Annotated in this window: 46 protein-coding genes and 1 tRNA gene; 24 read left to right on the top strand and 23 right to left on the bottom strand. The window is 65.8% G+C overall.

Translation table 11 applies throughout. The features are described from left to right. Window positions 1–319, bottom strand: a 319-nt coding sequence (locus G3O06_RS25145; protein ID WP_277403749.1) for a DnaA N-terminal domain-containing protein, incomplete at its 3' end; no start/stop codon positions are given. Between the two features lie 420 nt (window positions 320–739). Here G3O06_RS25145 and rpmH point away from each other — a divergent pair. The 4 genes from rpmH to yidC all read left to right on the top strand — a co-directional run bounded on the left by rpmH (window position 740) and on the right by yidC (window position 3,369). Beyond that, window positions 740–874, top strand: coding sequence for a 50S ribosomal protein L34 (gene rpmH / locus G3O06_RS25140; protein ID WP_004198824.1), 135 nt, complete (start codon window positions 740–742; stop codon window positions 872–874). A 15-nt stretch (window positions 875–889) separates the two neighbouring features. Beyond that, entirely contained in the window at window positions 890–1,351 is a 462-nt protein-coding gene (rnpA, locus tag G3O06_RS25135) for a ribonuclease P protein component (protein WP_021157986.1), read from the top strand. A gap of 75 nt (window positions 1,352–1,426) precedes the next feature. Beyond that, the gene (gene yidD, locus G3O06_RS25130) at window positions 1,427–1,693 is read left to right on the top strand and encodes a membrane protein insertion efficiency factor YidD (protein WP_006750110.1); all 267 of its coding nucleotides are present in this window, start codon (window positions 1,427–1,429) and stop codon (window positions 1,691–1,693) included. 8 nt (window positions 1,694–1,701) lie between these two features. Further along, the gene (gene yidC, locus G3O06_RS25125; protein ID WP_174974620.1) at window positions 1,702–3,369 is read left to right on the top strand and encodes a membrane protein insertase YidC; all 1,668 of its coding nucleotides are present in this window, start codon (window positions 1,702–1,704) and stop codon (window positions 3,367–3,369) included. A 106-nt stretch (window positions 3,370–3,475) separates the two neighbouring features. Here yidC and G3O06_RS25120 read toward each other — a convergent pair whose 3' ends face one another. Continuing rightward, complete coding sequence (locus G3O06_RS25120) at window positions 3,476–3,907, bottom strand: transcriptional regulator (RefSeq protein ID WP_174974618.1); 432 nt, start codon at window positions 3,905–3,907, stop codon at window positions 3,476–3,478. 345 nt (window positions 3,908–4,252) lie between these two features. On the opposite strand from G3O06_RS25120, the gene mnmE reads away from it, so the two are divergent. Both mnmE and G3O06_RS25110 read left to right on the top strand, forming a co-directional pair. Further along, on the top strand, window positions 4,253–5,647 hold the full coding sequence (gene mnmE, locus G3O06_RS25115) for a tRNA uridine-5-carboxymethylaminomethyl(34) synthesis GTPase MnmE (RefSeq protein WP_205817846.1): 1,395 nt from the start codon (window positions 4,253–4,255) through the stop codon (window positions 5,645–5,647). 284 nt (window positions 5,648–5,931) lie between these two features. After that, window positions 5,932–6,801 (top strand): curculin (mannose-binding) lectin, encoded by an 870-nt coding sequence (locus tag G3O06_RS25110; RefSeq protein ID WP_254613942.1) that lies wholly within the window; start codon window positions 5,932–5,934, stop codon window positions 6,799–6,801. A gap of 150 nt (window positions 6,802–6,951) precedes the next feature. On the opposite strand, the gene G3O06_RS49800 is transcribed toward G3O06_RS25110, so the two are convergent. The 4 genes from G3O06_RS49800 to G3O06_RS25095 form a co-directional block, all read right to left on the bottom strand. Beyond that, on the bottom strand, window positions 6,952–7,074 hold the full coding sequence (locus G3O06_RS49800; RefSeq protein ID WP_021157980.1) for a hypothetical protein: 123 nt from the start codon (window positions 7,072–7,074) through the stop codon (window positions 6,952–6,954). Between the two features lie 150 nt (window positions 7,075–7,224). Then, on the bottom strand, window positions 7,225–8,583 hold the full coding sequence (locus tag G3O06_RS25105) for a sensor domain-containing diguanylate cyclase (RefSeq protein ID WP_174985636.1): 1,359 nt from the start codon (window positions 8,581–8,583) through the stop codon (window positions 7,225–7,227). A gap of 109 nt (window positions 8,584–8,692) precedes the next feature. After that, window positions 8,693–8,941 carry a DUF2795 domain-containing protein gene (locus G3O06_RS25100; protein WP_205817845.1) on the bottom strand — a complete coding sequence of 83 codons (249 nt, stop codon included), beginning with the start codon at window positions 8,939–8,941 and terminating at the stop codon, window positions 8,693–8,695. 135 nt (window positions 8,942–9,076) lie between these two features. Continuing rightward, window positions 9,077–9,214, bottom strand: coding sequence for a hypothetical protein (locus G3O06_RS25095; protein ID WP_174916598.1), 138 nt, complete (start codon window positions 9,212–9,214; stop codon window positions 9,077–9,079). A gap of 171 nt (window positions 9,215–9,385) precedes the next feature. Between G3O06_RS25095 and speG the strand changes: the two genes are divergently transcribed. The 3 genes from speG (at window position 9,386) to G3O06_RS25080 (ending at window position 11,523) form a co-directional block, all read left to right on the top strand. After that, window positions 9,386–9,943, top strand: coding sequence for a spermidine N1-acetyltransferase (gene speG / locus G3O06_RS25090; RefSeq protein ID WP_205817844.1), 558 nt, complete (start codon window positions 9,386–9,388; stop codon window positions 9,941–9,943). Window positions 9,944–10,431: 488 nt separating this feature from the next. Further along, a complete protein-coding gene (locus G3O06_RS25085; RefSeq protein ID WP_085043241.1) occupies window positions 10,432–10,779 on the top strand; it encodes a hypothetical protein in 348 nt (115 codons plus the stop codon). A 189-nt stretch (window positions 10,780–10,968) separates the two neighbouring features. Then, window positions 10,969–11,523: a YaeQ family protein gene (locus G3O06_RS25080; RefSeq protein WP_174973873.1), complete on the top strand. Its 555-nt coding sequence runs from the start codon at window positions 10,969–10,971 to the stop codon at window positions 11,521–11,523. A gap of 25 nt (window positions 11,524–11,548) precedes the next feature. Here the strand turns inward: G3O06_RS25080 and G3O06_RS25075 are convergent, their stop codons facing one another. Continuing rightward, window positions 11,549–11,962, bottom strand: a complete 414-nt coding sequence (locus tag G3O06_RS25075; protein WP_174916683.1) for a VOC family protein — start codon at window positions 11,960–11,962, stop codon at window positions 11,549–11,551. A gap of 431 nt (window positions 11,963–12,393) precedes the next feature. Between G3O06_RS25075 and ada the strand changes: the two genes are divergently transcribed. From ada to gshA, 3 genes are all read left to right on the top strand, one after another. Beyond that, window positions 12,394–13,485: a bifunctional DNA-binding transcriptional regulator/O6-methylguanine-DNA methyltransferase Ada gene (gene ada / locus G3O06_RS25070; protein WP_205817843.1), complete on the top strand. Its 1,092-nt coding sequence runs from the start codon at window positions 12,394–12,396 to the stop codon at window positions 13,483–13,485. After that, window positions 13,482–14,441 carry an AlkA N-terminal domain-containing protein gene (locus tag G3O06_RS25065; protein ID WP_205817842.1) on the top strand — a complete coding sequence of 320 codons (960 nt, stop codon included), beginning with the start codon at window positions 13,482–13,484 and terminating at the stop codon, window positions 14,439–14,441. The genes ada and G3O06_RS25065 overlap by 4 nt, the downstream gene beginning before the upstream one ends. 464 nt (window positions 14,442–14,905) lie before the next feature. After that, window positions 14,906–16,519 (top strand): glutamate--cysteine ligase, encoded by a 1,614-nt coding sequence (gshA, locus tag G3O06_RS25060; RefSeq protein WP_174916680.1) that lies wholly within the window; start codon window positions 14,906–14,908, stop codon window positions 16,517–16,519. A 105-nt stretch (window positions 16,520–16,624) separates the two neighbouring features. Here gshA and G3O06_RS25055 read toward each other — a convergent pair whose 3' ends face one another. Beyond that, the gene (locus G3O06_RS25055; protein ID WP_174916679.1) at window positions 16,625–16,936 is read right to left on the bottom strand and encodes a DUF4148 domain-containing protein; all 312 of its coding nucleotides are present in this window, start codon (window positions 16,934–16,936) and stop codon (window positions 16,625–16,627) included. Between the two features lie 424 nt (window positions 16,937–17,360). On the opposite strand from G3O06_RS25055, the gene G3O06_RS25050 reads away from it, so the two are divergent. Continuing rightward, the gene (locus tag G3O06_RS25050; RefSeq protein ID WP_205817841.1) at window positions 17,361–19,001 is read left to right on the top strand and encodes an L-lactate permease; all 1,641 of its coding nucleotides are present in this window, start codon (window positions 17,361–17,363) and stop codon (window positions 18,999–19,001) included. Between the two features lie 95 nt (window positions 19,002–19,096). Here the strand turns inward: G3O06_RS25050 and G3O06_RS25045 are convergent, their stop codons facing one another. Further along, on the bottom strand, window positions 19,097–20,014 hold the full coding sequence (locus G3O06_RS25045; protein WP_205817840.1) for a LysR family transcriptional regulator: 918 nt from the start codon (window positions 20,012–20,014) through the stop codon (window positions 19,097–19,099). A 229-nt stretch (window positions 20,015–20,243) separates the two neighbouring features. Between G3O06_RS25045 and G3O06_RS25040 the strand changes: the two genes are divergently transcribed. Both G3O06_RS25040 and G3O06_RS25035 read left to right on the top strand, forming a co-directional pair. Then, window positions 20,244–22,418 carry a phospholipase C, phosphocholine-specific gene (locus tag G3O06_RS25040; RefSeq protein WP_205817839.1) on the top strand — a complete coding sequence of 725 codons (2,175 nt, stop codon included), beginning with the start codon at window positions 20,244–20,246 and terminating at the stop codon, window positions 22,416–22,418. Window positions 22,419–22,624: 206 nt separating this feature from the next. Then, entirely contained in the window at window positions 22,625–23,350 is a 726-nt protein-coding gene (locus tag G3O06_RS25035; RefSeq protein ID WP_205817838.1) for a phosphonate utilization associated transcriptional regulator, read from the top strand. A gap of 76 nt (window positions 23,351–23,426) precedes the next feature. On the opposite strand, the gene G3O06_RS25030 is transcribed toward G3O06_RS25035, so the two are convergent. The 6 genes from G3O06_RS25030 to G3O06_RS25005 form a co-directional block, all read right to left on the bottom strand. After that, the gene (locus G3O06_RS25030) at window positions 23,427–23,840 is read right to left on the bottom strand and encodes a hypothetical protein (RefSeq protein ID WP_205817837.1); all 414 of its coding nucleotides are present in this window, start codon (window positions 23,838–23,840) and stop codon (window positions 23,427–23,429) included. A 197-nt stretch (window positions 23,841–24,037) separates the two neighbouring features. Continuing rightward, the gene (locus G3O06_RS25025) at window positions 24,038–25,426 is read right to left on the bottom strand and encodes an FAD-dependent oxidoreductase (protein ID WP_205817836.1); all 1,389 of its coding nucleotides are present in this window, start codon (window positions 25,424–25,426) and stop codon (window positions 24,038–24,040) included. A 110-nt stretch (window positions 25,427–25,536) separates the two neighbouring features. Next, a complete protein-coding gene (locus G3O06_RS25020; RefSeq protein ID WP_174973893.1) occupies window positions 25,537–26,667 on the bottom strand; it encodes a 2-aminoethylphosphonate--pyruvate transaminase in 1,131 nt (376 codons plus the stop codon). Between the two features lie 48 nt (window positions 26,668–26,715). Then, entirely contained in the window at window positions 26,716–28,443 is a 1,728-nt protein-coding gene (locus G3O06_RS25015; protein ID WP_174973895.1) for a putative 2-aminoethylphosphonate ABC transporter permease subunit, read from the bottom strand. Continuing rightward, window positions 28,440–29,531, bottom strand: a complete 1,092-nt coding sequence (locus tag G3O06_RS25010) for a putative 2-aminoethylphosphonate ABC transporter ATP-binding protein (protein ID WP_205817835.1) — start codon at window positions 29,529–29,531, stop codon at window positions 28,440–28,442. Before G3O06_RS25010 ends, G3O06_RS25015 begins: the two co-directional genes overlap by 4 nt. Window positions 29,532–29,629: 98 nt before the next feature. After that, window positions 29,630–30,685, bottom strand: coding sequence for a putative 2-aminoethylphosphonate ABC transporter substrate-binding protein (locus G3O06_RS25005; protein ID WP_174973899.1), 1,056 nt, complete (start codon window positions 30,683–30,685; stop codon window positions 29,630–29,632). Window positions 30,686–30,893: 208 nt separating this feature from the next. Between G3O06_RS25005 and phnA the strand changes: the two genes are divergently transcribed. Both phnA and phnY read left to right on the top strand, forming a co-directional pair. Then, window positions 30,894–32,132 carry a phosphonoacetate hydrolase gene (gene phnA / locus G3O06_RS25000; protein WP_205817834.1) on the top strand — a complete coding sequence of 413 codons (1,239 nt, stop codon included), beginning with the start codon at window positions 30,894–30,896 and terminating at the stop codon, window positions 32,130–32,132. A gap of 29 nt (window positions 32,133–32,161) precedes the next feature. Further along, window positions 32,162–33,616, top strand: a complete 1,455-nt coding sequence (phnY, locus tag G3O06_RS24995; RefSeq protein ID WP_205817833.1) for a phosphonoacetaldehyde dehydrogenase — start codon at window positions 32,162–32,164, stop codon at window positions 33,614–33,616. Between the two features lie 89 nt (window positions 33,617–33,705). Here phnY and G3O06_RS24990 read toward each other — a convergent pair whose 3' ends face one another. Next, window positions 33,706–33,978, bottom strand: coding sequence for a hypothetical protein (locus G3O06_RS24990; RefSeq protein WP_205817832.1), 273 nt, complete (start codon window positions 33,976–33,978; stop codon window positions 33,706–33,708). Window positions 33,979–34,304: 326 nt separating this feature from the next. Here G3O06_RS24990 and G3O06_RS24985 point away from each other — a divergent pair, with 326 nt between their 5' ends. From G3O06_RS24985 to G3O06_RS24975, 3 genes are read left to right on the top strand one after another with little or no spacing between them, the layout of a single operon-like run. Beyond that, entirely contained in the window at window positions 34,305–35,087 is a 783-nt protein-coding gene (locus G3O06_RS24985; protein WP_174985609.1) for an amino acid ABC transporter substrate-binding protein, read from the top strand. A gap of 14 nt (window positions 35,088–35,101) precedes the next feature. Further along, on the top strand, window positions 35,102–35,782 hold the full coding sequence (locus G3O06_RS24980; RefSeq protein ID WP_174973903.1) for an amino acid ABC transporter permease: 681 nt from the start codon (window positions 35,102–35,104) through the stop codon (window positions 35,780–35,782). Continuing rightward, window positions 35,779–36,537 (top strand): amino acid ABC transporter ATP-binding protein, encoded by a 759-nt coding sequence (locus G3O06_RS24975; RefSeq protein ID WP_205817831.1) that lies wholly within the window; start codon window positions 35,779–35,781, stop codon window positions 36,535–36,537. Before G3O06_RS24980 ends, G3O06_RS24975 begins: the two co-directional genes overlap by 4 nt. Before the next feature lie 37 nt (window positions 36,538–36,574). Here G3O06_RS24975 and G3O06_RS24970 read toward each other — a convergent pair whose 3' ends face one another. Beyond that, window positions 36,575–37,390 (bottom strand): alpha/beta fold hydrolase, encoded by an 816-nt coding sequence (locus G3O06_RS24970; protein ID WP_205817830.1) that lies wholly within the window; start codon window positions 37,388–37,390, stop codon window positions 36,575–36,577. Window positions 37,391–37,471: 81 nt separating this feature from the next. Between G3O06_RS24970 and G3O06_RS24965 the strand changes: the two genes are divergently transcribed. Continuing rightward, window positions 37,472–38,086 carry a CGNR zinc finger domain-containing protein gene (locus G3O06_RS24965; protein WP_205817829.1) on the top strand — a complete coding sequence of 205 codons (615 nt, stop codon included), beginning with the start codon at window positions 37,472–37,474 and terminating at the stop codon, window positions 38,084–38,086. A gap of 54 nt (window positions 38,087–38,140) precedes the next feature. Here G3O06_RS24965 and G3O06_RS24960 read toward each other — a convergent pair whose 3' ends face one another. Together G3O06_RS24960 and G3O06_RS24955 are read right to left on the bottom strand one after the other, a co-directional pair. Beyond that, on the bottom strand, window positions 38,141–39,187 hold the full coding sequence (locus G3O06_RS24960) for a DUF3592 domain-containing protein (protein ID WP_205817828.1): 1,047 nt from the start codon (window positions 39,185–39,187) through the stop codon (window positions 38,141–38,143). A 187-nt stretch (window positions 39,188–39,374) separates the two neighbouring features. Then, a tRNA-Lys gene (locus G3O06_RS24955) sits at window positions 39,375–39,450 on the bottom strand. A 191-nt stretch (window positions 39,451–39,641) separates the two neighbouring features. Here G3O06_RS24955 and G3O06_RS24950 point away from each other — a divergent pair. Further along, window positions 39,642–40,046, top strand: a complete 405-nt coding sequence (locus G3O06_RS24950; RefSeq protein ID WP_166962361.1) for a PaaI family thioesterase — start codon at window positions 39,642–39,644, stop codon at window positions 40,044–40,046. Between the two features lie 8 nt (window positions 40,047–40,054). Further along, window positions 40,055–40,921 carry a patatin-like phospholipase family protein gene (locus G3O06_RS24945; protein ID WP_205817827.1) on the top strand — a complete coding sequence of 289 codons (867 nt, stop codon included), beginning with the start codon at window positions 40,055–40,057 and terminating at the stop codon, window positions 40,919–40,921. Window positions 40,922–40,970: 49 nt separating this feature from the next. Here the strand turns inward: G3O06_RS24945 and G3O06_RS24940 are convergent, their stop codons facing one another. Continuing rightward, window positions 40,971–41,984, bottom strand: coding sequence for a D-2-hydroxyacid dehydrogenase family protein (locus G3O06_RS24940; RefSeq protein WP_174916658.1), 1,014 nt, complete (start codon window positions 41,982–41,984; stop codon window positions 40,971–40,973). A gap of 426 nt (window positions 41,985–42,410) precedes the next feature. Between G3O06_RS24940 and G3O06_RS24935 the strand changes: the two genes are divergently transcribed. Continuing rightward, a complete protein-coding gene (locus G3O06_RS24935) occupies window positions 42,411–43,460 on the top strand; it encodes a LysR family transcriptional regulator (RefSeq protein WP_174973910.1) in 1,050 nt (349 codons plus the stop codon). Between the two features lie 127 nt (window positions 43,461–43,587). Here G3O06_RS24935 and G3O06_RS24930 read toward each other — a convergent pair whose 3' ends face one another. From G3O06_RS24930 to G3O06_RS24920, 3 genes are all read right to left on the bottom strand, one after another. Next, window positions 43,588–46,209 (bottom strand): DNA topoisomerase III, encoded by a 2,622-nt coding sequence (locus tag G3O06_RS24930; RefSeq protein ID WP_205817826.1) that lies wholly within the window; start codon window positions 46,207–46,209, stop codon window positions 43,588–43,590. Window positions 46,210–46,402: 193 nt separating this feature from the next. Then, complete coding sequence (locus tag G3O06_RS24925) at window positions 46,403–46,783, bottom strand: thioredoxin family protein (RefSeq protein WP_174916655.1); 381 nt, start codon at window positions 46,781–46,783, stop codon at window positions 46,403–46,405. A 36-nt stretch (window positions 46,784–46,819) separates the two neighbouring features. Continuing rightward, the coding region (locus G3O06_RS24920; RefSeq protein WP_241020230.1) for a DNA-processing protein DprA at window positions 46,820–47,593 on the bottom strand (774 nt) is incomplete at its 5' end.

Raw genomic sequence — 47,593 nt, 5'->3', positions numbered from 1 at the left:
CGGTGCCGCTCGGCTCCAGCGGCGCGCGCGGCGCGGCCGGTGCTGCGCCGGTAGCGGCGCTGCGCATGCCTGCCTTGGGATCGAGGACGAACTGGACTTCGATCGGCGTGTTCCAGAATTCCCGGGCCAGATCGGTGATCCGTCCCGAAAACTGGCTCTTGACCCAGTCCAGCTTGAAGCGGTTCGGCGCGGCGATGGACAGCGTGTTCGCCGACGCATCGAAGGCCACCGGGGCCAAGGGTTTGATCCACGTCACGTACTGCTGGGGCGTCAGCTCGCGCTCCAGCAGTGCGGAACAGTGTTGCCAGAAATCGTTCATCAAGTAACTGTCGTTTTTTGCGTGCACAGCGCGGCTCGCCGGCGCCCTTGTCGCGGTAGCGCAACAAGGCCCGAAGCGGTCGTGCGAGCGTGCCTCGGACGCCTGCGTCACAGTCGTGGAGGGGCAGGCGCGAGCCGAAGCGGCGTGCGGGATTCTTGGAGATAAGGCGAGATTCTACCGCCAAACGCGGCCACAGCGCGAGTTATCCACAGGCCGGTTGTGTGGGGCGCGGGGCCGGATCGCCCGGGGTGGGCACAGGCGAGCGACTCCTAAAGTATTGACCGTCAACAGAAAAACGGTTTAAATAGCGGGTTCCGCGAAAACCAATCCTGTATTCCCGGCGATTGCGTTCGCCCGAATGCCTCCGGTTAGGGCACGCGGTCCCCTGAATTTCGACATTCTCGAACAAGTGAGAACATCATGAAACGTACTTACCAACCGTCCGTGACGCGCCGCAAGCGCACCCATGGCTTCCGTGTCCGCATGAAGACGGCAGGTGGCCGCAAGGTCATCAACGCTCGCCGCGCGAAGGGCCGCAAGCGCCTCGCCATCTAAGGCAGGTTGCGCGCTGTGTCCGCCGTCCGCAGTCCTGCGGAAGGTGCCGTCGAGCCGGGTGCGAATCCGTCGCAGACGAAAGCCGCCTTCCCGAAAGCTGCGCGACTTCTGAAAACGGATGAATTTTCATCCGTTTTTCGTTTGCGTCCTTGGCGGCGCTCCGCGCACTTCGTGATTTACGGCAAGCCGACCGGTCAGCCCGCGCGTCTGGGGCTCGTCGTCGGCAAGAAGTATGCGCCGCGTGCGGTGACTCGTAACCTCGTGAAGCGGTTGGCGCGCGATGCGTTTCGCCTGCGCCGGGCCGAATTCGCCGGTTACGACCTGCTGCTGCGGCAGCACACGCGCTTCGACAAGAAAGCGCTGCCGAGCGCGGCTTCCGCCCCGCTCGCGGCGATGTGCGCGGCCGAGATCCGCGAACTGCTCGACAGGGCAGTCCGGGAGATCGCTCGCCGTGCGTCGAAGCCCGCGTCCGAGTGACGCATCCGTCCGCGGTGCGGCGTTCGCGCCTGCCCGGCCGGTTTTGACGCGGCGCCGAACGGCGTCGCCCAAGGTATGGAAACGGTATTGATCGCCTTGCTGCGCTTCTACAAGGTTGCCGTGAGCCCTATGCTCGGCAACCGTTGCCGTTTTTATCCTTCCTGTTCGGATTACGCGCGCGAGGCAATCCAGTATCATGGCGCCGCGCGCGGCACGTATCTCGCCGTCAGGCGCGTGTGCCGATGCCATCCGTTTTCCGCGGGCGGCATCGACCTCGTCCCGCCGCCCAACTCCGACACTCGCGCTCGCGGCGAAGCCGACGCGCGGTCCCATCGACTCTGAGACAACGCATGGATATCAAACGCACCGTCCTATGGGTGATCTTCTTCATGTCAGCTGTCATGCTGTACGACAACTGGCAGCGGTCCCATGGACGCCCGTCGATGTTCTTCCCGAGTGCCACGCAGACGGCCCCCGCGGCCGCGGCCGGCGGTGCATCGGGCACGGGCGCGACGACGACGACCGCAGGTGAAGTGCCTGCCGCCGCAGCCGGCGCCGCACCGTCGACGACGGCACCGGCCGCCCAGGCGCAGCTCGTGAAGTTCTCGACCGACGTGTATGACGGCGAAATCGACACGCGCGGCGGCACGCTCGCGAAGCTGACGCTGAAGAAGCAAGGCGACGGCAAGCAGCCCGACCTGTACATCACGCTGTTCGACCACACGGCCGGCCACACGTATCTCGCACGCTCGGGCCTGCTCGGCGGCGATTTCCCGAACCACAACGACATCTACTCGCAGCTGAACGCGGGCTCGACGTCGATGACGGGTGACCAGAACACGCTGAAGCTGTCGTTCGAATCGCCGGTGAAGGGCGGCGTGAAGGTCGTGAAGACCTACACGTTCACGCGCGGCAGCTACGTGATCGGCGTCGACACCAAGATCGACAACGTCGGCACGGCACCTGTCACGCCGACGGTCTACATGGAACTCGTCCGCGACAACACGGCCGTCGAAACGCCGATGTTCTCGCACACGTTCCTCGGGCCGGCGGTCTACACGGATGCGAAGCACTTCCAGAAGATCAACTTCAGCGACCTCGACAAGAACAAGGCCGACTACGTGACCTCCGCCGACAACGGCTGGGTCGCGATGGTGCAGCACTACTTCGCGTCGGCCTGGATTCCGCAGCAGGGCGTGAAGCGCGACATCTACGCTGAAAAGATCGATCCGACGCTGTACCGCGTCGGCGTGAAGCAGCCGGTCGCCGCGATCGCACCGGGCCAGTCGGCCGACGTGCAGGCTCGCCTGTTCGCCGGTCCGGAAGAAGAGCGCATGCTCGAAGGCATCGCGCCGGGCCTGGAACTCGTGAAGGACTACGGCTGGGTGACGATCATCGCGAAGCCGCTGTTCTGGCTGCTCGAGAAGATCCACAGCTACATCGGCAACTGGGGCTGGTCGATCGTGCTGCTCACGCTGCTGATCAAGGCCGTGTTCTTCCCGCTGTCGGCTGCGAGCTACAAGTCGATGGCGCGCATGAAGGAAATCACGCCGCGCATGCAGGCGCTGCGCGAACGCTTCAAGAGCGATCCGCAGAAGATGAACTCGGCGCTGATGGAGCTGTACAAGACCGAGAAGGTCAATCCGTTCGGCGGCTGCCTGCCGGTCGTGATCCAGATCCCGGTGTTCATTTCGCTGTACTGGGTACTGCTCGCGTCGGTCGAAATGCGCGGCGCGCCGTGGGTTCTGTGGATTCACGACCTGTCGCAGCGCGATCCGTTCTTCATCCTGCCGGTGCTGATGGCCGTCTCGATGTACGTGCAGACGAGCCTGAACCCGACCCCGCCGGACCCCGTCCAGGCGAAGATGATGAAGTTCATGCCGATCGCGTTCTCGGTGATGTTCTTCTTCTTCCCGGCCGGCCTCGTGCTGTACTACGTCGTGAACAACGTGCTGTCGATCGCGCAGCAGTACTACATCACGCGCAAGCTCGGCGGGGCCAAGAAGAAAGCGGCCTGAGGCCTGTTGCACACGCGGGGCGGCGCGTTCGCCCCGCGATGCATGAAAAAAGCCGCATGGTTCGCCCATGCGGCTTTTTGCTTTTTGCGGGTTCGGTGGTGCGGGCTCAGCCCTTCTTCGCGTCGCCCGAGTCGCCGTAGAACTGCTCGACCAGTTCCTGCACGAGGTAGCGATGATGCGGCGACAACGCTTCGATCTTCGACGCGAGTTCGATCGTTTCGGGCGTCGGCGGATAGCGTTCGTCGCGCGGCAGCGGTTGCGGCGTCGGGTGTTCGATCACGCTCGGCGACGGGCCGTAATGCAGCCAGTGGACTTCGACGCGCAGCCATTCGGCGAGCGTGGCGAGTTTGTCCGACGTCGGGATCGTGCGGCCCGTCAGCCATTTGTGCGCGGTTTGCGGCGACACGGGTTGCGCTCCGCGGTGGCGCAGATTGAATCGATTCGCCAGCTCAGTCGCACCGGTGACCTTCTCCGGGCTGCGCCGCAGGGCGAATTTCAGGCGTTCCGAGAACGCGGCTTTTTCTTCGGATGTCGGCATGGGGGAGATTGTGCAATTCCACCGCCGCGTTTCAGACAACCATTCGGGATAAACGTATCTCGTTTAGACGAATCCCAGTCTTGGTCAAGGTGGGCTGTTGAATTGAGGGCCACAGTGTTGAGCCGCTCCAGCAGGCATACTCGTCCGAAACGGTGATTGCGACATGGTATTGGGCTGATACTTGGCTTATCCCCAGCGGGATAAATTCGAGCGTGTCCGAATCCTGCGTGGCGGCCGGTGACGTGTGTGCCGGCACGCTACAATGCCGGCGTTCCGATGCCCAAACTGTTGCGCGGGCGCACCATATTCATCGATCACCCGATTCATCCAATTCACCCGATTCCCATGCTCGCTACCGATTCCGATCCGATCGTCGCCATTGCCACTGCTGCCGGCCGGGGTGGCATCGGGGTCGTCCGCGTGTCGTTCGGGCGCGGCGGCGAGGCGGCCGCGTTGCCGCTGATCGACGCGTTGTGCGGGCAGAAGCTCGCACCGCGCCACGCGAGCTACGTGCCGTTCCTCGACGAGCACGGCGCGCCGCTCGATCGCGGGATCGCGCTGTACTTTCCGGCACCGCATTCGTACACCGGCGAGCACGTGCTCGAGCTGCAGGGGCACGGCGGGCCGATCGTGATGCAACTGCTGCTGCAGCGCTGCCTCGATGCGGGGCGCGGTTTCGGGCTGCGGCTCGCGGAGCCGGGCGAATTCACGCGGCGCGCGTTCCTGAACGACAAGCTCGATCTCGCGCAGGCCGAGGCCGTGGCTGACCTGATCGAGGCGAGTACCGAAGCCGCCGCGCGTTCGGCTGGGCGTTCGCTCGATGGTGCGTTCTCGCGGCAGATCCATGCGCTCGTCGACGACGTAATCACGCTGCGGATGCTGGTCGAGGCGACGCTCGATTTTCCGGAAGAAGAGATCGATTTCCTGGAAGCGGCCGACGCGCGCGGCAAGCTCGCGAAGATTCGTGCGCAGCTTGCGCACGTGCTGGGTGATGCGCGGCAAGGGGCGCTGTTGCGCGAAGGGCTGTCGGTCGTGCTCGCGGGGCAGCCGAACGTCGGCAAGTCGTCGTTGCTGAATGCGCTGGCCGGCGCGGAGCTGGCGATCGTCACGCCGATCGCGGGCACGACGCGCGACAAGGTCGCGCAGACGATCCAGGTCGAAGGGATTCCGCTGCACATCATCGATACGGCCGGGTTGCGCGAGACGGAGGACGAGGTCGAGCGGATCGGTATCGCGCGGACGTGGAGCGAGATCGAGCGGGCGGATGTTGTGCTGCATCTACTGGATTCGCGCAACGGGATGACGGCGGACGACGAGACGATCGCGGCGCGGTTTCCGGGCGGCGTGCCGGTGGTGCGCGTACTGAACAAGACGGATCTGACTGGTGTGGCGGCGTGCGTCGAGCATCCGGCGGCGGAAGGTGATTTGACCGAGGTGCATCTGTCGGCGAAGCGCGGCGACGGGATCGACATGCTGCGTGAGGAGCTGCTGCGGATTGCCGGGTGGCAGTCGGGGGCGGAAGGCGTGTATCTCGCGCGCGAACGGCATCTGATCGCGCTGCGGGCCGCGCAGGAGCATCTGGCGCAGGCGGCGGATCATGCGGAGCAGCGCGCGCAGTCACTCGATCTGTTTGCCGAGGAACTGCGGCTCGCGCAGGAAAAGCTCAATGCGATTACCGGGGAGTTCACTTCGGATGATCTGCTGGGGGTGATTTTCAGCAGGTTTTGTATCGGGAAGTGACACCGTCTATCGATGGAGCCAGAGTCGTTCTGGCGAAGTCAGTGTCTGTCCTGTTTGGTGACTCCGGGAAGCAACTGACGCTCCTGCCCACGGAGCGCAATTTGTCGTTGCTGGTTTTTTCGAAATATTGAACGCGGTTTGTCTTGAAAGATGCACTGATCGCAGTGGCCAATCGATTGTGCGTTGAGCAGAAAATGTGTGCTGAATTCCGGGATCTCACACGTGCGATAAAAATCTTGCCTCATTAGTATGAACAAATGTAGGATTGCGTCGCGCAGGTTGATGTGAAGAAAGAAGAGAACTATCAAACTCAACTGATTCCGGGGGAAGGCGTGAAAAAGCTGTCTGTTTTTGCTTTTATTTTCTTGGTTTTTCAATCGCTTGCATTCGCAAAGCATCTTGAACCTGGTGTTACGATGTGGGCGGGACAGTCGGTATGTTCCGATAACAACCAGTATTGCCTGACGCTGCAGAAGTCAGACGGAAACCTGGTTCTCTATGCGTCCAACGGCCAGGTCGTGTGGCAAGCAAAGACCAATGGGAAAGGCGTGACACGTGCGGTTATGCAGCCGGACGGAAATTTCGTGCTTTATACCGATGATAACCGTCCGATCTGGGTAATCAAGACGGAGCGCTCCAACTCGTTTCTGAATGTTCAGGATGACGGAAATATTGTCTTCTACTGGATGCGTCCCATTTGGGATAGCAAGACGAGCGATGTTTCGAGCATGCAATCAAACGAGGCTCGTGTCCTTTATCCGAACACCAAGCTGACGGCTGGGGTGAGTTATTCGATTGGGCAATACTTTTTCATTCTGCAGGCCGATGGGAACTTGGTACTGTACAAGAATGGTGCTCCGATCTGGAACACGGGCACGGCAGGCAAAGGTGTAACGTCCGCATGGATGCAGAACGACGGGAATTTCGTGTTGTATAACGATGCCGGCACGCCGATTTGGAAAACCAACACGGGCGGAAATAGCAATGCCTTGTTCGCATTCCAGCCGGATGGCAACCTGGTGATCTATGTGCAGACGCCCAGTTGGGATCGTTTGGCCGGGTACAACCACCCGGATTACAAGGACCACCGTGGCCCTGGCCAGGGGTGGTGCATCGGTGCGTGCGGCGGAGCGATCATCTCTCTTCCATTCTGATCGGCGCAGCCGATACGAGATGAGCCAGCGTGATGCGTCGTGACCTGCGCGACGGACGCTGACGATGGCGATCATCGTGATGAAGGGGCGGGCTTATCCCGCCCCTCCTGTTTCAACAACTTCGCCAGTTACAAGGCCGTCATCCCGTCATCAATCCCAATGACGGTGATGGTAATACCCGCCACCACCGTAATACCCGCCACCATCGGGCACCACGATACAGCCGCTCAACAGCACGGCGACGCCGGCAATCAGCAAAAGGGTCTTCTTCATCGTGTTCACCTGCGTGGGTTCAATATGGAACCCAGCATAGCGAGCGCGCGCAACACCGGCTGTAAGCGATCGTTTCCCTGTTCCGCAATCCGTAACGGCGGATTATTCCGGTCACAATGACCGTAACAAATACGCAAACCGCAGACGTTTTCAGGCGGTGACGACCCTGTTTCGCCCCGTATCCTTCGCACGATACAGCGCGGCATCGGCGGCTTCGATCAACGCATCGGGCGTCGACAGATCGTCGGCCGACACGGTCGCGCAGCCGACGCTCACGCTCACGCGCCCAGCCGGCGCAGCCGGCATCGCGAGATCGAGCCGCAGCACCGCTTCGCGCGCTTCCTCGGCCACCACCCGCGCACCGCGCGCGCCCGTGTTCGGCAGCACGATCGCGAACTCCTCGCCGCCGTAACGCGCGACGATGTCCGCCGGCCGCCGTACCGCGCCGGCCAGCGCATTCGCGACCGCGATCAGGCACGCGTCGCCCTTCACGTGACCGAACGCGTCGTTGTAGGCCTTGAAGCGGTCGACGTCGACCATCAGCAGCGACAGCGGTTCGCCTTGCCGTCGCGCCTGCAGGAACAGCGTGTGGAAATGATCGTTGAAGTGCATGCGGTTGAACGCGCCCGTCAGGCCGTCGCGCGCTGACGAACGGATCAGCGTCGCGTGCGCCTCGAACAGCCGCTGGTACAGCATCGTCACTTCCCACGCGAGCACGCACACGAGCACGCCCGGCGTGAACATGCTGAAGATGCGCGCGAGATACCAGCCGACCGTGAAGCGATTGGTGCTCATCAGGTTCAGCGTCGTGTCGGTGAGGCACGCGAGCACCGCGATCGCGAGCCACAGGTCGAGCGTCGTGCGCAGCCGGCCGGTGGCCAGCACGGCCACGAGCGCCAGCGCATTGAGCAGCCACACGACCAGCGCGACGGCGTTGACGGGCAGCACGGCCGCGTCGCCCGGCGGATGAAACGCGGGCGGCAGCGACACATTCAGCGCGAACAGGCACAGCAGCCCGGCGACGACAGCCGGCCCGCCGATCAGCACGACCGTCCACGAGCGTGTCTGCTGCGCGCCGATCGGTGCGCGCGCCAGCCGCTCGCGCGCGAGCAGCGCGACCATCACGAAACCCGGGAAGCCGGCATGCCAGAAGATCCACATCCACGCGGCGCTTTGCGGTTGCGCGCCGAACAGCCCGTGCGGCGCGAACACGCCGGGAAAGGTGAGCAGCTGCAGCGCGACGGCGAGCGCGGTGAACGCGTAGGCGCCGCCGAGCGCGCCGAGCACCGGCTGGCGCGTCACGGTGAACTGCGCGCCGAGAAAGAACGCCGCGATGCTCGCGGTGGTGAACACGGTGAGCGCACACATCGGCATGAACGGCTCGACGGCCGGCAGCACAACGTTCGCGTGTGGCGCGGCAATCCCGAGCGCGAGCACGATGACGAGTGCCGTCAGTGCGCCGAACCAGAGCTGGCGGCGTGTCGTGTGCTGGATCAGGATGCCTTCCATGGAGTTCCCCGGGCACGTAGGCGGAAACGCCCGGTCTTGCGCCGGGCGACAGGCAGCCGGCCGCTGCGCGACCGGTGCGGCCTGATCCTATCGCGTTATGGGCGCGCGCTCAAACTCCGAGGCCGGGGCCGAAGTTGCCGGCGACCCAGTGCGTGACGGCATTGACGTCCGCGTAGTCCTGTTCGGGCAGGCCGTCGAGCATCGACAGCACTTCGTTGCTGGCGCCGGCGTCGCGCGCGGCATCGACGATCGCATCCTTGTTGGCCGGGTAGTGGACGGCCGCCAGCACGTCAGTGATCTGCAGGTCGATCGTTTCGTTGGGAATGTCGTGCGGAGGCTGGGCGGGCTGGTCGTTCACGGCGGTGTCTCGCGGAGTGAGCGGGTTGAGCGGTATTCGGATCGAGGCGGAATTCTGGTGCTTTACCGGGCGCATCAGGCGTTCACATGCCAGGGCGGCCGGGCCGGCGCGCCCCGCGGATGAACGGCGATCGACTCAATGCTCGCGTCGCACGCGGCGCCACGGATGCTTCCAGTCGATGTGCGGTGCGTTTTCGTCGCGAGGATGCTGACGCCGATGTTCCTGCCAAAGTTCGTCGGAAAACAGCGCCGCCACGATCACGAGCGGCAGCACGAGGAAAATTCCGAGTATGACTTGCTCGAACACGATAGCCTCCTCGCGGTGGCAGGAACCCTTGCTCCCATTCTAGGCTCTGAACTTCGCCCGCGTTCAATTTCTTACAGTGCGAAACAGGCCCGGACGCGGCCTTGCCGCATGTGCGCGGGCATCAAAAAGGACATGAACATGCAACTCCAGAACGATACCAACACGCTCGCGCTGCGGCCGCTGGAGCGCCAGGACCTGCGCTTCGTCCACGAGCTGAACAACGACGCAAAGATCATGCGCTACTGGTTCGAGGAGCCGTACGAAACCTTCTCGGAACTGTCACAACTGTACGACCGCCACGTGCACGACCAGCGCGAGCGCCGTTTCGTCTCGGTCGACGCGCAAGGCGAACTGGTGGGCCTCGTCGAGCTGATCGAGCTCGACTACATCCATCGCCGCGGTGAGTTCCAGATCATCATCGCGCCGCAATGCCAGGGGCGCGGCTATGCAGGGCAGGCGACGCGCCTCGCGATCGAATACGCGTTCAAGGTGCTGAACATGCGCAAGCTGTACCTGATCGTCGATACGTCGAATGCGGCGGCGATTCATGTGTACGAGAAATGCGGATTCCAGCACGAGGCCGAATTGAAGGAAGAATTTTTCGGAAACGGCGCGTATCACAACGCTTATCGCATGTGCATCTTTCAGCGCGATTATTTCGAGCGTCAGCAATCCGGCCCAAATAAAGCAGGGTAAACACGCTGACGAAAGGCGCTTGCGGTGAGGCTTCCGCGGGCGCTGCATGCATGCGGAGAAGTACGGATAAATACGGATTCGCTTATACCTGGCATTTTTCTTGTATCAGGTAAATGCGATTCCGCGTTGCGGTAAAGTCGAATCGTTTCGGATGACTTTATGTGCGGCGCATCAAAATGATCCGGATAGCGAAATGGATTATCCAAACCGTTCAATCGCCGCATTGTAACTTTGCTGAAAGTCTTGCTGCGCAACGCTTTCCGCCCGGCGGTGCGGGCCTGCCTGACGGGAGGTGCGCGTTGCCTCGCCTGCGCATGGTGCAAAAAACGGGCTGCGCGCGGGGTGCGACAATCCGCCGCTATTGCGGTCGCACAACAAATGTGCTTGCTATCGCTTGCCGGTCTTCTAAAGTGAAAAATGTGGGTTGACGATCACCTTTAAGCACATAGCTAACCCAAGCCTGGTGCCCGCAAGCCTGGAGACAGAACATGATGAAGCGTACCGGTATCCTTTTTGCCCTCGTCGGCGCATTTTGCGCGGTATCGATTGCCCAGGCCGGCGGCGATTCGGCCGTCAAGCCGACGCAGGAAATCCAGTTGACGAAGAACGCATGGGGCTGCCTGTCGAAAGACAATCTGGACTCCGTACTGAGTCACGAGCGTGACGGCAAGTCGCAGGCGAAGCAGCAGTACTTCGACGACTTCCGTTGCCTGTCCGTGCCGGAAGGCCAGCGCTTCCGCGTGGTGTCGGTCGACCAGGGCGACGTGCAGTTCGTCAGCGCCGACAACAGCGACCAGCAGGGTCTCTGGACCGATTCGCGCTTCGTCAAGCAATAACCGTCCATTCACTGCGCCGTCACACGACGCGCGAGCGCGCCGGCCCGATGAGCCGGCGGCGCGAACCGAACACGGCCCGGCTCATGCCGGGCCGTTGCGCTGTGAAACGCGTGTGACACGCGCCGGACGGCGCGCATTCGGTATCATCACGGCCCGACCGAACCGAATGCCCGCCCGGGCCGCATCCGCATGGCGCTGAAATCCACGATCTACAAAGCCGAACTGCAAATCGCCGACATGGATCGGCATTACTACGCCGATCACGCGCTGACGGTGGCGCGCCATCCGTCGGAAACCGACGACCGGATGATGGTGCGCATCGTCGCGTTCGCGCTGTTCGCGCACGAGCGGCTCGAATTCTGCAAGGGGCTGTCGGACGTCGACGAGCCCGATCTGTGGCAGAAGGACCTGACGGGCGCGATCGACGTCTGGATCGAAGCCGGCCAGCCCGACGAGCGGCGCATCTCGAAGGCGTCCGGCCGCGCCGGGCAGGTCACGGTGATCGCATACGGCGGCAAGACGTCGGATATCTGGTGGCAGGGCGTGCGCAGCAAGGTCGAGCGGCTGCGCAACGTGCAGGTGCTGTCGCTGAACGACGGCGTCGCAGCCGCGCTCGGGAAACTCGCGGAGCGCACGATGCGCCTGCAGTGCACGGTGCAGGACGGCACCGCGTGGATTTCGAGCGCCGACCACGATCCGGTAGCGGTCGAATGGACGGTGCTGAAGGCGCGCGCGGACGCGTGACGGCCCGCGCGACGGCCGGCCGCGTTCAGCCGATCGCGGCCGGCGGCCCCTTGAATTCGAGCATGTTGCCTTCCGGGTCGAACAGGTAGATCGACGGCCCGTAGCCGCCGGCGCCGTAGCGTTCCGCGGGTGCGCCCGGCCGTGCGCCATGCGCGGCGAAATGGGTGGTCAGGGCGTCGGGATCGAACGGCTCGACGCGCAGGCACAGGTGATCGAGATTGCGTCCCGTGCCGGGCGGGCCGCTGTCGGGGCGGTCGATCGGGCCGCCGACCGACAACAGGTCGATCAGCGCGTCGCCGGCGCGCAACTGTACGAGGCCCAGATCGGGCTGTTCCTTCTCCACATGGCAGCCGACGGCGTCGCAGTAAAAGCGCGTCATCGCGGCCATGTCGGTCACGCGCAGCACGATGTGATCGATCGCGCGGATGGTCGGTTTCATGGGCAGGCTCTCCTTCGCAATCCACGAGCATCGAGTGTAGACGCATCGTGCCTGCGCCGCCGGCCGGAACGCGGCACAATCGACGGACGAAAAAAAGCCCGTTCACGCAGAGCGGAACGGGCTTAATCCATATCAGGAGGAGACATGGAGGAGACAGTTCCAACTATACACACGGCAATGGTGCGACGCAATATTCCGAATGCAAAAAAACGTCAGGACGGCGATTTGTCGCATCCGCAGTGCAGCAAAATGGTGACGGGACGATGACGAAAACCGCGCTGGAGCAGCCGGCGCGCGCGTTTTGTCGGATTTATTCTTAATCGATGCGCCCCCGATTGTCCGGGGCGAATCACAGAGCAAGATTCAGGGCGCGACGGCACGTGCCGATGTCTAGAGTAGGCACCATCTACACTAGAGAGTGCGAGGTTCAGATGAAAACCGCCTATCCGACCGATGATGCCCGCTGGGGCGCCGTTACCGAGCGCGATCCGCATGCGGACGGCGCGTTCTTCTACGCCGTGAGCACGACCGGCGTGTTCTGCCGCCCGACCTGCGCGTCGCGGCAGCCGCGCCGCGAGAATGTGTCCTTCTTCGCTGATACGGCCACCGCACGTGCGGCCGGCTTCCGGCCCTGCAAGCGCTGCCAGCCGGAAGGGCTGCCGCGCGAGCTCGAGATCGTCAACCGCGCGTGTGCGGTGCTCGACGCGCACGCCGAGCGGCTCACGCTGCAGCAACTGAGCGATGCCGTGCACGTGAGCCCGTTTCACCTTCAGCGGCTCTTCAAGCGTGTGGTCGGCGTGTCGCCGCGGCAGTACCAGGCCGCACAGCGCGGCGCCGCGCTGCGGCAGGCGCTGCAAAGCGGGCAGCCGGTCACGCAGGCGGCCGTCGACGCGGGCTTCAACTCGCCGTCGCGGCTCTATGCGTCGGTGCCGCGCGAGCTCGGGATGGCGCCGTCGGCGTTCCGCCGCCAGGGGGCGGGTCTCCGGATCGACTTTGCGACCGCATCGACGTCGCTCGGCACGGTGCTCGTCGCCGCGACCGAACAGGGCATCTGCCGGATCGCGTTCGGCGACGAACCGGCCGCGCTCGTCGGCGAGCTGAAGGACGCGTTCGCGCGCGCCGAGTTGGTCGAAGCGTCGGCACGGCTCGCGCCGTTCGTCGCGCAGATCCGCGCGTACCTGGACGGCACGCGGCACGCATTCGACCTGCCGCTCGACATCGCGCCGACCGCATTCCAGCAGCGCGTATGGGAAGCGCTGACGCATATTCCGTACGGCGAAACGCGCAGCTACTCGGAGATCGCCGAGGCGCTGGGCTCCCCGCGTGCGGTGCGCGCCGTCGCATCCGCGTGCGCGTCGAACCCGGTCGCGCTCGCCATCCCGTGCCATCGCGTCGTACAGAAGGGCGGCGCGCTTTCCGGGTATCGTTGGGGCGTGCGCCGCAAGGCGACGCTGCTCGCGTCCGAGGCGCGGCATGTGCATGACGATGAAACCGAATCCGTTGCGGAGGGCAGCGCAGTTTGAGCATCGCAAAAACAACGATTACGTCCATCGTGAACGGCGGCCAGGTGCCGCCGTCCGCGCAAATGGAACTGCGCTTCAATGCGCCTTACGACTGGGCGCGCGTGCTGCGCTTCTTCAGCGGGCGCGCGATTCCGGGCGTCGAGCAGGTGGCGGACGGCGTGTATCGCCGCATCGTGGACCTGCACGGCGACGCCGGCCGGCTCACGGTCGCGAAACATCCGCGCAAGCATTGCCTGGTTGCCACGGTCGAAGGCGCGGTTGCGCGTCATGTCGATGATGCGTTCGCCGCGCGCGTCGCGACGATGTTCGACGTCGGCGCTGATCCGGCCGCCATCGGCAGCGGGCTGGCGCGCGATCCGTGGTTCGCGCCGCTCGTCGAAGCCGCGCCGGGGCTGCGCGTGCCGGGTGCATGGTCGGGGTTCGAGCTGGCCGTGCGCGCGATCGTCGGCCAGCAGGTGAGCGTGAAGGCCGCGACGACGATCGTCGGCCGGCTCGTCGAGCGCGCCGGCGAGCGTGTGGTTCATGAAGACGACGGCATGCCCGCGTGGCGTTTCCCGACGCCCGACGCGCTGGCCGCCTGCGATCTCGACAAGATCGGGATGCCCGGCAAGCGGGTGGCGGCACTGACCGGCGTGGCACGCGCGGTGGCGGCCGGCGACGTGCCGGTCGATCGCGAGCACGCCGATCTCGCGACGCTGCGCAGTGCGTGGCTCGATCTGCCGGGCATCGGCCCGTGGACCGTCGAATACATCGCGATGCGCGCATGGCGCGATCCGGACGCATGGCCGGCCTCCGACCTCGTGCTGATGCAGTCGATCGCCGCGCGCGATCCGGCGCTCGACCGGCTCGCGACCCAGAAGCACCGCACCGAAGGCTGGCGGCCGTGGCGCGCGTACGCGGCGCTGCATTTGTGGAACGAAGTGGCCGACCGGGCGGGCGGCGCGCGCGGCGGGTGATCGCCGAGGCTCGCGGCCGGGTGCGACCTGACGCGGCCGCGATGCAACCCGTTGCGCGGGTCGTGGCGACACGCGCAGGCTATTCGCCTGACATTGGCCGTCACGGCAATTCAGCGCATCCGTCGCCCGCAGGATGCCGGGCGCGCATTGCCCGCTTGCCCCGCTTTCCGCGATCGATTCGGCGGCACGGTTGCACCTGCCGCCACCCGTTCGCGCGTCACGTTCCGTCGGACGAATTCGCGTAACCAGCGTGCCCGTCGCCGCCGCCTGGAACCGGTGGCAGATGCGGCGACCGCCGCGACCGGCCCGTCCGGCGGCCCGCTCCGGCCTGCGCACCATGCCCGGAGCCACGTCAAGCGCGTGTTTCGGCGAGATGTTAAAGTGCCCGCTACCAACGAAGCGACCAACAATCTAGCCGGCCGCGCGCGGCGTTCTGCGCGCGGCCGTCACGCACTTGCGTCTCCATGTCGAACACCATGACTCACCGCCAGTCCGAACTGCTGCTGAATCGCCTCGAAGCACTGAGCTCGGGCCCGACGCGGCAGCATCTGCCCGACGGCCTGCGCGGCATCGAAAAGGAAAGCCTGCGCGTGACGCGCGACGGGATGATCGCGTTCACGCCGCATCCGCGCGCGCTCGGTTCGGCGCTCACGCATCCGTCGCTGACGACCGACTATTCCGAAGCGCTGATCGAGCTGATCACGCCCGCGGAAGGCGACGCCGCGATCACGCTCGAACGTCTCGACGATCTGCATCGCTACGTGTATGCGTCGCTCGGCGACGAGATGCTGTGGAACGACTCGATGCCCGGCCTGCTGCCGGCCGATGACCAGATCCCGATCGCCGACTACGGCACGTCGAACATCGGCCGCCTGAAGACGGTGTACCGGCGCGGCCTCGCGTATCGCTACGGCCGCACGATGCAGTGCATCGCCGGCATCCACTACAACTACTCGCTGCACGAGGAAGTGTGGCGGCGCCTGCATGCGGAAGAAGGCTCGACGGCCACGCTCGTCGATTACCAGTCGGAGCGCTATCTCGCGCAGATCCGCAACTTCCGCCGCCGCAGCTGGCTGCTGATGTACCTGTTCGGCGCGTCGCCCGCGCTCGACACGAAGTTCCTGCGCGGCAAGCCGCACAAGCTCGACACGTTCGATGCCGATACGCTGTACCTGCCGTATGCGACGAGCCTGCGGATGAGCGATCTCGGCTACTCGAACACGACCGCCCAGGCTGCGCTGCACGTCGACTACAACACGCTGCCCGGCTATCTGGACGCGCTGTCGAAGGCCGTGAGCGAGCCGTATCCGGCCTACGAGGCGATCGGCACGCATCGCGACGGCGAGTGGATCCAGATCAACACGAACGTGTTGCAGATCGAGAACGAGTTCTACTCGACGATCCGGCCGAAGCGCGTCACGTATTCGGGCGAGCGGCCGCTGCATGCGCTCGCATCGCGCGGCGTGCAGTACATCGAGGTGCGCTGTCTCGACATCGATCCGTTCGAGCCGACCGGTATCGCACTGGAAACCGCGCGCTTCATCGACGCGTTCCTGCTCGCGTGCGCGCTCGACGAGAGCCCGGCGCTCGACTGCCCCGCGTACAAGGAAGCGAACGCGAACTTCGGCAGCGTGACGATGGAAGGGCGCAAGCCGGGGCTCACGCTGCAGCGCGACGGCGAGCCGGTCACGCTGCAGGCATGGGCGGATGAGCTGATGGCCGACATCGAAACCATCGGCCGCCGTCTCGACGAAATCCGCGGCGGCGACGAGCACGTGCGCGCGATCGCCGCGCAACGCGAGAAGCTCGCCGATCCGGAGCGCACGCCGTCGGCGCACGTGCTGCGCACGATGCGCGAGCGCGGCCAGTCGTTCCTCGGGTTCGCGCTGGCGCAGAGCGAAGCGCATGCCGCGCATTTCCGCGCACATCCGCCGTCGGCGGATACGCTGCGCACCGAGCAGGCGCTCGCCGCGAAATCGCTGGCCGAGCAGGCCGAGCTCGAAGCGAAGGAGGCCGGATCGTTCGACGCGTTCGTCGCGGCCTATCGCGCCTATACGCTGAACCGCTTCAGCGTGTGATGTTTGCGCACGTGCACCGCGTCGGTCGGCGCGGTGCACGATGCGTCGTATCTCCGTCGCCGGTCGGGTCGCACCGTTGTGCGCTCGATCCGGTTCGATCAGCCGTCAGTGATGCGCGTAGGTGCCGCGATCGATCGCGTGCGGCAGCGCCGGCTTGCCCGATTCCACGTTTGCCCCGCCTTCGCTGCCGTAGCCGGCGTCCTCGCCGCGTGCCTGCGCGGCACGGTGCATGATCGCCTGCATGGTTTCCGGAAAGTCGGGACTGCTGGCGAGGCTCGTCCGGTAGCCGGCGGCCTGAAGCTCCACGAGTTCCTGGCGGACCTCGGCGCGCGTCAGCGTCGATGCGGCCTGCGCGTGAGCGGCGAAGGCCGCGCCGATCAGCACGCATGCGCATGCCGCCTGTTTCATCGTCTTCATCGTGTTCACTCCCAGAGGTTCCGGTGCCGTGCCTGCAGTGGCAGGCGCGGGCGGAATCGATGCGACCAGTCTAGGCTTCGGACGCCAAACGAAACATCCCGCCCGCCGTCAGGCACCTTTGCCGCATGTGCAACATTGCACGCGTGAGCCGCTCGTGACGGGTTTCCTGTCGAATGCGACAGCGGCCTGACCGCTGCCGGCCAGCGTGTGGCGGTCGCTCCGTATCGGGTCGGCACGCATCGGGCTTGTCCCCCTTGTACAAGCGCCGCGCGCCTCCTAACCTCTTTTAAGCGACCGATCGGTTGGCCGGGCGACGTCGTTGCGTGCGCAAGCGCCTGATCGTTGTCGTGACCGGAGAACGACCGCTTTGTACCGAATCCGGGAGGGCGCGGCAGCGCCGACCCGGGGCGACTTTGGAGACACGATGAACCCCACCGACGCCCTACCGCCCGGCATCGTCTTCGCACAGCCGTTGACGCCGGTCGCCAACTCGCTGCTGCTGTCCTTCATCGTCGCCGCGATCCCGATCGCGGTCGCGCTGATCGCGCTCGGCGTGCTGCGCCGCCCCGCGTGGCAGGCCTCGCTCGCCGGGCTCGTCGCGGGCCTCGCGGTCGCGATCGGTGCATGGGGCATGCCGGCCGGGCTCGCGTTCAACGCGGTCGGCGCGGGCATGGCGCTCGCGGTCGTGCCGGTGATGTGGATCGTCTTCAACGCGCTGCTGCTGTACAACATCGCGGTGAAGTCGGGCCGTTTCGACCAGTTCCGGCAGTGGATGCTCGACAACCTGCCCGACGATCGCCGCCTCGTGCTGCTCGTCGTCGCGTTCTCGTTCGGCTGCCTGCTCGAAGGGATCTCGGGATTCGGCACACCGGTCGCGATCACGAGCGCACTGCTGATCGCGCTCGGCTTCCCCGCGCTCGAAGCGCTCACCTATACGCTGCTGTTCAACACGGCGCCGGTCGCGTTCGGCGCGCTCGGTGTGCCGATCACCGTGCTCGGCGCGGTGACGTCGCTGCCGCCCGCGACACTCGCGCAGATGGTCGGCCGCCAGTTGCCGTTCTTCGCGCTGCTGCTGCCGTTCTACGTGGTCGGCGCATACGGCGGGCTGCGCTCGATCTCGAAGCTGTGGCCCGCGCTGCTCGTGTCGGGCGGCAGCTTCGCGATCGCGCAGTTCGTCACGTCGAACTTCCTCGGCTACCAGCTCACCGACGTGCTGTCGTCGCTCACGTCGCTGATCGTCACGATCGGCTTCCTGCAGCTGTGGAAGCCGCAGCCCGATCCGCAATACGCGCTCGCGCGCAGCGTGCCGGCAACGGCCGGCGCCGCGCGCGCGGGCTTCGGCGGCTGGCTGCCGTGGCTCGTCGTGTCGGTGGTCGTGATCGTGTGGGTGCACGCGAACATCGCGGCGATCGGCGACGTGAAGATCAAGTGGCCGGGCCTGCACAACGCGGTGTTCGTGTCGCTGTACCACAAGCCCTATGCGGCGATATGGGACTTCCAGCCGCTCGGCACGGGTACCGCAATCCTGTTGTCCGCGATCGTCACGGCCGCGTTGACGCGCACCGGCGTCGGCGATTTCTTCGAATGCGTGGCGAAGACCTGGCGGCAGACGTGGATCGCGATCGTCACGGTGATGATGATCGTCGGGCTCGCGTACCTGCTGAACTACTCGGGGATCAGCTACACGCTCGGCACCGGTGTCGCGTCGACGGGCGCGCTGTTCCCGCTGGTGTCCGCGTCGCTCGGCTGGATCGCCGTTTTCCTGTCCGGCAGCGACACGTCGGGCAACGCGCTGTTCGGCAACCTGCAGGTCGTCGCCGCCCGGCAGCTCGGCCTCGATCCGGTGCTGATGGCCGCGACCAACTCGTCGGGCGGCGTGATGGGCAAGATGATCTCGCCGCAGAACATCGCGACGGGCGTGTCGACGACGGACCTGAAAGGGCAGGAGGGTGTCGTGTTCGCGCGCACGTTCTGGCACAGCGTGATTCTCACGCTGCTGCTCGGCGTGCTCGTGTTCCTGCAGCAGCACGTGCTGACGTGGATGATTCCGGCACTGCCGAAGTGATGTGAGCGCAACGACAGAAGGAAGGCACGAGGAAAAACGAGGGAAGGCGCGAGAAAAGCGCCAGTCAAGTGCGGAACCGGCGAACGCGCGGCAGTTCAGCGCGCGTTTGCCCGCCGCGCCGTTCGTCCTGCTTCATCCGCCCCGGCCGCGTCGCTGCCGGCGGGCAGGATGCACGCGAGGAACGCGTCGATCGCCGGGCTCTGGCGGCGCGCTTTCAGGTAGTACACGTATTCGTCGATCGTCGTGTCGACGCCGCGCAGCGCGATCACGCGCAAATCCGGATGACGTTCGGCCTCGCCGAGCGGAAACAGGCTGCCGCCCACGCCGTGCAGGATCGCCTCGCGGATCGCTTCGCGGCTGCCGATCTCGGCCACCGAGACGGCCGCGACGCCGGCCGTCGCGAGAATCGTCTCCGTGCAGCGGCGCGTGACCGAGCCTTCCTCGCGAATCAGCAGCCGCACGTCGGCGAGCTGCGCCGGCTCGATCGCGTCGAAACGCGCGAGCGGATGCGTTCGATGCACGACGAGCACGAGCGGGTCGGTCGAGATCACCTTGCGTTCGAGGCCTTCGGCATCGTTGCGCTGCGACGAGACGGCGAGGTCGATGCGGAATTCCTGCAGCGACTGCAGGATCTCCTCGGAATTGCCGATCCGGCACGTGAGCGCGATCGACGGATGCGCGTTCGAGAAGCGGCCGACCGCGTCCATGATGTAGTACGGCCCCGTCGCACCGATCCGCAGGTGGCCTTCGAACAGGCCGCCGACGTTGCGCAGCATGATGTCGGCCTGCGCCTCGAGCGCAATCATCTTCTCGACGAGCGGCAGCAGCTCGATGCCCGTCTCGGTGACCTCGAGCTTGCGGCCGCTGCGGTAGAACAGCTCGACGCCGTACACCTGCTCGACCTGCCGGATCTGTGCGGCAATCGTCGGCTGGCTCACGCCCAGGTGGCGCGCGGCGCGCGTGATGCTGCCCTGCCGGACGGTCGCGTGGAACGCCTTCAGCTGATCGAACACGACTCGGCTTCTCCCCTCTGTATCGCGCGTCAGCGTAGCGCATGCGTGTGTCGGCCGGATGAAAGGCGCGTCGTGCGTCGCTTCGAAAAAATTCTTGTGGGTAACCAAAAGAAACCTGCGGTAACCGGTCACGGCCGGGACACGCCGATGCGGGGTAATAGCGGCAACGCACCACCGCCGGCCCCGCTCGACCGGCGCCCCCACTCCTATCGACAACAGGGTTCTCTTCATGTCCTCGAACAATCGACGCGATTTCCTGCGCCTCGCCGCGCAGTCGGCCGGCGCGATGGCCGCCTACGCGGGCTTTCCGCCCGCGATCCGCAATGCGCTGGCGATGCCGGCCGCCTATCGCACGGGCACGATTCGCGACGTCGAACACGTCGTGATCTTCATGCAGGAAAACCGTTCGTTCGACCATTACTTCGGCGGGCTGCGCGGCGTGCGCGGCTTCAACGATCCGCGCCCGCACCTGCTGCCGAGCGGCGCACCGGTGTGGCAGCAGCCGCCGGCGTCGGTGTTCACGAAGAACTACCATTCGCGCGGCCTCGATTCGTCGGCACCGTACGTGCTGCCGTTCTACCTCGATCCGAAGCAGACGACCGAATTCCAGCCGGGTACCAACCACGGCTGGAGCAGCGGCCACCTGTCCTGGAACAACGGCCAGTGGGATCAGTGGGTGAACCAGAAGCAGGACGTGCTGACGATGGGCTACCTGAAGCGCCAGGATCTCACGTACCACTACGCATTGGCCGATGCGTTCACGATCTGCGATTCGTACTTCTGCTCCGCGCATGCCGACACCGCGCCGAACCGCATCTACCTGTGGACCGGCACGGTCGACCCGCGCAACATCTACGGCAGCCCGCCGAACGGCCCGGGCATCGGCGAGCGCGACGACGTGAACGGCTACACGTGGACGACCTATGCCGAACGCCTCGAGAACGCGAAGATCAGCTGGAAGGTGTACCAGGGCGGCACGGGCATCCCGGGCGACCCGACCGACAACTACACCGACAACTCGCTGATGTTCTTCAAGCGCTTCCAGGTGAAGGAAGGCGCGAGCGGTCCGCTGGTCGACAAGGGCGCGTCGGACCACACGCTCGCCGAGCTGAAGGCCGACGTGCAGGCGAACCGGCTGCCGCAGGTGTCGTGGATCGTGTCGCCGTACAAGTACAGCGAGCACCCGCAGGCATCGCCGACCGACGGCGCGTTCTACATCAACATGGTGCTCGAGGCGCTGACGTCGAACCCCGAGGTGTGGGCGAAGACGGTGTTCATCCTCAACTACGACGAGAACGACGGGCTGTTCGACCACGTCGTGCCGCCGGTGCCGCCGGTCACGAGCGGTGTGGGCGGCCAGGGCATCGTGTCGTCGAACCTGCTGTCGAATCTCGGTGACGAGCTGCTCGACCTGAACAAGTACCCGGGCGAGATGAGCCCCCTCGTGCCGGGCGCGGACCCGGGCGGCATCCAGCCGATCGGCCTCGGGCCGCGCGTGCCGCTGATCATCATCTCGCCGTGGACGAAGGGCGGCTGGGTGTGCTCGGAGACGTTCGACCATACGTCGGTGCTGCGTTTCCTCGAGGCGCGATTCGGCGTGAAGGAGCCGAACATCAGCGCGTGGCGCCGGTCGATCTGCGGCGACCTCACGTCGGCGTTCGACTTCTCCGCGCGCCCCGACACGCGCACGGTGAGCTTCACGGTGCCGCAGCACATCGCGACGGCCGGCCAGGCGTACCAGGTGCCCGCGCAGCAGTCGATGCCGGCGCAGGAGCCCGGCACGCGCCCGGCACGTGCGCTGCCGTACGAGCTGTTCGTGCACAGCCGCGTGAGCGGGCACGACGACAGCGTGTCGCTCGACTTCGCGAACACCGGTGACGCAGGCGCCGCGTTCTACGTGTACGACCGCCGCAACCCGACGACGCCGCCGCGCCGCTATGCGGTGTCCGCGCACGACCGCTTCGTCGACACGTGGAACACGTCGGCCGCGCGCGGCGACTACCATCTCGCGGCCTACGGCCCGAACGGCTATCTGTGCGAGTTCCAGGGCAACACGCGGCTCGCGGCGGACAGCCGCCACGCGAACCCCGAAGCACGGATCGGCTACGACGTGCGCAACCGCCACGTGTACCTGCAACTGCGCAACAGCGGGCGCGCGACGTGCCGCGTGACGGTCGACAACGCATACAGCCACAAGCATGCGCGGACCTACACGCTGGAGCCGGGCGAGCGCATCGAGGATCACTTCGAGCTGTCGTCGAGCCACGGCTGGTACGATCTGACGATCACCGCGACGACGCTGCGCGGCGGCGACGACAAGGTCGTGCGCCGCTTTGCGGGCCACGTCGAGACGGGCCGGCCGAGCCACAGCGATCCGGGGCCGGTGAAACACACGACGGCCTGACGGCTGCCGCGCGTCGCGCGGGGCGGGTGAGGTCAGCCCGCCGCGCGACCGTCGCCTGCCGGCTGCGTTTAGGTTGCGTTCCGGCAGGCGGAATTGGCTTTTGGAGACTGAAGACTGTTGACAATGTGTCGGGCCGAGGGTATATAAGGATCATTCGCCGATATGGCGCCCTCGTTTTCTACCGCAGCGTCGCTGCCTGCCCGACCATGACTGCCCCGAACGCGCTCAGCGCCATCGAACTCCTGCAAAGCCAGTCGCTCGCGATGATCGTCCAGGACATGCTCGAGCGCGCGATCGTCTCAGGCGAATACGCGCCCGGCGAGAAGCTCAACGAAGTCGACATCGCGACCAAGCTGAACGTGTCGCGCGGCCCCGTGCGCGAAGCGTTCCGCGCGCTCGAACAGGCCGGCCTGCTGCGCAACGAGAAAAACCGCGGCGTAACGGTGCGAGTCGTGCCGCTGCGTGAGGCGGAGGAGATCTACGAAGTGCGTGCGATGCTAGATGAGTCGGTCGCGCGCGCGCTTGCAAAGCGCATCTCGCCCGACACGCTGAAGGTGCTGAAGGGCATCATCCAGTCGATGAAGGACGCCGCGAAGACGCACGACGTCACGCGCTATACCGAGCTGAACGTGCAGTTCCACGACGCGATGGTCGTCGGCGTCGGCAATACGCACCTCACCGATACCTACCGCCGGCTCGTGCGCCAGCTCGGGCTGCTGCGCCAGGCCGCGATCGAGGCCGAGGAGGATGCGATCGCCGTGTCCGCGGCCGAGCACGACAAGATCGTGCAGGCGCTTGCGGGCGGCGATGAGGAGCAGGCCGTGGCGCTCGTGCGCGAGCACGTCTCGCACGGTCTTGCGCGCATGCGCCGCACGCACGAGCAGGGGCTGCCGGCGGCGGGGAAGGCGGCGCGGGAAAAGGCCGGCGCGTGAGCGGACACGATACGTGGCGCGGTTCGGGTCGAAACCGACGGTGCCCGGGCTGAATACGGTGATTGCCGGCAGGCGATTACTTGCCGCCGTGTTTATCGAAGAAATCGTCCAGGACCCAGCCCGTACCGGATTCGCAATGCACTTGTGTATAGGCGTAAATCTTGGCAACACGATCAGCTAGCGGAACGCAGGCCTCGCCTTTTTTGACCATGAAGATCGGCACGGTTCTATCGTCGTTCGGTTCGGCGAACGCAGGCATATCCTGAAGCGCCGTCCATTTCTCATCTCGATGTTTCGAGCACGCACCGATCACCACGGTGAGTATCGCCAATAGCAGAAAGCGCGTCATTTCTTCGGGTATCGTCGGATTCCAATCAATTCTGAGCGCGTGAAATCCTAACATCTTGTTTGGAGTCGTAAAATCAAGATGCTGAAATGACAAAAAGAAAGGCATGCCGCACAGCGCATGCCTCGTCAATCCGGTTCGCATCAAGACGTGTCTTATTGGCGTGCAGTTATCTAAACAATTACCTGTCTGATTAAAAAAACACTGCATCAGTGATTTGACGTGTTCTACGGAGGGGCTTCCCTTTTTCGTTATCCGCGTGATGCGTGAGCTAAAAAACGACGACGCGGCAGTCCTGGCGTGCCGATCGCATTTTTCCCCCTATCGCATTGCCCCGACGGTCACGCCTTGTCGGCCTTCCCGGCCGCGCTCGCAAACTTCGCGAGCCACGTGTCGACAACTGCCGGCTGCCGGCTCTCGTCCTCCGCGCGCTCCTTGCGGCGGATCGCATTGCGTACGACGTGCGCGCCGACATAGCGGATCGGCTCCGGCGGGAAATGACCGAGGGGGCCGCGCACGATCGGGCTGCGCGTCCACGCGTTGTCGAGGCCGAGCACCAGCGACGACAGGATCTGCCCGCCCATGTAGGTCGGCCCCACGCCGTTGCCCGAGTAACCAAAGCCGTAGAACACGTTCGGCGCGTCGTCGAGGCGGCCGAAGAACGGGAAGCCGGTGACCGAGCGATCCGATGGCCCGTTCCAGCTCGCCGTGACCGGCACGCCCGCGAGCGACGGAAAGAATTCGCGCAGGCTTTGCGTGAGCTGCGCCTCGTACGGCGAGCGTCGGTCGAACACGGGCGCGATGCGGCTGCGCCATGAGAACGTGTTGCCGCCCTTGCCGAGCATCAGCCGCCCGTCAGCGGTGGTGCGGTAGTAATAGACGAAGATCCGAGAATCGAGCACCGACACACCGTCCACGAGCCCGGTTTTCGCGAGCAGTTCCGGGCATTTCTCGGTGATGACCATGTCGCTCGACACGACCGCGATCGTGCGCTCGAACTGCGGGAAGCGGCTCGCCATCCACGCGTTGATCGCGAACACGAGCTTGCCTGCGCTCACACTGCCGGACGGTGTGCGCACGACGGCCGGCTGGCCGGGCGTGAAGTCGAGCAGCGGCGTGCGTTCGTAGATCCGGATGCCTATCGCGAGCGCGACGCGGCGCAGCCCGCGCACGAGCTTGCCGGGATGCACGGTCGCGGCGATCGGCGAGTAGACACCGTCGAGATTGCGTGCGGAACCCGAGCGGCGCGCGACTTCGGCGGGTGGCAGCGGCTCGTAGCTGTGGATGCCGCACGCGGCGAGCGCGTCGAGTACCGGCGCGAGCGTGCCGACCTGCGCACGCGACGTCGCGGTGTACAGCGTGCCGTCGAGCCGCAGCTCGGCATCGATGTCGTGTGCGCGGCAGAAATCGGCGATGTGCTGCACGGCCGCTTCGGATGCCTTCACGAGCCGGATCGCCTCGGCTTCGCCGAACAGCCGCCGCAGCGTCAGGAATTTCGCGGACCACGTGAGCAGGCAGCCGCCGTTGCGACCGCTCGCACCGGCGCCGCACAGATCGGCCTCGACGATCGCGATGTCGAGCGCGGGGTTTTGCTGCTTCGCCTGGATCGCCGTCCAGAGCCCGGTGAAGCCGCCGCCGACGATGCACACGTCGGCACGCGTCTCGCCTTGCAGCGCGGGGGCGAGATCGCCGTCGTTGAACAGCGCTTGTTCGATCCAGAAGGGTCGCATGGCAGGGTTCGTCGAAAAGGGGGCGTGCCGTGCACGGCCCGAAAAAACGGGCCGCCGCATGCGAACGTGCATGCGGCGGGGTACCTCACGTCACGTCGTAGTGCACCACGTCAGGCGGCCGCTTCGGCCGACACGCGGCGCACGCCCATTGCGCGGAGCGTGTCGGCGATCGCGGCGACTGCGCCCGGAATGCCGGCTTCGCCGAAGTGGCCGATGCAGCCGACCCGGAACGTCTCGACCTCGGTCAGCTTGCCCGGATACAGGATGTAGCCGCGCTGCTTGACCTCCTGGTAGAACCGCTTGAAGTCGTAGTTCGGATCGTCCGGCGCATGGAACGTGACGATGATCGGCGCCTGGATCGCCGGGTCGAGGAACGGCCGGAAGCCAAGCGCGAGCATCCCGTCGATCAGCGCGCGATAGTTGCGCTGGTAGCGGCCGCCGCGTGCGGCGAGCCCGCCTTCGTCGACGTATTGCGTGACGGCCGCGTCGAGCGCCGCGACCACGTGCGTCGGCGGCGTGAAGCGCCATTGCGTCGTGCGTTGCATGTAGACCCACTGGTCGTACAGGTCCATCGCGAGCGAGTGGCTGTTGCCTTCGCAGCGCTCGAGCGCGCTGCGCTTCGCGATCACGAAGCCGAGCCCCGGCACGCCTTCGAGGCATTTGCCGGAGGCCGCGATCACCGCGTCGAACGGCGTCGTGCGCGCGTCGATGTCGATCGCGCCGAACGAGCTCATCGCGTCGACGATCAGCGCGCGGCCGTGCTTGGCGACGACCTGCGCGATGTCGTGCAGCGGGTTCAGCACGCCGGCACCCGTTTCGCAGTGCACGAGTGCGACGTGCGTGATGGTCGGATCGGCCGCGAGCGCACGCTCGACGTCGGCCGGATCGACGCGGCGATCCTCGCTGTAGTCGATCGTCGTCAGCTTGCGGCCGAGCACGCGGCAGATCTTCGCGATGCGCTGGCAGTACGCGCCGTTGTTCGGCACGAGCACGTGGCCGTCGCGCGGCACGAGCGTGCCGAGTGCCGCTTCGACCGAGAACGTGCCGCTGCCTTGCAGCGGGACGCATTCGTGCGTGCCTTCGCCGTGCACGATCTGCAGCAGGCGTTCGCGCAGCCGCGCGGTGATCGCGTTGAAGTCGCTGTCCCACGATCCCCAGTCGCGCAGCATCGCGTCGCGCGTGGTGTCGGAGGTCGTCAGGGGGCCGGGGGTGAGCAGGATGGGCTGGGCGGCGAGCGTCATGGTGTCTCCTTGATGAAGTCGGGACGTCACGTGAATACGGTCAAAGAATCAACGGCGATGCGGGTTGCGCCAGGCCTGCGTGCGGCGCAACAGTCGATGCGAGATGCACGCGAACAGCACGCAGGCGAACGACGACGTTGCGAGCACGAGCGTGGCCATCGCGGCGGCCGGGCCCATCTGGCCCGCGTCGTCGAGGTTCAGGATCGCGACCGACGCGGGCTGCGTGTCGGGCGAGTAGAGGAACGCGACGGCCGAGACCGTCGTCATGCCGTTGACGAACAGGTAGCGCGCGATCAGCAGGATTGCGGGCAGGCACACGGGCACGGTCACGCGCAGGAAGGTCTTGTAGAACGGCACCTTCAGCGATGCGGATACGGCCTCGAATTCGCTGTCGATCTGCCGGAGCGCGGTGACGGCGGTCAGGTGGCTCGATGCGTAGTAGTGCACCACCGTGACGATCGCGAGCAGCCACAGCGAGCCGTACAACCCGTTCAGCGGATTGCCGGGCGCGTTGAACAGGAAGATGTAGCTGATGCCGAGCACGAGCCCCGGCACGCCCATCGGCAGGATCGCGCACAGGGCGATGAAGCCGCGCAGCCAGCGCGCGCCGCGCGTCTTCTCGATCAGGTACGCCCCGCCGAACACGACGATCGTGCCGCCGAGCGCCACCGTCGCGGCCATCCGCAGGCTGTTCTTGTACGCGTCGAAGATGCCGGCGCCGATCAGCCCCATCTTGTAGTGCTGCAGCCCGAGGCTCATCTGGTACGGCCAGAACTTCACGAACGACGCGAACACCGAGATGCCGACCACCGCGATGAAGAACGCGCACACGATTCCGCAGTACGCGAGCATCGCGGCGTCGAAGCCGCGCGAAGGCTTCGGCTGGTACGGCGTCGAGCGCGCGCCGAGCTGCGACTGCTGGCGGCGGCGGATGAAGAAGTCGACGCCGAATGCAACGAGTGCCGGGCACAGCAGCATCAGGCTCACGACCGCGCTGCGGTTGAAATCCTGCAGGCCGATGATCAGCTTGTAGATGTCAGTCGACAGCACGTTGTACGAGCCGCCGATCACGACCGGCACGCCGAAGTCGTTGATGCACATCGTGAACGCCACCATCGTCGCGCTGATCAGCCCGTACTTCGCGCCGGGCAGCGTGATCGTGAAGAACTTGCGGATGCGGCGCGTGCCCATCGCGTCGGCGGCCTCGTAGAGCCGGCCGTCGGCAAGCGACAGCGCGGTGACGAGGATCATCAGCACGTGCGGGAACGATGCGTACACCATGCTCAGCACGATGCCCGGCAGCCCGTAGATCGAATGGCCGTGCAGCAGCGGCTTCAGCAGCCCCGCGTTGCCGAACCAGTAGATGAACGACACCGCGGACAACAGCGTCGGCGCGAGCAGTGGCAGCAGCGCGATCGTGCGCGCCGCGTTCTTCAGCGGCATGCACGAGCGGGTCAGCGCATAAGCGAACGTGAACGCCATCGGCACGACGATCGACGTGACGAGTGCGCCCACCGTCAGCGAATGCAGCATCGAGCGCAGCACGCCGCTGTCCTCGAGATACTCGACGAAGTTGTGCGCGCCGACGAATCGCCCGTCCGCATCGACGAAGCATTTCTGCACGACGAGCGCGAGCGGCAGCAGCAGGAACAGCGACATCAGCGCGGCCATCGCCAGCAGCGCGAGCTGCGCGATGCGGTCGTGCCAGTGCGTGATCTGCCGCACGTCGGCGGGGGCGGAAGCGCCGCGGCGGCGCTCGGTCAGGACGGTGCTCATTGCAGTCGCTCCTTCGCGCTCGGGAACACGCGGACATGCTCACGATCGAGCGCGAGGTCGATGCGCGCGCCGGCCTGCACGCCGGTGCGGTCGACGTCGTGATACGACAGGTCGGCGACGATTTCCTGGCCGTCGAGCCCGTCGATCCGGAAGCTCACGCGGCAGAACGCACCGAGGAATTCGAGCTTCTCGACGCGGCCGGCCAGCACGTTGTCGGCCGTCTCGCCCGGTACGCGGATGCGCAGGTCTTCCGGCCGCACGTAGACCGACACCGCCGTGCCTTGCGCGGGGCGTGCGGTGCCATGGCGGCAGTCGAGCCCGACCGCGCCCGCGCGCAGCGTGCCGTCGGGCGCGACTTCGGCGGGGATCGTGTTGACGCGGCCGATGAAGTCCGCGACGAACGGCGACGCGGGCTGCCGGTAGATTTCGAGCGGCGTGCCGATCTGCTCGATCACGCCGTGATTCATCACGACGATGCGGTCGGCCATCGACAGCGCTTCTTCCTGGTCGTGCGTGACCATGATCGTCGTCACGCCGAGCCGCTGCTGCAGTGCGCGGATCTCCTGGCGCAGCCGCACGCGCACACGTGCGTCGAGTGCCGACAGCGGCTCGTCGAGCAGCAGCAGGCCGGGGGACGTGGCGAGCGCGCGCGCCAGCGCGATGCGCTGCTGCTGGCCGCCGGACAGCTGGCCGGGATGCTTGCGATGGCTGTCGGGCAGGCCGACCAGCGCGAGCAGCGTGTGCACGCGCTCGTGGATCGCGTCACGCTTCATCTTGCGGTTCACGAGCCCGTACGCGACGTTGTCGTACACGGTGAGGTTCGGGAACAGCGCGTACGACTGGAACACGATCCCGTAGTCGCGCAGTTGCGGCGGCAGCCGCGAGATGTCGCGGCCGTCCTGCATGATGTGGCCGGCGTTCTGCGTCTCGAGCCCCGCGATGATCCGCAGCAGCGTGGTCTTCCCGCAGCCGGACGGCCCCAGGAAGCAGATCATTTCGCCCTTCATCACGCTCAGGTTGATGTCGGTCAGGACCTGCGTGTCGTTGTACCGCTTCTCGATGCGTTCTACGCTCAGATAAGGTGCCATGCGCGCCTCCATGCTGGGGCGGCCCGGGGGGCCGGATTCGACGATGGAAAGGGTGACGCGGGGCGGCGCGCGGCGCGGCCCCGCTGCCGGTCGCCGCGTTACTGCTGCGCTTTCGCGCCGTAGCGCTTCTGCCACGTATCGAGGATCGTCTGGCGGTTCTTCGCCGACCATACGAAGTCGTTCTTCACGAGCAGGTCCGAGTAGTTGTCGGGGATGCCCGCCAGCTTCCGTGCGACGCCCGGATACGCGACGATCGCCCACCAGCGCGCGGTGATCTGGTTCGCGTCCTTGCTCGCCATGAAGTCGGCCAGCTTCTTCGCGGCATCGGGCTGCTTCGTCGTTTTCATGATCGCCGTGCCTTCCATGTCCCAGCCAAGCCCTTCCTTCGGGAACACGAGATCGATCGGCGCGCCCTGCGACTGCAGTTCGTGGCCGCGGAACTCGAACGAGATGCCGATCGGGAATTCGCCGGTGCCGGCGAGCGTGCAGGGCTTCGAGCCCGAGTGCACGTATTGCGCGACGTTCTTGTCGAGTGCGTCCATGAACTTCCAGCCGCGGTCGTCGCCGAAGGTCTGCAGCCACGCGGTCACGTCGAGGTAGCCGGTGCCGGACGAAACCGGGCTCGGCATCACGATCGCGCCTTTATAGACGGGCTTCGTCAGGTCTTCCCACGACGTCGGCTTCGGAATGCCCTTCGCCTGCGCGGCGACGCGGTTGTAGCAGATCGTCGCGCCCCACACGTCCATGCCGACCCAGTGCGGCGGCGTGTTCGCGTCGCTGTATTTGCGCGTGAGCTGGTCGAAGTCCTTCGGTGTGTACGGCATCAGCATGCCCTGCAGGTCGAGCAGCGTGAGGCTCGATGCGGCGAGGCCGAGCACGACGTCCGCGCGCGGGTTGTTCTTCTCCGCGAGCAACTTCGCGGTGACCGAGCCGGTCGAGTCGCGCACCCAGCGGATCTCGATATCGGGGTTCGCTTTCTCGAACGCGTCCTTGTAGGGCTTCATCGCCTCGTCTTCCAGCGCGGTATAGACGAGCAGCGACGTCTTCGCGTGCGCCGCCTGCACCGCGCCGAGCGCGACCGCCGCGGCCAGTGCGAAGCGGGCCGCGCCCGCCGCCCATGCGTTCAAACGCTTGTTTACCGGCACTTCGTTCATCTTCAGACCCCTTGACTGTGGCGCCGCGGCACGCGGCGGATGAGTGGAGACCAGCCCTCTTGCTGCTACGTTGTTTTGCTTTCTGTTCTCTGCATGTTGTTGACAATCTACAAATCATCAATTTTAATGTCAAGCATGGAAAACACCTCCCTTCGGCGCGACGCGGGCGCCGACGGCTCTACCCTTCGACCTGAAAGGAATGAACGTCATGATTGAAACGCCTGTATCCGTGGAAGTGAACGGCCGCCGCTACAACTGGATGAGCCGGCCCGTGGTGGTCGTCTGCGTCGATGGCTGCGCATACGAATATCTGGAAGAAGCGGCCGAGGCCGGCGTCGCGCCGTTCATGCGCACGCTGCTGAAGCCGGGCACGGCGCTCAAGGGCGAGTGCGTGGTGCCGAGCTTCACGAACCCCAACAACCTGTCGATCGTGACAGGCGTGCCGCCGGCGGTGCATGGGATAAGCGGCAACTACTTCTACGATCGCGACACCGGCGCCGAGGTGCTGATGAACGATCCGAAGTACCTGGTTGCGCCCACGGTGCTCGCGACCTTCGCGGAGCAAGGCGCGAAGGTCGCGGTCGTCACCGCGAAGGACAAGCTGCGCCGCCTGCTCGGCAAGGGGCTGAAGGGCATCTGCTTCTCGTCGGAAAAGGCCGACGAGGCGAGCGTCGAGGAAAACGGCATCGACAACGTGCTCGAGCTGGTCGGCAAGCCGGTGCCGAGCGTGTACAGCGCGGACCTGTCGGAATTCGTGTTCGCGGCCGGCGTGCGCCTGCTCGAGACGCGCCCGATCGACCTGATGTACCTGTCGACGACCGACTACGTGCAGCACAAGTGCGCGCCCGGTACGGAAGGCGCGAACGCGTTCTACGCGATGATGGACAAGTACCTGCAGCGTCTCGACGAGCTCGGTGCGATCGTCGCGATCACGGCCGACCACGGGATGAACGCGAAGCACGACGATGAAACCGGCGAGCCGAACGTGATCTACCTGCAGGAGCTGTTCGACGAGTGGCTCGGCGACGATGCGGCGCGCGTGATCCTGCCGATCACCGATCCGTACGTGGTGCACCACGGCGCGCTCGGCTCGTTCGCGACCGTCTACGTGCCGGCGACGGCCGATGCCGAGGCGCTGCGCGCGCGGCTCGCCGCGGTCGACGGCATCGAGGTCGTGCTGACGGGCGCCGAGGGTTGCGCGCGCTTCGAGCTGCCGCCGGCGCGAATGGGCGACCTGATCGTGATCTCGAAGCAGGACGTCGTGCTCGGCACGCGCCGCATCAAGCACGACCTGTCGGGCCTCGACGTGCCGCTGCGCTCGCACGGCGGGATCTCCGAGCAGATCGTGCCGCTGATCTTCAGCAAGCCGGTCGCCAGCGACGTCACGGGCCGCGCGCGGCTGCGCAACTTCGACATCATCGACATCGCGCTCAACCATCTGCAGTGATGCGCACGCATCCGCAAGGGGACACACTCATGAACGCCATTGCAGCATCGACGGACGTCCGCGAGATTCGTCGCGAAGCACTGCGAATCGACGGCGAACGGATTCACCGGGACGCGGTAATCGAAGTGCGCAACCCGTACGACGGCTCGCTGGTCGGCACCGTGCCGAAGGCGACGCTGGACGACGTGCGGCGCGCGTTCGCGGCCGCACGTGCCTACCGGCCGACGCTCACGCGTCACGATCGCGCGGCGATCCTGCGCCGCGCGGCCGACATCGTGCGCTCGCGCACCGCCGAGATCGCAGCGCTGATCACGGCCGAGGCCGGCTTGTGCATCAAGGATTCGACGTACGAAGCGGGCCGCGTCGCCGACGTGCTGACGTTCGGCGCCGGTGAAGTGCTGAAGGACGACGGGCAGATTTTCTCGTGCGACCTGACACCGCACGGCAAGAAGCGCCGCGTGTACACGCAGCGCGATCCGCTGCTCGGCGTGATCTCGGCGATCACGCCGTTCAACCACCCGATGAACCAGGTCGCGCACAAGATCGTGCCGTCGGTCGCGACCAACAACCGGATCGTCGTGAAGCCGTCGGAGAAGGTGCCGCTGTCGTGCTACCTGTTCGCGGACATCCTGTACGAAGCCGGCCTGCCGCCGCAGATGCTGCAAGTGATTACCGGCGATCCAAGGGAAATTGCCGACGAGCTGATCACGAACCCGGCGATCGACCTCATCACGTTCACCGGCGGCGTGTCGATCGGCAAGTCGATCGCGTCGCGGATGGGTTACCGGCGTGCGGTGCTCGAACTCGGCGGCAACGATCCGATCATCGTGATGGAAGACGCCGATCTCGACGAAGCGAGCACGCTCGCGGTGTCGGGTTCATACAAGAACTCGGGGCAGCGCTGCACCGCGATCAAGCGGATGCTCGTGCACGAGTCGGTGGCCGATCGCTTCACGGAGCTGGTGGTCGAGAAGACGCGCGCATGGTCGTACGGCAATCCGTCGGATCCGTCGGTGGACATGGGTACGGTGATCGACGAGGCGGCCGCGAAGTTCTGCGAGCAACAGGTAAACGATGCGATCGCACGCGGTGCGCGGTTGCTGGTCGGTAACGTCCGCAACGGCGCGCTGTATTCGCCGACGGTGATCGATCGCGTGACGCCCGACATGCCGCTCGTGAAGTACGAAACCTTCGGCCCCGTGTCGCCGATCATGCGCTTCCGCGACATCGATGAAGCGATCCGGATGTCGAACAGCACCGACTATGCGCTGTCGTCGTCGGTCTGCACGAACCGCTTCGACAACATCACGCGCTTCATCACCGAGCTGGAAGTCGGTAGCGTGAACGTGCGCGAAGTGCCGGGCTACCGGCTCGAACTGACACCGTTCGGCGGCGTGAAGGATTCGGGGCTCGGGTACAAGGAGGGCGTGCAGGAAGCGATGAAGAGCTTCACGAATACGAAGACGTATTCGCTGCCGTGGTAAGCGATGTGTAATGCGGACGCGCCGGCTCGAAGGCCGGCGCGCGGAATGTCCCCCGGCGGGATGCGGCTGCGACGGGCGCCAGGCGACGGTTAATCGTCGTCGTCGCGGTGATGTCGCCAGCCGCGATGCCAGCCGTTGTCGTGCCGGTAGCGGCGATAGCGATATTCGCCGTAGTACGGGCCGTAATAGACGGGCGCCGGCTCGTACACGACGGGCGGCGGCGTGTAGTAGACAGGCGGCGGTGCCTCGATCACCGGCCCCGGTACGCCGAAGTACACGCCGATGTCGGCACGCGCGAACGCGCTTGCCGACAGGCAGGCGGCCGCGATGCCGAGAGCACTGGACAACAGGATGCGTTTCATTTGCCGTTCACTCCGTTCGTGGGCGTAAGGCCCGCGAGCAATAGGTTCACCTGTCTTCATGGTAAGTAGCGCATGCCGAATGGGTGATACCGCGATGTCGCTTCTGTAACCGCCGGTAACGAATCGTCGGACGATCACCGTGCCGCATCGCGACGGATTTCATCTGCGGGATGCGCGTGGCTGGCCGGCGCGTTATTCGACGCGCTCATATCGATAGCCGATTTGCGTTTTTGCGGGACCTCGACGCGTCGGTAGAATTCGCGGACCTCTCGAACGGCACGCGCGTGCCGCGGGATCATTCCCTCCAATCATTCGGGGTCCGCACCATGAAATTCCTTCGCTCCATCCTGGTCGTTGCCATGCTGCAGGCCGTTTCGGTCACGAGCGCACTGGCTGCCGACGACCTGTCGCAGATCAAGTCGTCCGGCGTGTTCCGGGTCGGTACCGAAGGCACGTACGCGCCGTTCACGTACCACGACGAAACCGGCAAGCTGACGGGTTTCGACGTCGACATCGCGACCGCGATCGCGCAACGCCTCGGCGTGAAGCCGCAGTTCGTCGAAGGCAAGTGGGACGGGTTGATCGCGGGCCTCGACGTGAACCGCTACGACGCGGTCGTCAACGAAGTGTCGATCACCGATGCGCGCAAGGCGAAATACGATTTCTCGACGCCGTACATCACGTCGCGCGCGGTGCTGATCGTGCGCGCGGACAACACGACGATCCGCTCGTTCGACGACCTCAAGGGCAAGAAATCCGCGAACACGCTGACCAGCAATTTCGGCAAGCTCGCGGCCGCGCACGGCGCGGACGTGGTGCCCGTGCAGGGCTTCAACGAATCGATCGACCTGCTGAGCTCGGGGCGCGTCGACGCGACGATCAACGATTCGCTGTCGTACCTCGATTTCCGCAAGCACAAGCCGGACGCGAAACTGAAGATCGCGGCGACCGACACGGGTGGCGCGAGCGACGCATCGGGCGTGCTGCTGCGCAAGGGCAGCCCTGCGCTGGTGGCCGCGATCGACAAGGCGCTCGCGGACATCAAGGCCGACGGCACCTACGCGAAGATCTCGCACAAGTATTTCGGCCGCGACGTGTCGCAGCCGTGACGCGAGGCTGAACGGTGCCGGCCTGGCTTCATCTGATGGCGGAATCGCTGCGGCCCCTGCTGGTTGCGGGGCTCGTGTTCACGGTTCCGCTCACGCTCGCGTCGTTCGCGATCGGCCTGCTGCTCGCATTCGGCGCGGCGCTCACGAGGCTGTTCGGGCCGCGCTGGGCGCAGGCCGTCGTGCGTTTCTACATCTGGCTGTTTCGCGGTTCGCCGCTGCTCGTGCAGTTGTTCGTGATCTTCTACGGCCTGCCGAGCGTCGGCATCGTGCTCGATCCGCTGACGGCCGCGGTGATCGGCTTCTCGCTGAACGTCGGCGCGTACAATGCCGAGGTGATCCGCGGCGTGATCGAATCGATTCCGAAGGGGCAGTGGGAGGCCGCGTACTCGATGGCGATGACGCGTCCGCAGGCGCTGCGCCGCGCGATCCTGCCGCAGGCCGCGCGCGTTGCACTGCCGGCGCTGTCGAATTCGTTCATTTCGCTCGTGAAGGACACGTCGCTCGCGGCCGTGCTGACCGTGCCGGAGATCTTCCAGGCCGCGCAGCGGATCGCGGCCGTGACCTACGAGCCGATGATTCTCTATACGGAAGCCGCGCTGATCTATCTGCTGCTCAGCTCGGTGCTGTCCACGCTGCAGCGTCGCCTCGAAATCCGCTTCGGCCGTCACGCGCTGTTCCAGGCGGAGTTGCGATGATCCGGCTCGAACGCATCGACAAGTCGTTCGGCGCGCATCGTGTGCTGCACGGGATCGACCTCGCGTTGCAGCCCGGCAGCGTGACGGCGCTGATCGGACCGTCCGGCAGCGGCAAGAGCACGCTGCTGCGTTGCGTGAACCTGCTCGAAGTGCCCGAGACGGGCGCGCTGACGGTCGGCGACGCACGCATCGACTTCTCGCCGGCGCACCGGCCGGCGCGCGACGCCGTGTTCGCGGTGCGCCGCCAGACCGGCATGGTGTTCCAGAACTTCCAGCTGTTTCCGCACCTGAGCGTCGTGCAGAATGTGATGGAAGGGCTCGTCACCGTGCAGCGCTGGCCGCGCGAGCGGGCCCGCGAACGTGCGCTCGCGCTGCTCGAGAAGGTCGGCATCGCGGACAAGGCCGATGCGTGGCCCGGTACGTTGTCGGGCGGCCAGCAGCAACGTGTCGCGATTGCACGTGCGCTCGCGCCGTCGCCGCAGGTGCTGTTGTGCGACGAGCCGACGTCGGCGCTCGATCCGGAGCTGTCCGTCGAAGTGGTCGAGGTGCTGCGCCAGCTCGCGCGCGAAGGCACGACGATGCTGATGGCGACGCACGACCTGCGCCTGGCCGCGTCGATCGCGCACGACGCGGTGTTTCTCGCGGAGGGCCGCGTCGTCGAGGCCGGGGCGTCGCGCGACCTGTTCGGCGACCCGCGCGATCCGCGCACCGCGAAGTTCATCTCGACACTCGCGCAGGGCGTGCCGGTGTTTTGACGCGGCACGCGACGAGCGACTTACGGCACAGCGGGCGTCAATCTTGCCGTAGCCCGTCGAGCACCGCCGCGACGATCGCTTCCGGCGCATCTTCCTGCACCAGGTGGCCCGCGCGCGGCACCCTGATCAGCTTGCCGTTCGCGATGCGATCGGCCAGCGCCTGCCCCTGTTCGAGCGGAATCCACGCGTCGTCCTCGCCCCATACGATGCGCACCGGAAAATCCGGCGGCGTGTAACGGGCCTCGGCTTCCTCGATGTAGCGCTGGCGCATCTGCGCGATCTGGCGATAGAACGCGGCCTGACCGGCGGGTGTGAGCCACGGCGCGCGGTAGATCGACAGCGCGTCGTCGCTCAGCGGCCGGGCGACCGCATTGCCGAGATAGGCTGACACGAGCGCGTGATGCGCATACGCGGGCAGTCCGGTGAATGCGGCTTCGTGCTGCGCGACGTGGCGCACGAACGGCGAACCCTGCGGCGCGATCGCGACCGGATTCACGAGCGTGAGATCCGCATAGGCGACGCCGTCGAGGAAGTGCGCGCGCAGCACGGTTGCGCCGCCGTAGTCGTGCGCGAGCACGCGCGGGCGCGAAATGTTCCACTCATCGAGCAGTGCGCCGAACAGCACGTTCTGGCGACCGAGCGACACGTCGGCGTCCGGCATGTCGGATTGACCGTAGCCGAGCAGGTCGTAGAAGAACAAGCGATGACGGCGCGCGAGCCACGGTGCGATCCGGCGCCACACCTGCGACGAAAACGGCGTGCCGTGCACGAGCACGAGCGGCGGGCCTTCGCCGAGCGTTCCCCAGGCAATCCGGTGGCCTTCGAAAATGAAGCGGTTGGCGAGTTCGAGCATCGGCATCTCCGTGATAACCTGTTTTGGTTGTTAACAGGTTACGCCGGATTGTCCGGGTGTGAAACCTATAGGTGAAAATAAATGGTTACTCGATACGAGCCCGCGCGACCCGCACACGCATGGGGTGCAGCCGATTTCGTCGGCGGCCATCCGGCGCTCGACTTCCTCAACACGGTGGCCGACACGGGCAAGACGCGCGACGCGGACAAGCTCGTCGACTGGCCGGCCGTGCATGCGTGGGCGGAACGAGCGTGGCTGCTGGCACCGGCCGATCTGGCGCGGCTTCTGCGTCAGGCGCGGCAGGACGATGCGGATGCGCTGGCGGCGCTCCATCGCTTTCGCGAGGACGCTTACACCGCGATCGCGCACCTGACGATCGAAAGCGGTGGCACGGCCGGCGCGCGCGCGGCGGACCGGCTCGCCGTCGCGATTCGCGAGGCGATCGGGCGCAGCACGTTCGAGGCGGTCGACGGCCGGTTCGCGTGGCGGCCCGACGCACGCGTCGCGACACGCTGGGTCGATGCGGCAGCGCTCGGCTTCGAGAAACTGCTGCGCAGCGACGATTTCGCGCGGGTGCGGCAGTGCGGCCGGTGCACGTGGTTCTTCGTCGATCGCGGCCGCGGCGTCGGGCGCCGCTGGTGCGACATGCGCACGTGCGGGAACCGCGCGAAGGTGGAGGCGTTCAGGGAGCGGTGACGCGCGCGCCGTGACGGTCGTCGTGCCGCGCCGTGCGTGGCCGGCGCGCGAACGTCATGGAGCGGCTTCGTGCGGCGGGTGTTCCGGCCACAGCGTAGCGCCGATGAACAGCCCGGCCGCGAGGAACGGCGCGCCGATCGCGAACAGGATGGCCGTGAGGCCCCAGCGATCCCAGAAGCGGTCGACGATCGCGCGCTCGGGTGTGACGGGGTCGTACAGCACGTTGACCGCTTCGCCTTCGTGCAGGCTTGGATGCGATGACGCCGAGCCCTGGGCGAACGTGATCTGGCGTCCGCTGTCGGTCGTGAACGCGACGATCGCCGAATACAGCGACGTGCGCGCGCGGGCCGAGCGTGCGTTTGTCGCGATCTCGACGACATGGCCGGTCGAACGCGCATAGTGGTGGACGATCTGCCACTGACGCAGGCCGGCTGCGCCGGCGCCGGCGATGAAGCCCGTGCCGATCGCGATCGGAATCAGCACGATCGCGATATTCCAGCGGCTCCGTGCTTGCTTGCGGGCGGCGCGGGTTGGCGGCTCGGAGGCCCGGCGACGGTGCCCGCCGACGATCAGGAGGCCCCCGATCGCGAACGATGCGACGGCGAGCAGCACCGACACGGCCACCGGAAACCAGCGTTGCGTGAAATCGTCGATCAGTGCGGGGCGTTCGGGGTGGCTGGGGTCGAGCCATACGTCGACGTTCTCGCCGATGTCGTAGGCGGGGACGGTCGATGCGGTATTGCCGGCGACTTCGCGGCGCTGGCCGTCGTTCGCGAGGTACGCGACGATCGGCCGGTACGCGCGCATCGCGTCGCTATCCTGCACGATGCGCACGACCGTGCCCGGCGTACGGACCAACTGGCCGGTCGCCTGGCCGGCCGTGACGGCAAGCATGCCGGCCAGCACGAGCAGCACGACGCCGAGTGCCATGACGACGAGCGCGTCCTTACCGGGCATGACCGGATCCAGTTCGTGCGTCGCACTGCGGATGCCGGTGTGATCGGAGGAGCGGCGTGTCCCGACTGACTCGCCGATATCGGCGCAACCTGGCTCTCTGAATGGTCGCGTCTCGGTTACATGCTTCCATGTCTGACGTCCCATGTTCTCTCAGTGCCGGCGGGCAAACGGCAGTGCTTGCGCCGGTCGTGTGATATTTGTCGGACGATTCTAGCGGAAACGATGCGGAACGGGCGTGTGGTGGCGTACTGCGACAGGGTGCGCGCGGTGAGTGCGGAGGCGGAAAAGGAAAAAGCCCGGTTAGCTTTCGCTAACCGGGCTTCGGAATTCCTGGTGGGGCGTGAGTGACTCGAACACTCGACCTACGGATTAAGAGTCCGCTGCTCTACCAACTGAGCTAACGCCCCCCAACAGAAGAAAGATTATGCCCGGGTATTTCAGACCTTGCAAGCCCTTTCTGCAAATATCCTGAAAATATTTCGTCACCACTACGGTAGCTGTCGGCCCGATAACGAGCGATCGCAGTTTGCGTGCTCCCGGTATGATGACGCCACACGTGTTGCGCGGCGGTCGCGCAACGCTTTCTGGGCTTTCGAAGATGGACGAAAACGCAGTCCGCGAATTGCTGGATCGCCTGCTGGCCCCCTGGGTCCGCTCGCTCGGTCTGGCCCCCGTGTCGATCGGCGACGACAGCGTCACGCTGCGCCTGCCGTTTTCCGGCGAATTCCGCCATTCGGGCGGTGTGATCTGCGGCCAGGTGTTCACGGCCGCTGCCGACACCGCGATGGTGGTCGCGATCTCGGCCGCGCTCGGCGAATTCCGGCCGATGACGACCGTGTCGTTGAACACGAACTTCATGCGGCCCGTGCGCAAGGGCGACGTGCTCGTCACTGCGCGCGTGCTGCGAATGGGCCGCAATCTCGTCTTCGGCGAAGTCGAGCTGTTCGACGAGGACGGCAAGATGGCCGTTCACGCGACGTCGACCTACGCGCTCGTCAGCTGAGCGGCGCGATGTTCGACCAGATCGTCTTTGCGGGCGGCGGCAATCGCTGCTGGTGGCAGGCCGGCTTCTGGGACGTCGCCCAGCCGGCGCTCGGCCTGCGCCCGCGCGTGATCACCGGCATCTCGGCCGGCGCGGCGACCGCGTGCATGCTGTATACGCGCGACGCCGCGTGGGTGATGCGCTATTACGAAGAGGCGCTGCGCCACAACCGGAAGAACGCGTACTGGGGCAACCTGTTCGGGCGCGAGCCCGTGTTTCCGCATTACCGGATTTACCGTCAGGCGCTGCTCGACATCTACGGCGAGCCGTTCGCGAAGCTTGCCGCGGCGCCGGAGATCCGCATCGGCGTGTCGCACGTGCCGCGCTGGCTCGGCGCGCGCAGCGCAGTCGCCGCCGGCCTCGTCGCGTACAACATCGAAAAGTACGTGCGCAAGACGCTGCACCCGACGCTCGGGCGCACGCTCGGCTTTCGGCCGGAATTCGTGCGCGCGCAGGCCTGCACGCGCGTCGACGAACTCGCCGACCTGATCCTGCAGTCGTCCTGTACGCCGCCGTTCACGCCGGTGCTGCGCCGCGGTGGCCGGCCCGTGCTCGACGGCGGGATGGTCGACAACGTGCCGGTCGACGCGCTCGACCCGACGCCGGGCGACGTGCTGGTGCTCGTCACACGCCTGTACCCGCGCCCGCAGATGTTCACGGTCGCGCACGGCGAGCAGCGGCGGTTGTACGTCCAGCCGTCGAGCAAGGTGCCGATTTCGAGTTGGGATTACACGAGCCCGTCGCAGATGCGGCATGCGTACGACCTCGGGCGGCGCGACGGCGAGCATTTCCTCACGCGCGTCGGCGCGATGACGCGCGGCCGCGTGGCCGCCTGAAGACGGGAAGCAGGAAGCGAGGCCGCGCGGCGGGCGCGGCCTGCGGCGCTCAGCGCACGCGGCGCGGCGTCAGTGCTTCCGGGTTGACGACGCTCGACATGTCGCCCTGGTCGAACGCCAGGATGTTCTTGAATGCCGCGCTGAAGTAGAGCTCGTAGCTTTCGCGCTCGACATAGCCGATGTGCGGCGTGCAGATCACGTTTTCCATCCGCAGCAGGCTGTAGCCCTGCAGGATCGGCTCGCTCTCGAACACGTCGATCGCGACCATCCCCGGACGGTTGTGCGACAGCGCGTTGACCAGTGCGTTTTCCTCGAGCAGTTCGGCGCGGCTCGTGTTGACGAGCAGCGACGTCGGCTTCATCCGCATCAGGTCTTCCTGCTTCACGATCCCGCGCGTGTCGTCATGCATGCGCAGGTGCAGCGACAGCACGTCGCTCTGCTCGAACAGCGCTTCGCGGCTTTCGGCGGCCGTATAGCCGTCGGCGCGCGCGGCTTCGAGCGAATGCTCGCGGCCCCAGATCAGCACGTTCATCCCGAACGCCTTGCCGTAGCCGGCGACGAGCCGGCCGATCTTGCCGTAGCCCCAGATGCCGAGCGTCTGGCCGCGCAGCACCTGGCCGAGGCCGAAGTTCGGCGGCATCGCCGACGTCTTCAGGCCCGACTGCTGCCAGGCGCCCTGTTTCAGGTTCGCGACGTACTGCGGAATGCGGCGCTGGGCGGCCATCACGAGCGCCCAGGTCAGCTCGGCCGGGGCCACCGGCGAGCCCGTGCCTTCGAGCACCGCGATACCGCGGTCGGTACAGGCTTCGAGATCGATGTGGCTCGAAATACGGCCGGTCTGGCTGATCATGCGCAGGTTCGGCAGCTTGGCGAGCAGTTGCGACGAAATCGGGGTTCGTTCGCGAATCAGCACGAGCGCCTCGACTTCCGCCAGGCGGCTGGCGAGCTGTCCCAATCCGCGCACCGTATTGTTGAAGACCTTCACGTCGTGGTCGGCAAGCATCTCGAAGCAGTTCAGCTTGCGGACGGCGTCCTGGTAGTCGTCGAGGATGGCAATTTTCATGGTGAGCGGGTGTCGCGCGTTGAAAGCGGCGGTGGCGGCGGCGCACGTCGCGCACCCGTCCCGCCCGGCCGGGGCCGACATGATGCTACGTCGACCGCCTGCATGGTGTCTTTTTAACAGGTTGTTACGCTCCGCCGCAATTGGCGGCAGCCTGACCCGGCGCCGCTTGCGCGACGGGCGGAAGGGTGCGCTGTTGTGTCGCATCAAATACGTCCTTCCTGATTCGGCCGCTTACTCGACGAGGTTCACCCAATTGTTGCTCCAATCAGAATAATTGGATCAACTATCCGCAGAGGGCGAGGATTTTTGACTATTTTTATCGTCAACAGGGGCCTTGTTGAGCAACTCTGCATCTTTTCCGCTGTCGTAGGAGAATTACGCATTTGCTTCATCTTTTTGAAGTTGTAACAGCGGCAGGAGTCGTTTATGGATCATTTGCAGTCGATGCGTGTGTTCGTCAAGGTTGCAGATCTCGGCAGTTTTGCGCGGGCCGCGAGTGCAATGGATATCTCCAACGCGGTCGCGACGCGTCACGTCGCCGATCTGGAAGGCCGGCTCGGCACGCGGTTGCTGAACCGCACCACGCGCAGCCTTTCCCTGACTGAGTCAGGCCAGGTTTATCTGGAGCGTGCTCGCCAGATCCTCGATGAGCTCGAGGATGTCGAGCAGATGGTCGTCGCGCGCAATCACGAGCCGGTCGGCACGCTGCGCATCGTCGCGCCGGTCGTGTTCGGCCTGCATAACCTCGCACCCGTGTTGCAGTCGTACACGGAGAATTTCCCGAAAGTGGTGCCGGATCTCACGCTGGTCGACCGGCAGGTCGATCTCGTCGAGGAAGGCTTCGACGTCGGCATCGTCGTCACGCGCCAGATGCGCAGCGCGAGCATCGTCACGCGGCGCCTGACCACCGGCTGCATGACCGTGTGCGCGACGCCGAGCTATCTGGAGAAGCACGGCGTGCCGACCCATCCGGAGCATCTCGCCGAGCACCCGAGCCTGAGCCTGCCGACCGAGTACTGGGGTGACGAGCGTGTGTTCACGGGGCCGGACGGCGAAGTGCGCGTGCGCCCGACCAACGTGATCGTCGCGAACAATACCGCGATGCTGCGCCAGTTCGCGCTGCTCGGGATGGGGGTCGCGATCCTGCCGAGCTACCTGATCGGCGGCGACATCGCGCGTGGCGCGCTCGTGCGGCTGCTGCCGGATTTCCGGCTGCCGCAGGTCGAGATCAACATCGCTTACCCGAGCCGGCGCCATTTGCCTGCGAAGGTGCGCACGTTCATCGACCACCTCGTCGAGCATTTCAGCCACTCGACCGACGCGACGATGGGCGAGCAGTGGGCCGCGCAGGGTTCTGCGCTCGCGCCGATCGGCGTCGAGACGCGTGCCGAGCAGCCGGAATCGGCCGACCCGAACCTGTCGCCGCGCCTGCCGCGTTCGCCACGCACGCGCGTCGCGGCGCCGTCGCCGCTGTAACGCAGCGACGGCCGGGCGGCGGTTGCCGCCGGCACAAAGAAAAAACGCGGATCGAGCAATCGATCCGCGTTTTTTATGGCTGGCTGCCGGAGCCGGATGCGCCGGGGGAGGCCCCGGCGGCCGGTCGTTATGAGCCGGTCTTGCGCGCCGTCGTTTTGCGAGCGGCCGTCTTGGTCGCGGTCTTGGCGGCGGTCTTGCGAGCCGGTGCCGGTTTCTCTTCGGCGCCTTCCGTTACGGTTTCGGCATCCTTCGTCGCCGATTTTGCCGTCTTCTTCGCGGCGGCGGCCTTCGGCTCCTTCTTCTCGAACTCGAAGCCGATCTTGCCGTCCGGCTGCTTCACGAGGAACGCCTTGAAGTTGCGGCCGGTACGCGACGACTTGAAGTTCGGCAGCAGATCCGTGCGGCCGTCGGCCAGCAGCTTGCCCATCTGCTCGCGCGAGATTTCCTGCTGCAGGATCACCTTGCCCGAGCGGAAGTCACAAGTCTTCGGGTTGGCCACCGAGTGCTCGCACACGTAGCTCATCCCGTGCTCGAACACGCGGCCCTTGCACTTCGGGCATGCGCCGACCGGCTCCTGCGCGGAGAAGTCGGGCGCCTCGCCTTCCTCACCACCCGTGTCCTGGCCGAAATCGAACTCGAGCTTGTAGTTCTTCGTCTCGTCGTCGAAGGACAGCTTGAGGATCGCCGAGAACGGGCGGCCCATCTTGCTACGGAAGCCGGACAGCGGGCCGATCGTCTTCTCGCGCAGCAGTTCCTCGACTTCCGGGATCTCGAACTGCCGGCTGCCCGGGATCTTCGAGATCGAGAACTCGCACTTCGTGCACGCGAAGCGGCGGTAGTTTTCCTTCACCTGGCCGCCGCAGTTCGGGCACGGCGTCTCGAGCGTCGCGTAGTCGCCGGGGATCGTGTCGGAATCGTATTCCTTCGCGCGCTTGACGATCTGCTGCGTCATGCGGGCGATTTCCTGCATGAACGCTTCGCGCCCGAGGTTGCCGCGCTCCATCTGCGACAGCTTGTATTCCCATTCGCCGGTGAGCTCGGGTGCGGTGAGTTCCTTCACGCCGAGCCCGCGCAGCAGCGTCATCAGCTGGAATGCCTTCGCAGTCGGGATCAGCTCGCGGCCTTCGCGCACGAGGTATTTCTCGCCGAGCAGGCCTTCGATGATCGCCGCGCGCGTGGCCGGCGTGCCGAGGCCCTTCGCGGCCATCGCCTCGCGCAGTTCGTCGTCCTCGACGAGCTTGCCCGCGCCTTCCATCGCTGACAGCAGCGTCGCTTCCGAGTAGCGTGCGGGCGGCTTCGTGACGAGCGCGACGGCGGCGATTTCGTCCGTCTTCACCTTCTCGTCCTTCTGCACCGGCACCAGGTTCGCATCCGCGCCTTCGGCGTCGCGGCCGTACACCTGCAGCCAGCCCGGCTCGACGAGCACCTTGCCTTCGGTCTTGAAGTGATGGCCGGCGACTTCGGTGATCCGCGTCGTGACGCGGAACTCGGCCGCCGGGAAGAACACGGCGAGGAAGCGTTTCACGACCATGTCGTACAGCTTCTGCTCCGGCTCGGACAGCGACTTCGGCGCCTGCAGCGTCGGGATGATTGCAAAGTGGTCGCTGATCTTCGAGTTGTCGAAGATCCGCTTGTTCGGCTTCACCCAGCCCTTGTCGAGCACCTGCTTCGCGTGCGGCAGGTAGTTGTTGCTCTCCTTGAGCATCTCGAGCGTGGACTCGACCGTCGACAGGTAGTCTTCCGGCAGCGCTCGCGCATCGGTACGCGGGTAGGTCAGCACCTTGTGCTTTTCATACAGCGCCTGCGCGAGGCCGAGCGTGTTCTTCGCGGAGAAGCCGAAGCGGCTGTTCGCTTCGCGCTGCAGGCTGGTCAGGTCGAACAGCAGCGGCGACAGTTGCGTCGACGGCTTCGATTCTTCCGAGACCGTACCTACATGGTCGCGGCACGCGGCGACGATCGTTTCGGCGGCCGGCAGGCTCCACAGGCGGGAGTCGCGCCTTTCCGGATCGAATTCGTCGCGCTTGAATTTCGGGTCGTACCACTTGCCTTCGTAGAAGCCGCCCGCGCACGCGAATTCGGCCTTCACTTCCCAGTAGTCGCGCGGGATGAAGCGGCGGATTTTCTCTTCGCGTTCGACGACGATCGACAACGTTGGCGTCTGAACGCGGCCGACTGTCGTCAGGAAGAAGCCGCCGCCCTTGCTGTTGAACGCGGTCATCGCGCGGGTGCCGTTGATCCCGACGAGCCAGTCGGCTTCCGAGCGGCAGCGTGCGGCGTCGGCGAGCGGCAGCATGTCCGCGTCGCTGCGCAGGTTCGCGAAGCCGTCGCGGATCGCCTGCGGGGTCATCGACTGCAGCCACAGGCGCTGGACCGGCTGCTTCGCTTTCGCGTGCTGCGCGATCAGGCGGAAAATCAGCTCGCCCTCGCGCCCCGCGTCGCATGCGTTGATCAGGCGGTCGACGTCCTTGCGCTTCAACAGCTTGGTGAGCACCTTGAGGCGCGACTCGCTTTTTGCGATCGGGTTCAGGTCGAAATGCGGGGGGATGACGGGTAGATGCGCGAAGCTCCATTTCCCGCGCTTGACCTCGTACTCTTCCGGGGCGGCGATTTCCAGCAGGTGGCCGACAGCGGACGAAAGGACGAAATCGTCGCTTTCGTAATACTCGTCATGCTTGGTAAAGCCGCCCAAAGCGCGTGCGATGTCGTTCGCGACAGAAGGCTTTTCCGCAATGATCAGTGCTTTGGACATGACAGGTGTGTGTTGGTAGACCGGGTTCGCCGGTTGTGGGTCCCTTTTACGACCGCTTTATAGCACACGCCGCAGCGATGGCGGCTCAGCGTGCAAAAAGCGGCTCATCATAGAGGGGGGCCGCAACGGCGGCAAGCGCCCGGCGCGGCGCGGCGCACAAACGCGCGCAAAACCACCGGGCCGGCTCGCGAATTCAGGCTTCGACGGCCAGGACGTTGCGCAATTTCGGTGCGTGCGGCGCACCGGGTACCGCGCTCAGGTCGGACAGCATCCGCTCGACGATCGCCGCATGCGGCAGCACCGTGCCGAAGAAGCGGGCCGTGTGGGTATCTTCGATCAGGATCGTCGGGAAATTCTCGACGTCGAGATCGTCGAGCTGGTCGGCATGCGTTTCGATGTCGATCCAGGCGAAGCAGGCTTCCGGATGCGCGTCGGCGAGCTGGTCGAAGGCCGTCCGGTAGTCGCGGCACGTGCCGCACCACTCGGCGCACAGGCAGGCGACGAGCAACGTGCCGGGGTCGGCGAGGCGCTCGGCGATCCGATCCGCATCGGTGTCGAGATTCAGCGCGGGCATGGGTTTCCTTGGGTATCGTTGGCGGCCTGGCCGCCCCTATGCGGGGGAATGTAGCACGCCGTGCACGGGCGGGGTGCGCGCTGCGTCAAGCCGCGCGAAGCGTCCGCCGGGGAGGCTGGCGACGCGGCCGGACAGTTCCAGCGCAAGCAGCGCGCGGTGCAGCACGTCGTCGGACAGGCCGCTGTGCTCGGCGAGCCATTCGTAGGTGACGGGGCCGTATCCCAATGCGGCAAGCACGGCCTGTTCGGATGGGGTACCGGGCAGCGGTGGTGCTGGCGACGGGACTTCGTCCCGGGCTGGTGCGGTGGCTGGAGCGGCGGTGTCAGTTTGTGCGGCGCGGGCGGCAGCGCTTTGAATGGCGGCTTCGGTTTCGCGAATATCGCCGGTGTCCGCGCCCGGATGCCCGGAGCACGCCGCAGCGCCCGCCACGCCGGTTTTCGATTCGCCCAGCCCGTATTCCTCGAGCACGTCGAGCGGCGCCGCCGTCAGCTTCGCGCCGTCGCGGATCAGGGCGTGGCAGCCCTGCGCGAGCGGTGCGTGGATCGAGCCCGGCATCGCGAAGACATCGCGCCCCAGTTCGTTCGCGAGCCGCGCGGTGATCAGCGAGCCGGAGCGCGGGGCGGCTTCGACGACGAGCGCGCCGATCGCGAGCGCGGCGATCAGGCGGTTGCGTTGCGGGAAGTGCGCGGCGCGCGGCTGATTGCGATCACCGACAGCCGGATGAGCCCGCTGGCGCGGGAGGCCGAGGTGACGCTGATGGTGCAGGACAGCGCGACGTTCGGTTTCCGTGCGCTGACGGCCACGATGGGC

The organism is Burkholderia sp. Ac-20345, assembly GCF_017104825.1.
Lineage (GTDB): Bacteria > Pseudomonadota > Gammaproteobacteria > Burkholderiales > Burkholderiaceae > Burkholderia > Burkholderia lata_B.
This window is presented reverse-complemented; position numbering and strand designations above follow the sequence as displayed.

Excerpts from the sequence above, each read along its gene's own strand:
- G3O06_RS24965 (WP_205817829.1), top strand. The coding sequence starts at position 37,472 with ATGGTTACTCGATACGAGCCCGCGCGACCCGCACACGCATGGGGTGCA.
- G3O06_RS25085 (WP_085043241.1), top strand. The coding sequence starts at position 10,432 with ATGATGAAGCGTACCGGTATCCTTTTTGCCCTCGTCGGCGCATTTTGC.
- G3O06_RS49800 (WP_021157980.1), bottom strand. The coding sequence starts at position 7,074 with ATGAAGAAGACCCTTTTGCTGATTGCCGGCGTCGCCGTGCTGTTGAGC.
- G3O06_RS24970 (WP_205817830.1), bottom strand. The coding sequence starts at position 37,390 with ATGCTCGAACTCGCCAACCGCTTCATTTTCGAAGGCCACCGGATTGCC.
- G3O06_RS25015 (WP_174973895.1), bottom strand. The coding sequence starts at position 28,443 with ATGAGCACCGTCCTGACCGAGCGCCGCCGCGGCGCTTCCGCCCCCGCC.
- G3O06_RS24990 (WP_205817832.1), bottom strand. The coding sequence starts at position 33,978 with ATGAAACGCATCCTGTTGTCCAGTGCTCTCGGCATCGCGGCCGCCTGC.
- yidD (WP_006750110.1), top strand. The coding sequence starts at position 1,427 with ATGGAAACGGTATTGATCGCCTTGCTGCGCTTCTACAAGGTTGCCGTG.
- G3O06_RS25030 (WP_205817837.1), bottom strand. The coding sequence starts at position 23,840 with ATGCGAACCGGATTGACGAGGCATGCGCTGTGCGGCATGCCTTTCTTT.
- G3O06_RS25055 (WP_174916679.1), bottom strand. The coding sequence starts at position 16,936 with ATGAAGACGATGAAACAGGCGGCATGCGCATGCGTGCTGATCGGCGCG.
- G3O06_RS24945 (WP_205817827.1), top strand. The coding sequence starts at position 40,055 with ATGTTCGACCAGATCGTCTTTGCGGGCGGCGGCAATCGCTGCTGGTGG.
- G3O06_RS24985 (WP_174985609.1), top strand. The coding sequence starts at position 34,305 with ATGAAATTCCTTCGCTCCATCCTGGTCGTTGCCATGCTGCAGGCCGTT.
- G3O06_RS24935 (WP_174973910.1), top strand. The coding sequence starts at position 42,411 with ATGGATCATTTGCAGTCGATGCGTGTGTTCGTCAAGGTTGCAGATCTC.
- rpmH (WP_004198824.1), top strand. The coding sequence starts at position 740 with ATGAAACGTACTTACCAACCGTCCGTGACGCGCCGCAAGCGCACCCAT.
- G3O06_RS25010 (WP_205817835.1), bottom strand. The coding sequence starts at position 29,531 with ATGGCACCTTATCTGAGCGTAGAACGCATCGAGAAGCGGTACAACGAC.
- G3O06_RS24975 (WP_205817831.1), top strand. The coding sequence starts at position 35,779 with ATGATCCGGCTCGAACGCATCGACAAGTCGTTCGGCGCGCATCGTGTG.
- G3O06_RS25005 (WP_174973899.1), bottom strand. The coding sequence starts at position 30,685 with ATGAACGAAGTGCCGGTAAACAAGCGTTTGAACGCATGGGCGGCGGGC.
- G3O06_RS24940 (WP_174916658.1), bottom strand. The coding sequence starts at position 41,984 with ATGAAAATTGCCATCCTCGACGACTACCAGGACGCCGTCCGCAAGCTG.
- speG (WP_205817844.1), top strand. The coding sequence starts at position 9,386 with ATGCAACTCCAGAACGATACCAACACGCTCGCGCTGCGGCCGCTGGAG.
- yidC (WP_174974620.1), top strand. The coding sequence starts at position 1,702 with ATGGATATCAAACGCACCGTCCTATGGGTGATCTTCTTCATGTCAGCT.
- G3O06_RS25025 (WP_205817836.1), bottom strand. The coding sequence starts at position 25,426 with ATGCGACCCTTCTGGATCGAACAAGCGCTGTTCAACGACGGCGATCTC.
- G3O06_RS24925 (WP_174916655.1), bottom strand. The coding sequence starts at position 46,783 with ATGCCCGCGCTGAATCTCGACACCGATGCGGATCGGATCGCCGAGCGC.
- G3O06_RS25120 (WP_174974618.1), bottom strand. The coding sequence starts at position 3,907 with ATGCCGACATCCGAAGAAAAAGCCGCGTTCTCGGAACGCCTGAAATTC.
- G3O06_RS24960 (WP_205817828.1), bottom strand. The coding sequence starts at position 39,187 with ATGGGACGTCAGACATGGAAGCATGTAACCGAGACGCGACCATTCAGA.
- G3O06_RS25020 (WP_174973893.1), bottom strand. The coding sequence starts at position 26,667 with ATGACGCTCGCCGCCCAGCCCATCCTGCTCACCCCCGGCCCCCTGACG.
- G3O06_RS25035 (WP_205817838.1), top strand. The coding sequence starts at position 22,625 with ATGACTGCCCCGAACGCGCTCAGCGCCATCGAACTCCTGCAAAGCCAG.
- gshA (WP_174916680.1), top strand. The coding sequence starts at position 14,906 with ATGTCGAACACCATGACTCACCGCCAGTCCGAACTGCTGCTGAATCGC.
- phnY (WP_205817833.1), top strand. The coding sequence starts at position 32,162 with ATGAACGCCATTGCAGCATCGACGGACGTCCGCGAGATTCGTCGCGAA.
- G3O06_RS25105 (WP_174985636.1), bottom strand. The coding sequence starts at position 8,583 with ATGGAAGGCATCCTGATCCAGCACACGACACGCCGCCAGCTCTGGTTC.
- G3O06_RS25040 (WP_205817839.1), top strand. The coding sequence starts at position 20,244 with ATGTCCTCGAACAATCGACGCGATTTCCTGCGCCTCGCCGCGCAGTCG.
- mnmE (WP_205817846.1), top strand. The coding sequence starts at position 4,253 with ATGCTCGCTACCGATTCCGATCCGATCGTCGCCATTGCCACTGCTGCC.
- G3O06_RS25075 (WP_174916683.1), bottom strand. The coding sequence starts at position 11,962 with ATGAAACCGACCATCCGCGCGATCGATCACATCGTGCTGCGCGTGACC.
- phnA (WP_205817834.1), top strand. The coding sequence starts at position 30,894 with ATGATTGAAACGCCTGTATCCGTGGAAGTGAACGGCCGCCGCTACAAC.
- G3O06_RS25080 (WP_174973873.1), top strand. The coding sequence starts at position 10,969 with ATGGCGCTGAAATCCACGATCTACAAAGCCGAACTGCAAATCGCCGAC.
- ada (WP_205817843.1), top strand. The coding sequence starts at position 12,394 with ATGAAAACCGCCTATCCGACCGATGATGCCCGCTGGGGCGCCGTTACC.
- G3O06_RS24930 (WP_205817826.1), bottom strand. The coding sequence starts at position 46,209 with ATGTCCAAAGCACTGATCATTGCGGAAAAGCCTTCTGTCGCGAACGAC.
- G3O06_RS24950 (WP_166962361.1), top strand. The coding sequence starts at position 39,642 with ATGGACGAAAACGCAGTCCGCGAATTGCTGGATCGCCTGCTGGCCCCC.
- G3O06_RS25050 (WP_205817841.1), top strand. The coding sequence starts at position 17,361 with ATGAACCCCACCGACGCCCTACCGCCCGGCATCGTCTTCGCACAGCCG.